The 57,671-nt window shown below is 42.3% G+C and carries 36 protein-coding genes and 1 riboswitch (2 of these 37 running past the window's edge); of the genes, 14 read left to right on the forward strand and 22 right to left on the reverse strand.

The features are described from left to right. The 6 genes from OQX61_RS21170 to OQX61_RS21195 form a co-directional block, all read right to left on the reverse strand. On the reverse strand, positions 1 to 2,635 hold the 5' portion of the coding sequence (locus tag OQX61_RS21170) for a beta-ketoacyl synthase N-terminal-like domain-containing protein (protein ID WP_265843811.1). 1,694 nt of this gene lie to the left of the window's left edge; the window shows 2,635 of its 4,329 coding nt (coding positions 1-2,635); it begins with the start codon at positions 2,633 to 2,635; the stop codon falls past the left edge of the window. A gap of 2 nt (positions 2,636 to 2,637) precedes the next feature. Beyond that, entirely contained in the window at positions 2,638 to 9,735 is a 7,098-nt protein-coding gene (locus OQX61_RS21175; RefSeq protein ID WP_265843812.1) for a type I polyketide synthase, read from the reverse strand. A gap of 505 nt (positions 9,736 to 10,240) precedes the next feature. Continuing rightward, positions 10,241 to 11,011 carry a hypothetical protein gene (locus OQX61_RS21180; RefSeq protein ID WP_265843813.1) on the reverse strand — a complete coding sequence of 257 codons (771 nt, stop codon included), beginning with the start codon at positions 11,009 to 11,011 and terminating at the stop codon, positions 10,241 to 10,243. 360 nt (positions 11,012 to 11,371) lie between these two features. Then, positions 11,372 to 12,409 (reverse strand): sterol desaturase family protein, encoded by a 1,038-nt coding sequence (locus OQX61_RS21185; RefSeq protein ID WP_265843814.1) that lies wholly within the window; start codon positions 12,407 to 12,409, stop codon positions 11,372 to 11,374. A gap of 228 nt (positions 12,410 to 12,637) precedes the next feature. Then, entirely contained in the window at positions 12,638 to 13,162 is a 525-nt protein-coding gene (locus OQX61_RS21190; protein ID WP_265843815.1) for a GNAT family N-acetyltransferase, read from the reverse strand. A 126-nt stretch (positions 13,163 to 13,288) separates the two neighbouring features. After that, a complete protein-coding gene (locus OQX61_RS21195; protein ID WP_265843816.1) occupies positions 13,289 to 14,185 on the reverse strand; it encodes an AraC family transcriptional regulator in 897 nt (298 codons plus the stop codon). Between the two features lie 174 nt (positions 14,186 to 14,359). On the opposite strand from OQX61_RS21195, the gene OQX61_RS21200 reads away from it, so the two are divergent. Together OQX61_RS21200 and OQX61_RS21205 are read left to right on the forward strand one after the other, a co-directional pair. Continuing rightward, complete coding sequence (locus tag OQX61_RS21200) at positions 14,360 to 15,481, forward strand: aldo/keto reductase (protein ID WP_265843817.1); 1,122 nt, start codon at positions 14,360 to 14,362, stop codon at positions 15,479 to 15,481. A gap of 108 nt (positions 15,482 to 15,589) precedes the next feature. Next, a complete protein-coding gene (locus OQX61_RS21205; RefSeq protein WP_322973632.1) occupies positions 15,590 to 15,790 on the forward strand; it encodes a hypothetical protein in 201 nt (66 codons plus the stop codon). Positions 15,791 to 15,873: 83 nt separating this feature from the next. On the opposite strand, the gene OQX61_RS21210 is transcribed toward OQX61_RS21205, so the two are convergent. The 3 genes from OQX61_RS21210 to OQX61_RS21220 all read right to left on the reverse strand — a co-directional run bounded on the left by OQX61_RS21210 (position 15,874) and on the right by OQX61_RS21220 (position 19,172). After that, positions 15,874 to 17,172 (reverse strand): DUF4998 domain-containing protein, encoded by a 1,299-nt coding sequence (locus OQX61_RS21210; RefSeq protein WP_265843818.1) that lies wholly within the window; start codon positions 17,170 to 17,172, stop codon positions 15,874 to 15,876. Positions 17,173 to 17,324: 152 nt separating this feature from the next. Then, positions 17,325 to 18,482, reverse strand: a complete 1,158-nt coding sequence (locus OQX61_RS21215; protein WP_265843819.1) for a serine hydrolase domain-containing protein — start codon at positions 18,480 to 18,482, stop codon at positions 17,325 to 17,327. 129 nt (positions 18,483 to 18,611) lie between these two features. Continuing rightward, positions 18,612 to 19,172, reverse strand: a complete 561-nt coding sequence (locus tag OQX61_RS21220; RefSeq protein ID WP_265843820.1) for a helix-turn-helix domain-containing protein — start codon at positions 19,170 to 19,172, stop codon at positions 18,612 to 18,614. Between the two features lie 465 nt (positions 19,173 to 19,637). On the opposite strand from OQX61_RS21220, the gene OQX61_RS21225 reads away from it, so the two are divergent. Continuing rightward, the gene (locus OQX61_RS21225; RefSeq protein ID WP_265843821.1) at positions 19,638 to 20,525 is read left to right on the forward strand and encodes a DUF6266 family protein; all 888 of its coding nucleotides are present in this window, start codon (positions 19,638 to 19,640) and stop codon (positions 20,523 to 20,525) included. Positions 20,526 to 20,527: 2 nt separating this feature from the next. Here the strand turns inward: OQX61_RS21225 and OQX61_RS21230 are convergent, their stop codons facing one another. The 5 genes from OQX61_RS21230 to OQX61_RS21250 all read right to left on the reverse strand — a co-directional run bounded on the left by OQX61_RS21230 (position 20,528) and on the right by OQX61_RS21250 (position 29,190). Further along, on the reverse strand, positions 20,528 to 23,035 hold the full coding sequence (locus OQX61_RS21230) for a heavy metal translocating P-type ATPase (protein WP_265843822.1): 2,508 nt from the start codon (positions 23,033 to 23,035) through the stop codon (positions 20,528 to 20,530). Positions 23,036 to 23,176: 141 nt separating this feature from the next. Further along, a complete protein-coding gene (locus OQX61_RS21235) occupies positions 23,177 to 24,484 on the reverse strand; it encodes a DUF5074 domain-containing protein (protein WP_265843823.1) in 1,308 nt (435 codons plus the stop codon). Positions 24,485 to 24,574: 90 nt separating this feature from the next. Then, a riboswitch (cobalamin riboswitch) is annotated at positions 24,575 to 24,765 on the reverse strand. Positions 24,766 to 25,041: 276 nt separating this feature from the next. After that, the gene (locus OQX61_RS21240; RefSeq protein ID WP_265843824.1) at positions 25,042 to 26,127 is read right to left on the reverse strand and encodes a DUF5700 domain-containing putative Zn-dependent protease; all 1,086 of its coding nucleotides are present in this window, start codon (positions 26,125 to 26,127) and stop codon (positions 25,042 to 25,044) included. 200 nt (positions 26,128 to 26,327) lie between these two features. Further along, entirely contained in the window at positions 26,328 to 26,639 is a 312-nt protein-coding gene (locus OQX61_RS21245) for a nucleotidyltransferase family protein (RefSeq protein WP_265843825.1), read from the reverse strand. A gap of 130 nt (positions 26,640 to 26,769) precedes the next feature. Beyond that, entirely contained in the window at positions 26,770 to 29,190 is a 2,421-nt protein-coding gene (locus tag OQX61_RS21250; protein ID WP_265843826.1) for a family 20 glycosylhydrolase, read from the reverse strand. A gap of 610 nt (positions 29,191 to 29,800) precedes the next feature. Between OQX61_RS21250 and OQX61_RS21255 the strand changes: the two genes are divergently transcribed. Next, positions 29,801 to 30,181 (forward strand): DUF1801 domain-containing protein, encoded by a 381-nt coding sequence (locus OQX61_RS21255; protein WP_265843827.1) that lies wholly within the window; start codon positions 29,801 to 29,803, stop codon positions 30,179 to 30,181. Position 30,182: 1 nt separating this feature from the next. On the opposite strand, the gene OQX61_RS21260 is transcribed toward OQX61_RS21255, so the two are convergent. Continuing rightward, on the reverse strand, positions 30,183 to 30,935 hold the full coding sequence (locus OQX61_RS21260; protein WP_265843828.1) for a hypothetical protein: 753 nt from the start codon (positions 30,933 to 30,935) through the stop codon (positions 30,183 to 30,185). Positions 30,936 to 31,075: 140 nt separating this feature from the next. After that, positions 31,076 to 33,400, reverse strand: a complete 2,325-nt coding sequence (locus tag OQX61_RS21265; RefSeq protein WP_265843829.1) for a glycoside hydrolase N-terminal domain-containing protein — start codon at positions 33,398 to 33,400, stop codon at positions 31,076 to 31,078. A gap of 157 nt (positions 33,401 to 33,557) precedes the next feature. On the opposite strand from OQX61_RS21265, the gene OQX61_RS21270 reads away from it, so the two are divergent. After that, positions 33,558 to 34,634, forward strand: a complete 1,077-nt coding sequence (locus tag OQX61_RS21270) for an aminotransferase class V-fold PLP-dependent enzyme (RefSeq protein ID WP_265843830.1) — start codon at positions 33,558 to 33,560, stop codon at positions 34,632 to 34,634. Positions 34,635 to 34,770: 136 nt separating this feature from the next. Here OQX61_RS21270 and OQX61_RS21275 read toward each other — a convergent pair whose 3' ends face one another. Both OQX61_RS21275 and OQX61_RS21280 read right to left on the reverse strand, forming a co-directional pair. Then, positions 34,771 to 35,043, reverse strand: coding sequence for a hypothetical protein (locus tag OQX61_RS21275; RefSeq protein WP_265843831.1), 273 nt, complete (start codon positions 35,041 to 35,043; stop codon positions 34,771 to 34,773). Between the two features lie 24 nt (positions 35,044 to 35,067). Beyond that, complete coding sequence (locus tag OQX61_RS21280) at positions 35,068 to 35,589, reverse strand: STM3941 family protein (RefSeq protein ID WP_265843832.1); 522 nt, start codon at positions 35,587 to 35,589, stop codon at positions 35,068 to 35,070. A gap of 315 nt (positions 35,590 to 35,904) precedes the next feature. Between OQX61_RS21280 and OQX61_RS21285 the strand changes: the two genes are divergently transcribed. The 9 genes from OQX61_RS21285 (at position 35,905) to OQX61_RS21325 (ending at position 50,284) form a co-directional block, all read left to right on the forward strand. Then, complete coding sequence (locus tag OQX61_RS21285) at positions 35,905 to 37,140, forward strand: tetratricopeptide repeat protein (protein WP_265843833.1); 1,236 nt, start codon at positions 35,905 to 35,907, stop codon at positions 37,138 to 37,140. A gap of 110 nt (positions 37,141 to 37,250) precedes the next feature. Next, positions 37,251 to 39,227, forward strand: a complete 1,977-nt coding sequence (locus tag OQX61_RS21290; RefSeq protein ID WP_265843834.1) for a PAS domain S-box protein — start codon at positions 37,251 to 37,253, stop codon at positions 39,225 to 39,227. Beyond that, positions 39,224 to 39,625 (forward strand): response regulator, encoded by a 402-nt coding sequence (locus tag OQX61_RS21295; RefSeq protein ID WP_265843835.1) that lies wholly within the window; start codon positions 39,224 to 39,226, stop codon positions 39,623 to 39,625. Before OQX61_RS21290 ends, OQX61_RS21295 begins: the two co-directional genes overlap by 4 nt. Before the next feature lie 33 nt (positions 39,626 to 39,658). Then, positions 39,659 to 40,828, forward strand: coding sequence for a pyridoxal phosphate-dependent aminotransferase (locus OQX61_RS21300; protein WP_265843836.1), 1,170 nt, complete (start codon positions 39,659 to 39,661; stop codon positions 40,826 to 40,828). Further along, a complete protein-coding gene (locus OQX61_RS21305; protein ID WP_265843837.1) occupies positions 40,825 to 42,762 on the forward strand; it encodes a DsbA family protein in 1,938 nt (645 codons plus the stop codon). Before OQX61_RS21300 ends, OQX61_RS21305 begins: the two co-directional genes overlap by 4 nt. 137 nt (positions 42,763 to 42,899) lie before the next feature. Then, positions 42,900 to 43,862, forward strand: a complete 963-nt coding sequence (locus OQX61_RS21310; RefSeq protein WP_265843838.1) for a M23 family metallopeptidase — start codon at positions 42,900 to 42,902, stop codon at positions 43,860 to 43,862. 112 nt (positions 43,863 to 43,974) lie between these two features. Then, the gene (locus OQX61_RS21315) at positions 43,975 to 44,337 is read left to right on the forward strand and encodes a hypothetical protein (RefSeq protein ID WP_265843839.1); all 363 of its coding nucleotides are present in this window, start codon (positions 43,975 to 43,977) and stop codon (positions 44,335 to 44,337) included. A gap of 245 nt (positions 44,338 to 44,582) precedes the next feature. Beyond that, positions 44,583 to 45,710, forward strand: coding sequence for an efflux RND transporter periplasmic adaptor subunit (locus OQX61_RS21320; RefSeq protein WP_265843840.1), 1,128 nt, complete (start codon positions 44,583 to 44,585; stop codon positions 45,708 to 45,710). 26 nt (positions 45,711 to 45,736) lie between these two features. After that, positions 45,737 to 50,284 carry an efflux RND transporter permease subunit gene (locus tag OQX61_RS21325; protein WP_265843841.1) on the forward strand — a complete coding sequence of 1,516 codons (4,548 nt, stop codon included), beginning with the start codon at positions 45,737 to 45,739 and terminating at the stop codon, positions 50,282 to 50,284. Between the two features lie 63 nt (positions 50,285 to 50,347). Here OQX61_RS21325 and OQX61_RS21330 read toward each other — a convergent pair whose 3' ends face one another. The 4 genes in view from OQX61_RS21330 to OQX61_RS21345 are tightly spaced (at most 22 nt apart) and all read right to left on the reverse strand, a layout consistent with a single transcriptional unit that may run on beyond the window. Next, a complete protein-coding gene (locus tag OQX61_RS21330; RefSeq protein WP_265843842.1) occupies positions 50,348 to 50,947 on the reverse strand; it encodes an RbsD/FucU domain-containing protein in 600 nt (199 codons plus the stop codon). A gap of 9 nt (positions 50,948 to 50,956) precedes the next feature. After that, positions 50,957 to 53,668 (reverse strand): GH116 family glycosyl-hydrolase, encoded by a 2,712-nt coding sequence (locus OQX61_RS21335; protein WP_265843843.1) that lies wholly within the window; start codon positions 53,666 to 53,668, stop codon positions 50,957 to 50,959. A gap of 22 nt (positions 53,669 to 53,690) precedes the next feature. Continuing rightward, positions 53,691 to 55,328, reverse strand: a complete 1,638-nt coding sequence (locus OQX61_RS21340) for a RagB/SusD family nutrient uptake outer membrane protein (RefSeq protein ID WP_265843844.1) — start codon at positions 55,326 to 55,328, stop codon at positions 53,691 to 53,693. A gap of 4 nt (positions 55,329 to 55,332) precedes the next feature. Continuing rightward, positions 55,333 to 57,671, reverse strand: partial view of a TonB-dependent receptor gene (locus OQX61_RS21345; protein WP_265843845.1) — the 3' portion only. 1,024 nt of this gene lie beyond the right edge of the window; only the last 2,339 of its 3,363 coding nucleotides appear in the window; its start codon lies beyond the right edge, outside the window; the stop codon is at positions 55,333 to 55,335.

A 57,671-nucleotide genomic window follows, 5' to 3' on the forward strand; every position in this document is an offset into this window, starting at 1 on the left:
TCAAGCCTTCCAATCCAGAAATCAGTGGCAAGCCCAATTGCAACTTAATTCCTTTTCTGACAAGGATTTCGGCTTTCCCATAGCCCATAAAGGTCATTCCTGCTTCCTTACCTTCCACGAATAAAGCGGCCAGTACCCGCTGTAATTGCGCAATTCCAGATCTCAAAGGCACATTTGCAGAAATCGTGCTGCATCCTTTACCTTTCAAAGTATCATCAATAAAACCGATTAGTCCTCCGGAACCTACCTGAATAAACATTCTGGCCCCCTCTTCATATAAGCGTTCGGTCAATTCACGAAAGCGAACCGGTTTAATCAGGTGTTCTACACTCAGTTCCCTGATGGCTTCGAAACCCTCCGGATATAACGCTAAGGTTGTAGCAGACCACAATGGGAATTTCGTTTTACGGAACTCCATCTGGCTCATTCCTTCCAGCATGATATCAAGTTTATCTGCCACAAATGGCGAGTGAAAACCAGACTGGAAAGGTAGTACCTGATGGAAAATCTGTTTAGCCTTTAAAATGGGCACCAGAATATCCAGTGCCGGATTGCTGCCACACAGAATTACCTGCTGTGGACAATTATCATTAGAAAGGTACAGGTTTTCAATGTCTGCAATGATCGGCTGAAGCTGTTCAATTCCGCAACCAACCGCGATAAACCTCGAATCTTTAAGTTCAAAGGTCTCCGGGTTCAAGAAATTAAGCAGATGTAATACCGAAGATTCCGCGGCGAGTTCCGAAGACCTTGCGGCCAGCCACTCGCCCAGGCTATGCCCGGCATTCATCTCCGGTAAAATTCCCAATTGCTTTAGGGCCGTATCCAGGACACTACTTTTATTTAATATTTTCAGGGCCTCATTTAACAGGCCTTCTGCTTTAGTATTGTGATCCTGAGGGAGGTTAAAGTACTCCGCAACCGTGTTTACTTCGCCACCAGCGAGCCCGTCTAATCCCGGAAACACAAAAGCGATCTTTCCGCCATTGCTTAATAAAGGCGCATTGCTATACCAAATATCCTGTTTATTACGCCATGGCATATTTTTACCGGCAATCTTCAAAGCCTTTTTTAACCTTTCCGGTGTAGGGTTAAATACAGCAATACGGAATGGCCCATCTCCAGGCAAACGGTCCTCGTTTTCTAAAGCAAGGAGTAATTCCTCATGACTGTTCCGCGCAAGTAATAACACCTCATCTGATACAATTGGATCAGCTACCAGGTTTAAACGGGAAAATTCCCCGGTACTCTGCGGCACATCATATGCTTCCAGTACTGCATGTGCATTGATTCCGCCAAAACCAAAAGCATTTACGCCGGCGATCTTCGGTAAACCCGAATCTCCCCAGTTCCGAGCTTCCTGAACTGCTGAAAAACGACTATCCTTCAATTGCGCCAAAGGCTGATTGCAATGAAGTGTAGGTGGGATAATCCCGTGATACAAAGCCAGTGAGGCTTTGATCAAGCCTGCAATTCCTGCTGCCGGCATCGCATGACCGATGTTCGATTTCACTGTTCCGATTCCTGCTTTAAGCAAGGTCGTATCATTTCCAAAAAACTGTGTCAGGGTTTCTATTTCTGTTTTATCTCCTAAAACTGTCCCTGTTCCATGGGCTTCAATATATCCGATGTTATTAGGTTCCAGACCTGAATTCCCCCAGGCTTGTTTAATGGCTTTCAGCTGTCCTTTTACGGAAGGGCTCATCACACTTGTGCCACTTCCATCACTGCTTACACCTACCCCTTTTAATACCGAATAGATCTTATTCTGATCTCTGACCGCATCTTCAAGGCGCTTTAGCACCACAAACCCGCAACCTTCTCCGATAATCAATCCGTCTGCCTCTGCATCAAAAGGGCTAATCTGTCCCTTTTTTGATAAGGCACCCAGCTGACTAAAAATACTCCAGAAAGCGGCATTTTGTCCGACGTGAACACCACCTGCAATCACCATATCACAGCGACCGCTGTTCAGTTCCTGTATCGCATGATCTACCGCAATCAATGAGCTGGCACAGGCGGCATCTAAAGTATAGGCAATACCACCTAAATTCAGCCGGTTCGCCACTAAAGAAGCGACCAGATTTGGAATCAGTCCCATCGCTGTATCAGGTCCAAAACGACCTTTACGCAGCTGATATTCTTTCTTCACCTGATCGATTTCCGCCTCCGGTAAATGAGGCATCAGGTCTTTCAACAGGCTCACTATTTGCTCCCCTGTTCTTACGATTTCTATAGCACGGGTGGCCCCCGGACCTGCATAGTTCCCTTTACCGATGATGATTCCCGTTTTTTCCAGGGAGTAGTTCTGCTCAAAAACACCTGCATCTGCCAGTGCTTTATGCACCAGGCTAAGGGTTAATAAGTGATCAGGCTCGGTACCTTCTACCGCAAGCGGGAGAATTCCAAAATCCGAGGGGTTAAACTCGAAATCAGGAATAAAACCGCCACGGTTACAGTAAAAGCGGTCTACACCGGAAGTTCCGGTATCAAAATGTATCGGATCAATGCGATCCGCAGGAACTTCCTGCGTCGCATCTACCTTGTTAATTATGTTGTGCCAGAACGCCTCTATATCCACCGCACCCGGAAAGATGCAGGACATGCCTACAATGGCTACCTCAGTTTTCTTCATGGTTACCAGTTATTTCCTGCCATGATGAGTACCTGAGACTCATTTCCGTACTTCAGTTCATTCAGGAATGATTCCATTCCTTCCTGCAATGGAATCATAGAAATCCCTCTGCGTTCGTATTCTTTTTCTAAGGAAGCGGATACCATGCCGGCACCTTTCCATGGGCCCCAATTGATAGCTGTCACTTTTCCTTTGATCTTTTCTTTTAAAGCCCAGGCGTATCTGTCCATCACACTGTTGGCAGCAGCATAATCCGTTTGCCCACGGTTTCCGTATACAGAAGCGATGCTGGAGAAAAAGATTACAAACTGTGTCTCAGCTTTCAATTGTTCAGCAAGCACCCTTAATGGGGTTACTTTCGTCTCAAATACTCTCTTAAAAGATTCCACACTCTTATCATGGAACAGCTTATCTTCCAGTAAACCGGCACCATGTACTACCCCGTCAATACGGCCAAATTCTTCATACACAGTGCTGATCAGCTGACTCAGTTTATCTTCGTCGCGCAGGTCCAATGCATAATAGGTAACTATAGAACCGCTCATTTCTAAAGCCGTGATGGTCTGTAGCGCCTGGTTGTTTTTATAAATCCTTGAAGTTTCCTGTTCTATCTCTGCCGGTTTTTTAAACTCGCCAAGTTTGATCAGGTAAGCCCTGATTTCTTCTTTTGTTTTCATGAAGGAGAATTGCTCTAATCCATTTGAACGTGGATCCGGAGAGCGGCCTACCAGAATATACCTGCAAGGGTAATCTTTGGCAAAACGCATCGTCAGCTCTGCCGTAATCCCTTGTGCACCGCCAAGAACCAATACCACTGCTTCTTTATCCAGCTGAATTTGTGCGTCAGCAGTTCCGATAACCAATTGTTCCGGAATCAACTCCATGGTTTGCCGGCCATTTTCATTATAGATCACTTCCGAAGGTAAATCAGGGTTCAATACTTCATTTAAAGTAAGGTCTGCGATCTGCTCAGCAGTTAACTTATTAGTTAAGCTCAACACCCTGAACTTAGTGTATTCGTACTCTTTATCCAGACTTTTAAATAATCCTGAGTAGCCTTGAAAACGTCTTAACTGAGTAGCATCAGCTGCATCTTTCATATAACCTTTCGTATCCGAGATTACATAAACCCATTTCATTTCTTCCATATCCAGCTGTTTGATTTGCCCAATGGAATCCAAAATATCCGTCTGATTCGGGGAACTAAACATGTTAAGCATCAACAGCCCCTGGTACCCTTTCAGGGAATCAGTTTCAGCAACGACCTCCACTATTGCGCCTTGTTTTTCAAATGCCGCTTTGATGGCAGCGGCCTGTGGTCCCTGATCATCGGTAACCGCGAAACGCATTCCTTTAAGCACTACATTTGAGGTGTTCGACAATTCAGATGACGCCAGTTCAAAGCGAAGTCTGGACAAGGTTTCGTTAGTTTTTGAGCTGATTGCGCTTTCTTTAATGATCTTTTTTGCTTCTAAAACCGGTTCGAAACTTTCAGATTCAATCTCTGCAATCCAGTTCAGTAAACCGTTCAATGTTTTCATAGCCGCCAGTTTTTCCATCAGGTCATCCGCAACATCCTCGCTCTGGCTAAACCCAATTTTCGTCTTTAGCTCAGCAATGATCTCCATTCTTTTAATAGAATCGATGCTTAAATCTGCTTCCAGATCCAGGTCCATTCCAAGCATGTCTTCCGGATAACCGGTTTTTTCGCTCACAACTTGTAAAATCGCTGATTTGATTAAGGCAGGAGTTAATTTAGATACTGCATTTTGTGCCAGACCATTTTGCGAGCCTGTAGCTACAGCCTCTTCCATACTAGTAGTCGGGTTGTTTTCCTTGATCCAGTTCACCAGGCCGTTCAGGGTTTTAATTCCTGCCAGCTCCTCCATAAAAGTATCTTCGTTTTTATCACCACCACTGAAACCACCTAATTCTGTACGTAATGCACCGATAATCTCCATGCGCTTGATAGAGTCGATACTCAAATCAGCTTCCAGATCCATTTCCATGCCCAGCATTTCCTGCGGATATCCGGTTTTATCGCTCACAATCTGCATCAACACCATTTTCACATCAATCTGGATAGGAATGGCTTTGGCTACCGGAGCATTCAGGATACCTGGAAACTGACCAGGTCCCTGCCCTTGTACCGAAGCAGCAAGCATTTGAGCCGGAGCAGCAATCCCCTGTGCCGAAGCAGAAAAGGATTGTACGGCAGGATTTTGAAACACCTGCTGAACCATTGGTTCCGGGCGGCCAGATTGATGATAATTCACAGGATTTTGTCCCAAAAAGGTCAACATGACATCACGTTGTGCCTGAATCATCATTTTCATGCTATTCAGGTATTCCTGCATCATTTGTTCCGCTGCATTTGCAGGAGCGTTATAGTTTGCAGTTAATTGTTCTTTATTTTTCAATTTCAGTGGTTCTATAATTGGTAATGCGCCATAAGCTGGCAGCTTTCCGACGGTTGGCACAGCATGTTGTCCATTCACAGACCAAACGGTGGGGCTTTTTTTGTATTTCAGCACCTCATCAAGATTCAGCAATTTCGCTTCGCGACCTTCAAAAAGCTTCTCCATTTTAACATCGCGACCGGTAGCTACATAAGCAGCAATGGTGCAGAGCAAATGGGTGATCTTGTTGTGTCCGTTGTCCTCTGCATAAAGTAGTAGCTCATCTTTAGCAATACAGGCCTTCACTAATGAACTCAGCACCTTTCCAGGGCCTACTTCAATAAAAATACGGGCACCATCAGCATACATTTGTTGTACCTGCTCTACAAACCGCACTGGTTTCACCAGGTGATCTGTGAGCCTTTCCTTTACTGCGATTGCAGTTTTAGGATAAACTTCGGCAGTGGTGTTAGACCATACCGGTAGATTCAGATCCTTAAAATCAACCTCATCCAGTACTTCCTTGTAAATCCCTTTAGATTTAGCAACCATCGGACTATGAAAAGCACAGGCCACTTCTAATGGTCTGAAAGAGATTTTTTCGGCTTTTAAGATTTCTGAAAGTTGCTTAATTGCCGGAGTTGTTCCTGCGATTACCAGTTGAGTTGGTGAGTTAAAATTAACCGCCCAGACATCTTCGAGTCCCTCAATTAGTTTCAAAAGCACTTCCTGATTGCCATTAACGGCAATCATTGCCCCTGTATCTTCTCCTTCTACGGAATCCAGAATTGCTTGTGCACGTTGCTCACTCAGGTAAACCAGCTGGTCTTCCTCAAAGGCCCCGGCAAAACATAAGGCAGGCAATTCGCCATAACTATGTCCGGCAACCATATCAGGTTCAATCCCTAAATCTTTCAGGAAATTAGCCAATGCCAGGTCCACAATACCCAATAGCGGTTGTGCCATGCGGGTATCTTTGATTCGTTCTTTTTGCGCCTTCAAAGAAGCATCATCAAAAACAGCATTTGGAAAAAGCACTTGCTCTAATACTGATTTCCCTTTTAAAAGCTTACGCATCGCTGGAAAGAGCACAAAAAGATCTCTGGCCATATTGATGCGCTGACTTCCCTGTCCGGGGAACATAAAGGCAACTTTACCTGTTTTCTTTTTGGTGATGTACAAATCCATGCTTTCCACGCCTGATAAGGCCAGGTCAATTTTCATGATCAGGTCTTCAGGATTGTCGGCAACCATACTAAACTGTACAGGTTTTTCATTTTCTACCGCCAGACTGTAGGCGATATCTTTTATAGCGATGCTGTCATTAACGTCCAGCAAAGTTTTCACGGTGATCAGCCTCGCTTTCGCCTCTTCATAGTTAGCACCTCTGAAAACGAAAAGCTCGGATGGCCATGACTTCAATGCAGATGCATGGTCGGAAACCGGATTACTACTTTCTATCACCGCATGGAAATTTGTGCCGCCGAAACCGAAGGCACTTACCCCGGCATAGCGTTTCTCTTCCATCCAGAGACCTGCTTCCGTATGAAAAGCAAAAGGACTTGTTTTACCGTTATAATAACTGTTAGGTGTTTTTAGATTAATTGTTGGCGGTTTAATACCATAGTAAGTCGACAAAGTCGCTTTAATTAAACCTGCTAAACCAGCGGCACATTTCGTATGTCCTATTTGTGTTTTTACCGATCCGAGGTGCGTCTGACTGGCAATAGCGCCGGATTGATTGAGCATATCTGTTAGCGCGCTCAACTCTGTTCTGTCGCCAACAACGGTTCCTGTTCCATGGGCTTCTACCAATCCAAGTACGGATGGCGAAACTCCCGCCTGGTTGTAGGCACGTTCTAAGGCTTTCACCTGTCCGGATTTACGTGGCGCAGTTAAGCCAAGGCTTTTACCGTCACTTGATCCACCAATTCCCTGAATCACGGCATATATTGTATCTCCATCTCTGATGGCGTCTTCCTGTCTTTTCAAAACAAGCATGGCCACCCCTTCGCCAAGAGCGATACCATCGGCTTCAGCATCAAAAGTAGCACATCTTCCTTTGCGGGAAAGCGCATGTGTACTGGAGAACATCAGGTAATCATTGATACCATTATGTAAATCTGAACCACCTGCAAGCACCATATCTGATTTCTCCAGGAACAATTCCTGACAAGCCAGATCTAATGCGGCCAGGGAGGAAGCACATGCGGCGTCTACGGTAAAATTCCGTCCGCCAAGGTTTAAGCGGTTCGTAATCCTTCCGGAGATCACATTTGCGAGAATTCCAGGGAAAGAATCTTCGGTCATTTTAGGCAAGGCAGCGTCCAGTTCTTCCGGCATTTCGCCGAATACCTGTTTGTAAAAACACCTGAAACTGTAGCTATTGGCCAGGTCGTTTCCGCCTTCTGCACCGATAATTACCGAGACATTTTCAGCATTGAAACCACCTTCTTTGTAACCGGCATGTTCCATCGCCTGTCTGGCCACCATTAAACTCAATAACTGGGTAGGCTCTATTGCCGCCAGCGACTGTGGAGGAATTCCGTACTCCAAAGGATCGAAATCGATCTTCGGAATAAAACCGCCCCATTTAGAGTGCGACATTTCTCCTGCAGTAGAGGTAGGATCGTAATATAATTCTTTGTTCCAGCGTTCGTCAGGAACTTCTGTTACTGCGTCTTTTCCAAGCACAATATTGCGCCAGTATTCTTCCAGGTTTTTTGCACCAGGGAAGATACAGGCCATACCGACAATGGCTACGTTAAGCGATTTTCCTGTGGCCTCCGGAGGTGTTCCAGGTTTCGCTTGCTGTACAAAATGGTAATTCCCATCCGTCACTTCCTTATGCAGGTCGAGGATAGAAACAATTTCATTGCACATAGAAGCAATCTGACCGATCATATACATACCAAGGTCCAGCTGTTCTTTTTCATTAATAGTCACCAGCTGATCACCTCTACGCTCAATTCCCTTCGCCGCAATCCGCAAACGTCCTACATTGAGGGTTTCCAGCTTAGCCCAGATTTCTTTTTTATCAACACCTTCTTTTCGAAGCTTTTCTTTTTCTGTGTTGAAGAACTCTGCAAATGGCGAGTTTAAACACCTGGTTTCATGCCCCGGGGCGGTCTCCAGCAACACAGTATCATTTGATATCCGTGCCTGCTCCTGGAATTTATCCTGAATGGCACCAGTACTTACTGCTTCTTTAGTATATAAATAGGACGTTCCCATTAACACCCCTACTTTCACACCTTTAGCCGCTAAAGGAGCAGCCATTACAGCGATAAAAGCGGTAGATAATGCGTCATGAATCCCTCCTGCAAAAAACACACTGATTTGCTCAGGATGATCTTCTTTTAGCAGGCGTTCGATCTGTTTTTCCCAAAGCACCATGCTCGATAATGGGCCTACGTGTCCGCCACATTCTCTACCTTCAAAAACGAACCTCCTGGCTCCTTCTTTCAGGAACATATCCAATAAAGATGCTGAGGGCACGTGTAAGAAAGTTTTAATCCCTAATTTCTCGAGTGGTTTAGCTTGCGAAGGTCTGCCACCGGCGATTAAAACTACCGGAGGAAGGTGAGTTTTGATGTAAGCCATCTGCTCATCCTTCAGTTCCTGTGGAGCAAAACCAAGTACGCCTACTCCCCAGGTTTTAGTTCCGGCGAGCTTTTTAGTCTCTATAATCAGGTTTTCAGCAATTTCTCCTTTTAACAGCGAAAGCGCGATAAAAGGAAGTGCCCCTGCTGAAGCAACGGCCTCTGCAAAAGGAGCTACATCGCTAACTCTGGTCATCGGTCCCTGCGCAATGGGATAAGTAATATTCAGGTCTTTGGCCAGTGGATTGTCTACACTAATTACATTCAGCGATTTGGCCTGATTCAGGTGACCAAAAACTGCCTCCTTCATTCCAAAAACAAGTTTATCCAGCTTTTTATAGCGCTCAGAAAGATCTATCGCAAGCGCGATATCTTGTCCGAGGGGAAGAAAACTCTGCGCCAGATCGAAGTCATTAAAATACTTTTCAAGGTCTTTTTCGCTGACCTGATCCTCCAATACCGGAGAATTAGGGCGTACCAATACCCGACAATTACCAATCAATCTGGTTTCATTTCCACTTAATTTTTCACACACCATTTTAATCGCCTTCGGAGCGGTACATTCCGGAAACAAAGCCAGCTGACTATCCAGGATTACCCCTGTTGCGCCGGCAGCAACCAATGCAGCGGCCGTGTGTATGCCTACACCGCCCTGAACATAGATATCTATGCCTTTTATTTCTTTTACAATGCGCTGAAAAAGAACATATGAAGATTCATATCCAACTTTTCCGGCACCTTCGTTGCCTTTAATAATGATACCCGCAGCTCCTTCAGCCTCCGCTTTCCGGGCTTCATCGATATCATGTACCTGATAAAACAGCTGCTGCTGCTTATCCGCGGTAAATTTCTTGCCATACGGCAAAATAATCATAGTCACCTGTGCAGGTAAAATGATGTCATTAAGATCTTCAGAAACCAGGCATACGCCAAATTCTTTCGAAGATCTTTGTGTCAATTGTTCAAGTGCTTCAGCAGCCCTTGCCCTATCTCTACCGAGATGGAGTACAGGAAAAGCTTTTGCATCTGAGAGTGAGAGAGCGAGATTCACATCGGGCCTTTCAAACGGAGTTATTCCAATAATTAAGGGTGTTTTCATATTTTGAGGGATGATTGTGGATTCAATTTTCGAGCAATTCTACAACTTTTAAGAGTGCAAGTTCGTAGAAACAGGATTTTTGAAGAGAAAACACCTTGAATTTTACTCAAAGTAGCTCTATGTCAATAATTTTATGCGTTTTACGGAAAATATTTCATTAATATCCTGAAAACACAATAAAAAGCTATAATCCTATGCTTTTGTTTGAGCAAAACTACTACTATATTCATGTAGCACTATGAAAACAAGGAAAATGAACAAAAAGAATAAGGATGAAAACGCAAAATATGGAGACACAGGGAGATAACTTAACTAATCCTTAATGAAAACTTTAAACACTCATAAAAAAAAATGAACATGGGCTATTTAGCATAGTAATTCTGGTCTACAATTTCACAGCGGGGAACTGAAAGAAAAGTATCCTAAACAGGCTCAACAATTGAACCTTGAAGCATATCCACTATCATTTAAGAACTTTTAAAAGTCTTGTAAGCAGAGCGTTAGATTAAAAATACTGTTGAGCTGGAATACGGTTTACTACTTTATACTCCCTAATCACCTCGCAATTAAGCGGATCAAAGTTATAAAGCTGTAAACCACATTTATTAGGCTTAAAATTGATGGGGAAATCAGAATGAATCTGTTGTTTAACCAGAAACAATTCATCATTAGTTGAATAGTGTTTTTTTGACCGGATTTGCTTTGCACTACTAAGAATTGAAACCAATTCATTATGCTGATATTGAATGCTCAGGTAAAAAAAGTCCCCATTATCTTCTTCCTCTTCGTAAGACTGAATTTGCAGTAAATCATTTGAATCATTATCAATGGTATAAGTATAATTAGCTTTTGCTTTCAGCTTGGGCTGATGACAAGTAATCATAATTACCGTTACTTTTCCGTCATTGCTTATACTTTCCTTCACAATATCTCCTTTCATTTTCCCGTAATAATATTCAGGAGCCAGTCCCCTTCTTAATTTAAGCTGTGGGTTACTATTAAAGATTAAGTTTCTCCCGGAAAGCGAGGTTAGATTGCAGGCTGATTGAATATTAATGCCTATTTTTTTATAACTATCCCTGCTAACAGCTAATTCAACAACAGCGGGTGTTACAAAATTTATGACACCTTCATTTAGCAGCCTGATTGTCGTACTATTTTCTGTAACTGACTGCCTCAGAAAACCTTGTTTTGAACTTCCGGTTTGATTTAGTTTTGAAAATGCCAAGGTTAAAATAGAATCAATAACAGCTCGCTTATTAAAGGAAATCTCCACCTCCGCTAACTCATTTGTTTTTTGTGTTAAGCTGATAACCTGTGCTAAGGTATCTTTTAAGACAGTCGTATAATCCAGGTAAAATGCACTTCTAACGGTTAAAGTATCTCCCTGCTTTGCTACCGTTTTAAAATCACCTTGATAATTGGAATTGCTCACATGTTTACTGTTAAGAATAATAGCAGCACCCCCAATAAGTTCCTGATCAGCCACCAGGCGACCCTTTAACACAAATATTTGCGCTTGCACTTGAAAAGAAGATCCAAACAGGAACAAAACCAGGCAAGTTTTGAAATTCAAAATTCTATAGAAAAAGATCGCCATTTAAGTGAATTATGGATAAGCATGAATACCATAAAACTACATAACGGTTTCCTTTTTAAAGGTATTAAATTCTTTTTGCTGGAACTCGCGTTGACTCTCCATAAACTCATTCCTTGCGATGCTTGCGGTCTTATGATCACCGGTATGACTCCATCCTGGTGGCATAAAAATATACAGGAATTTGTTTTTAAGACCTGGTGCGCTGTAAACGTCCTTTAGCAGACAGGCAAACTCTCCAAAGTAGCTATCCAAAAAGCTATTGGGTTTCATTTCTCTGGTAATGCCATATTCAATTGGAAGATTCCCTACTTCAGGCTGATAGGTACCAAAAACACGATCCCAGATATTCAGCAGGTTACAGAAGTTGGTATCCATATACATTGGATTTTTCGCATGATGTACCCTGTGGTGTGAAGGTGTCAGGATATATTTATACAGAAAGCCAAACTTTCCATCCTTCATCAGGTGCTCTCCGATGTGAATAAAACCGCCATAAAAGCCATCAATAAACATGATCACAAACAGCATTGGTGGGTTAACACCCAATAAGATACAAACTGTAGTTCTGATTACGTCAGCATAGGGTCCCTCCAGAAAAAAGTGGGCATAGGATACCGAAAGATTCATGGCCTGCGGTGCATGGTGGGTAGAATGCAGGCACCAGAATAAACGAACTTTATGCCCCAGATAATGATAGATAAAGTGCGCAAATTCCCAGACGATATACCCGTAGATAAACCAATACCAGGTGAAAGTAGTTTTAAAGATCGCGTATGGCTCAAAAAGTCCGATACAAAATACAATTGCTGCTATGGAGATAAATCGTCCGACAAAAGAGTTCAGCACATAAGAAAAGAAGGAAACCTTATAATCGATAGCGTTAAACTTCCTCAACACCAAAGCCGTTAATATCTCAATCACCAGGACGATCGGGAACAGCGGACCAATGATAGAAGTAAAACCTTTATAAGTTAAGAAGGTGCTGTAATCACCGGAGTTGACGATTTTTATGAAATTACCGATACCGAAGAACCCGATAATCCAATCATAAATTGCCTGAAAAAATTCCATCATAATATATTTGGTTAGTATGTATTATTCATGAAAGAAGGATCTCTCATAGTTTGTATATACATATATACTAATGTTTTTCCAATAAACATCCTTACTCACAAAAAAAAATCTAAAACAGTAGATTATCAAGCAGAAGCTGAGGGAGATTAACGCGCTACTTAAAGCACTTTATTACGGGAATAAAGGGCGTAATTTTTAGGACTGATTCCTGGTCCAGGCTCAGATCAGCTATACACCAGAATGATCCAGCGAATACTTCCGGTATTCTGCGATGTTCAGAAAGGTGTCTTCATCTTTAATTGTCTGGTATTCTCTAAATATAGAAAAGCCAAGTTTTTCCGGGATTTTCCTACTGGCTATATTTTCTTTGTCGACTGGATAAATCAAATGACTGTATTTAAAATTCTGCTGAATAAAGTTGATCAATGATTCCACAACCTCTGTACCGAGTCCTTGTCCATGAGTGCCGGCTTTCAACCAAAGGCCTAATTCAATGGAGTGCTCCGTAATGTTGTGAATCCCGCAACAACCTATAAATTCCTTACTCTCTTTGTCAAGAACGGCTAAAACAATGTCTGTTCTATTGATCAAGGCCAATTTAGCTTTGTCCAAAAACTCCTGAATTTCCTGCTCCTCACCATTAGGCGTATAAGGCATATATCTGGTGATTTCAGGCGTAAACTCAGCAAGAATATCGGCCTTGTATTGCTCAGATACCGGAACAAGCTTTAACCTACTGGTTTCTATTTTCATTTGTGATTGGATTGCTTATTGTAAACATGCAGCACGATATACTCATCATTCATAACGACTTAACCCCATGAATATTACTACAAATCACCGTGACAATGCTATTGCCAGTCCAGCTAAACAGCTTGGTTAATTCGAATTTCGGTAATCTACCGGAGATAAACCCACTCTTTGCTTAAATACCCTGGTAAAATGTTGTGGATATTTAAAACCCAGCTCATAAGCGACTTCACTAATGGACTTATCCAGATCAAAAATCCTTTCTTTAGCCAAGTCAATTACTTTCGCCTGGATGTATTCCTGCGCAGATTTCCCGGTTTCTTTCTTAATCAGATCCCCGAAATAATTAGCGGATAAATTCAGTTCCCCGGCGCAATAACCTACGGATGGCAATCCAATAGTTTTTGGCTTGTCGGAAGCATAAAACCCAATCAATAAATCTTCAAATCGCGCTAATATACCTTTGTGGGTATTGTCCCTCGTAATGAACTGACGATCATAAAATCGGGTACAATAATTAAGAAACAGCTCTATATTGGATGCAATCAATGTTTTACTGTGTTTATCAATTGACTGCTGCAATTCATATTCAATTTTCCCAAAACAATCCAGCACAATTTGTCTCTCCTTTTCTGAAAGATGCAAAGCTTCATTCACATCATAAGAAAAGAAGGAATAATCCGCAATATGCTTTCCCAGAGGGGTGCCTCTAATCAATTCCGGATCAAACAACAATGCCCAACCTTTAGGTTCAAAAGCTTCTACTTTCGGCTGTACTCCGATGACTTGTCCGGGGGCAATAAATACCAGAGTACCTTCCTGATAATCGTAATTGTTACGTCCGTATTTCAGCTCACCACACATCAAATCCTTTAAATAAATAGCATACAGGCCGAAATTAATGGTCTGTGCAACCATAGAATTTGCTTTTGACAAGTCTATTACGGTAACCAAAGGATGTAAAGTTTCTACACCACGCATTCTATTGTATTCAGCAATACTGTCCAGTTTTACGATTTCTTCCATAACGAGATTATTTTACTCATACAAATTTACACATTCCCTAACAGGTATAATCCCTGGTTCATACCAATCAGTAACATTGGTAAGAGAAGCAGTAATCTGTATAACAAGCGCCTGATTTTATATCCTGAGATTTGTTGTAGAAAATGAATCAGTCTTCATCAAAACACTAAAAACATGGAACATCACAACCGCAGAAAATTTCTACAGGCAGGGACAGCTTTAGGTGCTTCACTATTGTTTTCACCGGCAGTTCTCCTTGCTCAAACTTCTCAGAAAGGGAATCACCCAACAGGAAATCATATAGCAAATGCTAAAGCCAGAAGCCTGGGTACAGGTAACCATCGTATTGAGGTATCTGCATTAGGATTGGGCTGTATGGGCATGTCCTGGAACAGGAGTTTTGTTCCTGATAGAAAGTATATGATCGAAACCATCAGAAAAGCTTATGAAATGGGTGTAAACTTTTTTGATACTGCTGAAGCATACGGGCCATATATCAATGAAATATTAGTTGGGGAAGCGATAAAGCCCTTTCGGAAAGACATCACCCTATGCAGTAAATTCGGCTTTGCCATCGAAAACGGAAAATTCACGCAAGGATTGAACAGCAGACCAGAACAGATCAGGAAAGTTGTCGAGGCTTCTTTAAAGCGGTTAAACACCGACGTTATCGATTTGCTATACCAACACCGCGTTGATCCAAATGTTCCGATGGAAGATGTTGCAGGCACCGTGAAAGACTTAATCAAAGAAGGAAAAGTGAAACATTTCGGACTAAGTGAAGCTGGCGTTGAAAACATTAGAAAAGCACATGCCATACAACCACTTACGGCCATTCAGACGGAGTATTCATTAATGTCCAGAGATCCGGAAAAAGACATTCTTCCGCTTTGTGAAGAATTAGGTATTGGCTTTGTTCCCTACAGTCCGCTTTGCAGAGCCTATCTAACAGGGTATATCAATGAACGCAGTACTTATGTTGCCGGTAATGACAATCGTGGCTCCCTCCCGCGCTATGCACCGGATGCGGTAAAAGCAAATTGGGTGATGATTGATATATTGGAAGATTTTGGAAATGAAAGGGGGCTTACGGTAGCACAGGTTGCTTTGGCCTGGTTACTGGCCCAAAAGCCATGGATTGTTCCAATTCCAGGCACAACAAAATTAGCGCACCTTCAGGAAAACCTTTGGTCGGCAGATTATGTCTTTACTAAGGATGAACTGAAACAGCTAACAACTGCTGTTTCAAAAATCGAAATCGTTGGAAACAGGTATGCGACCCCTCAAACCGGATAAGCGTTTTCTAAAAGAACACGTTTTACAAACGAAAACAGCTTAGAGAGATGAAAAAGACAAGAAGTATTGCAACAATGATCATGATGGTATGGCGCATTCAATGTTATTATGGGAAGAAGAAGTTTTGCGGGTTCTAACAACGGCGGCATCGCCGAAACACAGGAAATGCTTGACTTCTGCTTTAAGCATGATATCGTCGCTGATGTTGAGACCATTAATATGCAACAGATATATGAAGCCTTTGTACGACTAGAAAAGGGAGATGTGAAATATCGCTTTGTAATCGATATGGCATCGCTTAAAAACTAAGCTCAAAAAGATAAGACTTTAAACAGCAAAACCGGGATATCCCGGTTTTGCTGTTTAAAGTTATAGCATGAAACTCTTTATCTTTAATCAGGCGCTTTACCATTTTTATAAAACTTAACATCCCTCCATTGCACAATAGCTTTACCGGTCTTCATAGTGCCATAACATCCATATTTCATATAATTAGTGGCATTTTCAGCATCGATTTTTTCAAATTTCTTCTCACCGTCAATATAAACGATCATCTTATCACCGGCATCGCCTTGTAAGTGTATTACATTGATGTGAACTTCCTTATTATGAACCCCTGTTGCTAAAACAAAGCTGTTAGAGATTTTTAAAGTCCCCCCATTCTCTGAAAATCCGCGAATCATAAGCTGAGTTGCATTTTCAGATGTACTACCAAAAATTTGAACCAGGCTTTCATCATTCAGCGGCGCATCAAATTTAAGATAGCCTGAAAACTGTCGGCTTCCTGTACTGTAATTATCCTCTACCCTGATCTCTGAACGATTTGATTTTGTATTTAAAATCTGAAATGTTTCTGTTAAAGTATTACTGTCATAGCTGTAATCCGCACAGATAACCGGAGTGCATGCTGATTTATAGGATGTCCAGCTATAAGTTTGCAGACCTGCTTCATTATCCAAATGAATCTTTTTAACCGGGGTATACAGTGCCCAGTCGGCACCCAGAAAAGAATTGGGTTGAATTACACTGGCAGATTTATATGCGGTATAGAATGCATCAATACTGCCCGCAGGTTGATATACTGAACGATACTCAAATGTATTGCCCAATTTAAAATTCGCTAAGGTCGCATTACCCGATAAGCTCGATACCGTTTGTAAGACATTTGCTGCATCATTATATTTGAAATCCATTCCGGTCAGTTCGGATCCGATACCGTTCCAGCTGATCAAAACTGTTTTCCGGGCTTCATTGAAAACAGCATCTTTGATCTCTCTATGAACCAATCCTGCTTCATACTTATCCCCATAAGCATGCCCGCTTACCGTTGTCTTTTCCGAAACATTCCCCTTGATGTCTATTGCAACAACAGAAAAAGTATAATCGCCTTCCAATAATTCATTCAGGATGATCTCCGTACTGTCAATTCCTTTAGTCAGAGGCATTTCCTTTGATTCCTTATCGGTACTCCCCCAACTGATCTTAAATTTCTGTAATTCTGAATTACCTGGTATTTTCCAGGAGAGCTTAACCCGGTTTCTGCCCGGATAACTGATTAAACTTGTTGCTTTCCCTACAACCACAGGTTTTTCACTGGTATCGACACCATCTACATGTTTCTTTTTACATGAAAAGCTAAAAGCAACAACTAAAAGAAGTAGATAAATTAAATAATTTGACTTCATCATCATATAAAATATATAATTAATTATTTGTAAGTTGTATTATTTATTAATCATAAAGTTATAGTTGCTGATCAATGAAAAAATCTACTTAATTAGCCGTGTTCTCAACTATCCTGGCAAACAGATAATCCAGTTGTGCAACTAGAATAACCGGAATGTTAGTGATCCAGATTCCCTAACCAGGCAAAGGGAGAATACCGATCCCCAATACAGGCATCCAGGATAAGCGGAGCTGCATTTTCGAAATTTTCACTGTTACTCATCAATATCACAGAGATCCCTTGATCTGGAAAAGCAACAAAATAATTCTGGTTTGCTTCGCCATGACCTGAATGGAAAAATGCTGATCCATACTTGCTTTTGAATAGCCCTGTCCCCAATCCCCAGGATAAGCTCATCTTGTCGTTTTCTGTGCTAAGGTTATCTCTCCGCGGACCGAAGCCACGTTCAGTATGTATCCGGATTTGTGGCGAAAACATTTCAGCATACACTTTTTTCGACAGCCCTTTCTTATTCATTAGCCGGGCGACAAACTTTGCATAATCTGCGGCTGTAGTGGTCATAGAACCTGCCGCTCTGCTGCTTTTCCTTCTTTCTGAACCGTATTTTTTACCGTCTTTAAAGTAGGCGTAAGAGAAATTTCCCTCAAATTCAGGCTCCCATACCATACTGGTGTGGTTCATTTGCAGCGGAGCAAAGACTTCTTCTTTCGCCAATTCGGCGAGCCCCTTACCTGTATACTCTTCCACGATAAAACCCAGGAGGTTCATCCCTTCATTGGAGTAATAAAACTTTTCAGCAGGCTTAGCGATCAGGCGGAGTTTGTTTCCATAGATGCTCCGTAAGATTGGCAAACCGGAACTGTGGCTGAGAATCATCCCTGGCGTAATTTTATGGAAGGCAATAGAATCTTCTGCCAGTTCCTGCCATTTGGGATATTCTCCAATTGGCAATTTCAGGTAATCCCGGATAGGTTTATCCAGATCGAAAATCCCCTGATCTACCAGGCGAAGAAATAGATAACTAAAAACAACTTTAGTCAGGGAGGCTGCATACATAACCGTACTGTCATTGAGTGGCAGTTGTTTTTCGACATCCTTCAAGCCGAAGCTCCCTGTCCATACGGTTTGTCTGTTATTGATAATAGCCACCTGTAACCCGGTCAGCCTTGCACTATCCAGAATGTGATTCAATCGTGCTGACAACGCAGCTGTCGGGATAGATTCGCCATTTAACTGTCTGATCGTTTTGGCTTGCTGTGCATAACTCGCTGTTAATATCCAACAGGAAGCTATTAAGAGAATTAGCTTTTTCATATTGCGTTTTTTTTACTAAATCTCGGGCTTAATCTATTCCGTTTCAACGACATCTGCACGTCACCTACCCGACAGATCAGCCCTTATTTCGTCAAAAAGCGTCTTTTCAAGTTTTAGCAGCTCCCGGGTTTAAAAAAATGCATAGGAAAATGGATATTTTACCGGCAGCAATTTAATGGACCGGTAAAGGTTAATCAGCGTCATACAGACCATAAAAACATAGACCATTGCCGTTAAAGGAAAGCCAACCGGAAAATAGAAAACCATCACCACAATGGAGGGGTATAATAGTATACTCATGCTGAGGTGAAAATTCAGCACTTGTTTTCCCTGCTGGTCATCCTCCGGAGTTTCATGTCTTTTGAATAGCCACAACAGGAATGGAAATATGATGTTTAAAATGGGGAGAATCAAGCCGATCAAGGCAGCCAGATGGAACAATGGGCTGATGGAAGAATTCTTTGCAGCTGGCTCCTCTTGCTCAGCTACGCTTCCCTCCGGTTTATCCATTAACAGTTCCGGGTCGATTTCCAGACAAGCCGCCAGTATTTTTAAGGTTTGGATATGCGGAACAACACTCCCTTTTTCTATCCGCTGAATCGTACGGGTGGTTACGCCGGATAATTCAGCAAGGTTTTCCTGGGTCAATCCTTTTTTCCGACGATAAACAGCTAGCTTGGAGGGGCGCATACATTTTATGTTTAATCTAAAATCGGAAAAAAAAACGATGAACAGCGCAACAGTTACTTAAAATTACACCTTAATAAGAGGCTCCGCTAAGCAAGCTCCATTTCCTTATCTTCCCCTTGTAAAGATAAGTTTAGCTCATCTTTATGTTTCAGTGTAAAAGCCAAAGCCTTTTTCACATAATCATTCCATGTGATATCATGAATCGCTGCAAATAGTGTTTAGGCTGCGTTCGGGATGCTGCCTACATGCGGCCTGATCATATTCATCATTCAACCATGGTTAGTTAATGGTTGATTAATCCCTGATAGGTCTAATTGACCTTTCAAGTATGCTTTAAGGATTACCAGATATTGAATTGATGTTTAATTTATTCCGGACATATATCGAACTCATTATAAGGGGATACGGAACTTAATGACTACATTAGAATATGCAACACACTGCTTATCAATAAATAAGAACGCTATGGGAAGTTTACAGAATGGACTGTTTGGTGGATTTAAGGGCCGGGTAGGCAACTTAGTTGGCTATGAGCTGAACGGTAAAAACGTCATCAGGACCATTGGTCATAGTAACAAGCCCCTCAGTCCTGCCAGAAAGATCAATTGCGACCGCATGACCATCGTTAACAATTTTCTACGTCCTATCCAAAGTTTCATTAAACCCGGCTTCAGGCTAAAAGTGATGGGAACCGACAGAAACTACTATAACGAAGCCGTTTCCTATAACAAAAAACACGCGGTAAGCGGTGAATTCCCTAATGCGCAGCTAGATTACCCTAAAGCTATGTTGAGCATGGGAACACTGTTAAAAGCAGAAAAACCGCAAATCCAGCTCATAGGCACTGAAATTGAATTCAGCTGGGAAGTCCCTGCGGATCTCCCATGGCGAAATACAGGTGACCGTGCAATGGTATTGCTTTATTGGCCGGATCAGCATCAACATACCCATTGCCTCAGTGGATCCCACAGAAAGGATGGAAAACACAGAATCCAGATTGCCCCTCATCTTGCCAATCAAAGAGTAGAGGCTTATATTTCCTTTATCAATGATGATGCATCAGAAATTTCGGATAGTGTTTATGCCGGAAGTATCAATCAAAACAAGTTGGAAAAAGCACCCACATTAGAGAACACTGATTCCCGGAAAAGAGCAGAGACCAGCTTGATTAAGGGCTTTAGAGCCATAGCAAAACCGTTGAACAGCACTAAAACCAGACAAAAAAACAAGATTACTACCCCATTAAAAGCCAGCCATTCAGGAAAACTGAAAGAAGTAGTACCACCTTCTGCAAATCCCCAAATTCCAGACATACCTGATCATCCAACGCCGGGATATAGAAGAAAAAATTAATGCTAGTCTATTTTAGCGCTTCTTAGTCTTAACGAGTTTAGGATAACGGACACTGAACTAAAACTCATGGCCAGGGCTGCAATCATTGGAGAAAGTAAGATTCCAAAAACAGGATACAATAAACCTGCTGCTACCGGAATCCCCAATACATTATAGCCGAGTGCAAAAAACAGGTTCCCTTTGATGTTACCCATTACTTTATGACTCAACAGTCTCGCTTTTGCGATCCCGTTCAAATCGCCTTTTACTAAAGTAATGGCAGCGCTTTCTATCGCCACATCAGTTCCGGTGCCCATGGCAATGCCGATATCTGCCTGCGATAATGCCGGAGCATCATTGATGCCATCACCAGCCATTGCCACCATTTTACCCGCAGCCTGTAGTTTCTTTATCTCGTTCAATTTATCTTCCGGTAGCATTTGAGCCTTGAAACCATCAAGATTCAGGGTTTCACTGACTGCCTTTGCAGTATCTTCATTATCGCCGGTGAACATGATGACCTGCAAACCTTCTTCCTGAAGTTTACGAATCGCCCCTGCGCTGGATGCTTTAATCTTATCAGAAATAACGACAAACCCCACAGCAAGCTTTCCAACAGACAAATAAGAAACCGTTTTACCCAGCTTTTGTGCGGTCTTAACCTGTTCGCCCAATTCAGGACTGATTTTCGCGCCTACATGTTCCATTAACTTTTGATTGCCTAAAGCGAGGTCCTCTTTGCCAAGCTTACCAATCACTCCTTTACCTGTTACCGCTTCAAAGTTCGATATAGATTGCACAGCGATCTTCTTTTCCTCCCCATAACGCAATGTTGCCTGCGCTAATGGATGCTCACTGCTTTTGTTCAAGGCCAGAATTCTTTCCAGCACATCCTTTTCAGAGAAATCGGGATCTACACTAACAACTTCTTCTACAGATGGTTTTCCTTCGGTAACTGTTCCGGTTTTATCAATGATGACAATATCTATTTTATTCATTTTCTCCAGAGATTCCGCATTTTTGATGAGGATCCCCGACTGGGCACCCTTTCCTACCCCAACCATCACAGACATAGGTGTGGCAAGGCCGAGGGCACATGGACAGGCGATAATCAGCACCGCAATCGCATTTACAAAGGCGTATACATAAGATGGATCGGGGCCATATATGGCCCATACTGCAAAAGTAGCAAGGGCAATCAATACCACAACCGGCACAAAATATCCGGAGATTTTATCTGCCAGTTTCTGAATTGGTGCTTTAGAGCGACTTGCAGAATTCACCATTTCAATGATTTGGGATAACAGTGTTTCCGAACCGACCTTTTCTGCCAGCATCACAAAGGTTTTATTGCCATTGATGGTACCGGAACTTACTTTATCCCCGGGTTTCTTCTCCACCGGCACTGGCTCACCTGTAATCATGGACTCATCAATCGTGACTTCTCCGGTTTTTATACTGCCGTCTACAGGAATCTTCTCCCCGGGTTTCACCCTAAGCAAATCTCCTTTTTGAATGTCATCAATTGAAACGGTCGTTTCTTTGTCCCCGACAACTTTTGTGGCCGTATTGGGGGCTAATTTCAAGAGCTCTTTGATGGCACTATTGGTTTTTCCATGCGCTCTGGCTTCTAAAAGCTGTCCGAGCAAGACCAGTGTCAGAATCACTGTTGCCGCCTCAAAGTATACGTAGACTGTCCCATGATGGGTTTTGAACTGGTCCGGAAAGACATCAGGGAAAAGCAGGGCAACAATACTAAAGAGCCAGGCTACCCCCGCACCAATACCAATCAGGGTAAACATATTCAGGTTCCAGGTAATGATAGATTTCCAGGCACGTTCAAAGAACATCCAGGTTGCATAAAACACAACCGGTAATGAAAAAGCAAACTGTACCCAGTTCCAGTATTTAAGATCCATGAGCTTGAAAAGCGGGTTATCAGGGACCATTTCAGTCATGGCGATGATAAAAATTGGCACCGTAAATACCGCAGCAACCTTAAATTTTCGCAACAAGTCTTCATAAGTATGGTCTTCCGCCTCAGCATCCAGGTCCATAGGGACCAGATCCATTCCACATATCGGACAAGCACCAGGCTTATCTTTGATGATTTCCGGATGCATTGGACAGGTGAATTGTGCGCTTCTTTTTAACGTTGGTTGTTTCAAAAGATCCATTCCACAGACAGGACAGCTCCCTGCTTTATCATAGGTTTTATCTCCCTCACAATGCATGGGGCAATAATATATGCCTGCTCCCTGATCTTTAGGTTTATGAACATGAGCAGTATGTGGTTTGTGCATATGTTCAGCTGTAGTATGATGGCCTTCCATTTCAATCCTATAATCACCTGCGGTGGACAATGCTTCCTGCAATTTTTCAGTTGCAATGTGTTTATCCATTGTGACAACTGCTTCGGCAGATTCTAAAGTTACGGCAGCAGTAATTCCATCAATTCCATTCAGTGCTTTTTCAACTTTAGTACGACAACCCTGGCAGGTCATTCCGCTTATCTTATAGGTATGCTTCATAGAGGGATTAATTATTGAATAATTCATGAGTGAAACTGTATAATTAACACCAGAATTACTTTAAAGTTTCCTTTATTACACTCCCCTATACCACAAAAGCCTCATCTGAGGCTTTTGTGCTTAATATAAATCCGATAATTTTTACTGTGGAAATACAATGTCGGAAATCTGGTAACCGGCTTTTTTAACTTCCTTTTTAAGCTTCCCTGTTTTGTCAAAAATATACAGGTTACTGAATGGCTCGCCACCTGAAAATATCTCCGGACTATCAGCGATATAAAGATCCCCGTTTTTTGGGTTGACCTTCCAGCAAGTAGCGAATATGATCCCTGCATCAGCATGGTCAACAAATTCTTCTGCCTTTTTGGTCAGGGTATTAAATCTGCAAATCACTCCTGTGGAAGTTTCCTGCCAATATAAGTACTCATCTTTTCCACCAGAAGTCAGCACCCCATTGGCTGGTACTTTAAAGTTAGCCGCAAGTTCTACAGAGTCTATTCCTTTGTTGCTTTTATCCAGCTTCACAAATTTGGCTTTGTTGGTTGCACTTCCCTGAACACCTAACCAGTAGCTATTATCCGAGCTTTTAACTATGCCGGATACGTTTTCTTTGTAGCTATTCAGAACGATTACTTTGCCATTCTCCACTTTGATCAGCTGTTTACCCGCAGCGGTAACAATGGTCTGATTAACGGTGTTTATCGGAATCAAGGTGACGTCCTTGCTTCCTTCCAGAATGGTTGAACTGATCGTTTTATTCGTCAGGTCTACCGGATACAAACCTGATTTCCTGCGATTGGTCACATTTACATAACCGGTTTTTCCGTCTGTGGTCGCAAAATATGTGACATTGCTGGCACCTGATTGACTGATCACATAATTTAGCTTCATGGTCTGTGCATCTACAACGGTCAGTGAATTTGGTCCCGTCGAGGAAGTGATGTAATATTGGTTATTAAAATGGTACAGGTTGTTTGCTTCCGGTGATAAGAATGAACCGGGATTAGCTCTCGAAAAGATGTTCAGCTGGATCGTTCCATCCTCGTCCATGTGCGATATGCCTGAATTCCCCATTCCGGTTTGATCGGTATAGCTTAACAGTAAAACGCCGTCGCCATAAGGTCCGGTTACTTTTACACGGTAATTCAAGGCGGTCTTTCCTTTATCGTTTTCTACGGTAAATTCTATGTTGTAGACACCCGGATCTGCTTTTTTAAAGGTGTATGTGGCGGTATTGGCTACTTCCTTTCCGTTTTCCATCCATTGATAGCGGTTAGTTTTTCCGGTGATCTGTGGTGCCAGGGTCAGCTCCTTATCCATCTTCAGGGTGATCAGGCTGTCGCTGGCAGTCTGATAAGCTAGTTTTGCGATTTCTGTTTGTTCTTTTTTGCAGGATACGGCAAGTATCGCCAGGCAGAACATTGCTACTATAGTTTGTTTTATTTTCATCTTCTGTAGTTAAACCACAGCAAACGGAATTATTAAAAATGGGTATACCCCAAAAGGTATCCTCATTCCAGCTTCAATCCCCGAAAGCTATGAATCATAAATGCAAAAGGCAGGTCTTCTGACTTGCTCCCCTAAGTACGGTCTTCCCATTTTTTCAAAACAGTGACCTTGTTAATGTACCTCGGTTAAGGAGCTTACAGCTGCGGGACAGTTCTGGAATTACACCAGATTCCCTTTTAATCCCGGTTGCGACACCGGGAACCAAAAGCGGCGCAAAGATATAAATCTATATGAACATCAGGCATTGGAAGCTGAATTTCATTCCTTAAGAGTAACCGATTGTAACATCACACAGAACCTAACATATTATTAATAAAGCCCTTGATTATGAAAAAAGAGTTTGTCTTTTTGTTTTCTGCTCTGTTATTAAGTTTGAGTATTCCCCCAGAAGTATGGTCTCAGGATCATAAAACACCTCTTACGGATAACCCCTTAAGTAGCTGACCTGCGGGATGAGATTAAAGACGCACTAAAATAACCCTGTTAATCAGCCTCCTTTATTTCCAGTATTTTCGCGCTAAAGCTTTAGAGAAATCAATGGCCTGATCAGAAAATACAGGAGGATGTTGCTTGTCCTTTTTTGCAGCCTTGTTGTACAGGGTGATAAAATAAAATGGGTTCTGTACGTTTTCAATCAGCTCTTTGCTATAGCCGTTGCGTACGATGATATCTGCCATGTAATAACCGGGATTGTGGCCGCTGGTATAATTAAATAAGTTGCGGTAGTCTTTGACGGTTTTAAATTTTACGCCGTTTGATTGTGCCATCAATTGCATCGAAGAGTCTAACTGCATCACAATACTATCTGGTTTGTTTAACAGCAATTCCTCAAAATGATACTCGTAAACGATATCCTTCGACTTATCAAATGAATACTTTTTATCGATCATATCTGCACTTCCTTCATTTAGGATGACTTGTAAGGCGTATAAGATCCCTTCTTCTGATGGATCAGTAGCTACCAGATTTCTTGGTTTACGGAGGACGTGGTGAAGTTCATGAGCCCCAACAATGCCATATTTCAATTTGTCCTGATTGTACACGTTCCAAAGGGTAAAGACAACCGTTCCGCGGTGAACCAGGGCATCATTATCAATACCAATAATGAATATTTTGGTGTTTGTGGTTTTCTGGTGCAAACGCTTTGGAAGCCATTGCCAGCAGTATAAATACATGCTGTCTAAGTAAGCGGGCTGGTCCAGTTTGGCCGCATATTCCTTCAGTTCCTTTTCATGGATTTTGTATTGGTTAATCTTATAAACCAGCCAGTTGTTCAACTTATCATCCACTAGTTTTTGTACACGCGCCTCGTTTTTGGGGTTATACACCATATTTAGAGTTTTACGGTAGCTATCCAGAAACTTCTCACTAAAATCCTGATTTTCTATATAGGTTTTGTTTCCTTCCAGTTGCAGAAAGGTCTTCCATGCTTCGCGGGACAAGGTATCCCCTTGCTTCAATCTATCGGTGATTTTCCAGAATGCATTTAAGGAATTGAGATCGATCTGCTGGGCCACAGCTGGTTTTCCTAAACAGAAAAACAATAGAAAAATCAGGCTAAAAGTCTTTAGAGAATGTTTCATATTAACATAGACCGTCAGGGATCAGTTTTATTACAGGCTTGCCCTATATTCTTATGAATGCGCATAAAAGAATAATCTCCAGGCTTCTTATTAATGCTCTTGAAAGAATTGGATCATTAATGACATCCTCTTTAATTTTCTCATGTGTAGCATCCAGCACAAATGAGGTTTCTTCTAGAATATGTTTTAGTAATTCAATGTTAGAAGGAAACATGCTCCGCTTGACTTAGGATATGGGGACCAATATATTTACTAAGAGATTGTGGGGTGACGACCTCTACTCTTCTCCCTAACAAATCTTCCAGAAAGAAGGATAAATCCATGAAATTATCATAACTCTTTTGCTTGGGGTCAAACTCTACCAGTAAATCCACATCACTATCGGCATGTAGCTTCCCCGTAATAAAAGACCCAAACAGGCTTAAATTCAAAACACCAAAAGATCTTATCTTTTGGCCATTAGCTTTTAGTAGAACTAATAATGATTGCTTATTTTGAACTGCTGTATGCATAATCAAAGATAATCAAAATTCATTAGAATTATCTCCTACCCCTTTACAACACAAAGCGCCCGGATCATGACGATCGGGCGCTTTGTTATTTCAGCTTATTAAAACAGCTGCTTTGTATTTTAACTTTTCTTTATTTCGAAAGAGTCCCTTTATTAGCAAACTCCTTACTAATCTCCTCATCGGAAAGCATTTTCCTGAACACTTTCAAGTCATCTACCGCACCAGAAAAGCCGTTTTTCATACTGCCTAAAGTCTGTAGTGGAAAAACCAACGTTTCTACCTTTAACATATTCGCTTTAGTATCCGGGAACAGGATTTCCTTGCCCATCATCTTCTCCTGAAGTTTTCCATTGACATACAATGACGTTCCTTTATGATCTCCGGTAATCGTCACATGAGTCCAGCTGTTTAGTGGCAACTGGTAGTTAAACTCATAATCCATCCCTTCTCTGGAGAAGCCTACCTTCTGAGATTTGGTAGAAGATTTAAACACTCCATTTCCTGAGCCAAACAAAATACGCTCCCCAACAGAGGTACTGTCCGGTTTTACCCAAACTGAAACCGTATAACCGTAACCGATCTCTTTAAGAGGCAGTTGAACAAAGCTGTTTTCCCCAGATAAAACCAGTGATTTACCATTTAACCCTTTGGCAACACTTACGTTAGTTTTAACACCAGCGCCGCGGTTATAGCTTGACTGATCTTTAATTTTTGAATCTTCAAAAGTATAGTTCAACACCAGTGAATCCTTTCCTAACACATAACCGGCTACATTTACACCCGGACCTTCTTTTACACCTTTACCTTTAACCAGGAAGTCTTTAAAAGGAATACTATCTGTACCAGCCCACATCTTTTGAGATAAAACCTGAAGCGCAGGGAACACACGGTCATGAACATCCTTCTCTGTAATTCCGTTTCCAGCCGGCGACTTATCATTCCACACGGCAAACATACCTCCTATAATTGAAGGATCTCCCGCCTGAAAAGTCACATTGCCAATATTTATCGGCTCCCACTTTCTGTACAGGTTCTTTAAGTTCAGGTAATCATAGTAATAACCTGCTGCCGGAACGATATATAACCAACCATCAGGAGTACTGATTTGCTTGTAACCTTGCTTCTTCATCTCTCTGGGCTCACCATAACCATTGTACCAGGAGTTCATCGTTACCCCTTTCGAAGTTACAGGAGTCGTTCCTTTAGCATGGGTTAACGCGCCCCAAACACGAGCTTCTTTACCAAATCCTTGTACATATTTGATAAAGTAATCCGTGAAATACCTGAACTTTTCCGCCTCTGCTTTTGCATATTCGTCGGTACCAATGTGGACTACCTTTCCCTGAAAAACAGGGTTCGAACCTTCCAGATATTCTTTAAATATATTACTTACAATTTCGTAGGTTTTTGGGTTATAAAGGTCCAGATGATCAGGGCCATATTTCTTACTACCTATTTCCGGAAGGATTCTGGTGATGGCCAATGAATGCGCAGGGACATCAATTTCCGGAATAATATCTACACCATAAATGGACGCCATTTCCTGAAGTTCAATAAACTCTTTTTTCGTATAATGACCGTCTTTAGCCGTCAGTGTAGGATAAGTCGTACTTTCTAAACGGAAAGCAGCAGGAACATCTTCCCATTTGTTTTTGAAATAGATTGGGAAACCATTGTCGTTTAAGTGGATATGAAACTCAGACATTTTATAGTAAGACATCATTTTCACATAGTCTCTCAGGAAATCTATCGTAAAGAATTTCCTACCTACGTCCAATACCAATCCTCTTACGGCATACTTTGGATAATCGCGGCTCTCCCCTTTTACGATACTGTGATTTACAGGATCCTGTTCCAGCAATTGCAACAATGTCCTGGTTCCCCAGATCGCGCCTTTCTTGTGTAAGGCTTTAATCTGAAGGTAATCTCCGATGATCAGTTCATATCCTTCTTCTGCCAATCCTTGATCTGAAGAATTCAGGGAAAGCAAAATATCGCCTGCAGCAGGTTTTCCTGATGTGCTGATTTCTAAGGAAAGATTCATCGCCTGAAGATCCTTTTGTAGTAAATTAGCTATCCCTTGTAAAACAGGATCTTTCTCTGCCAGGACGATTTTACTTTTCTTTTTCAATTGAAAAGTACCGGATGCACCATGCCACTCTCTTAAAGCAGGGATCACAAAAGGTTTTGGATTGACCGTTTGCTGATCATTAAACTGGCCTGGCACTTTTAATTTAAGCGTCTGCATATCCATCGTTACTTTGTCACTTTCGCGTTGTAACTGATAAAACAAAGAAACTTCTACATTTTCCAGGGGACTAAAGATCTTTCCATCGGCATTAATAACTGTTAAGCGGTCTGTACCTTTCAAAAAGGCGGAAAATCCTTTGGGCACTTTCAAGTCAGGGATCATGGTAGCTCCGGATTTCAGTCCGCCGGAAAAGGACACTTGTTTTCCGATTTCTCCAAACAGTACACTATCGGTCTGCTGGGCAAATACCTGTCCGCCACATAAAATGGCGCAGGATACCATTGCGTATAATTTTTTCATCTTCATATTTTAGGCTTTCATTGACAGCAGCATATTTAGACGCTGCAGCACCTGCACTTTTTTAATTCGCTTAACACTAATTAATGGTTCAGCACAGGATTGCTAACACAATGCTAATAAAATATTGGATAAGAGCAAGACAAATGACCCAGCTGAAATCACACAAACGTTTGCGTCAGCTACTGAGGAAAAAATAATGATCAGTTTCCTGAAAGAATTTACCCTTAAGATTGTCGCGTATGCCCCCTAAATATGACATATTACCACAGGGAGTACTTTACACCAGGAAGATATATTTGTATAAGCTTATGATCCTGGTCCAATTTCTAAAATCCATACCTGACCTTCCTTTGCCGGGAATTAAGGAGTATTCCATCGAAAAAGAGGAATGGTTCATCATGTTTGTATTTTCGGTCTGGGTCTACAGTTATGCTTGTTTATGGAGGAGTTTCCCTTTCCGGATAAGAAGTCTGAAAGTAAAATTTAGCCTTACTTTATTACTTATCAGTTCTATTGGATTAATAATTGCAGGGGTTTTGAACATGAATCCGATCCCTCCATGTAAAATAAGATGAGAGACCAATTCACAAGCCATTAAAACCCGCTTTAGATGAAAGACACAACAGATATCGTAAGTCAGAAAAACATACCCGCATATATCGCCACTTTTCCAGGTGAGGTACAACCGATTTTAGAGGAACTAAGAGAAACCATTAGAAAAGCAGCTCCTGAAGCGGATGAGACCATCAGTTATGCCATTCCAACATTCATCCTTAACGGCAATCTGGTTCATTTTGCAGCTTACAAAAGTCACATTGGCTTTTACCCTGCTCCTTCCGGAATTGAGACTTTTAAGAAAGAGTTGTCGGCATACAAAGTGGCGAAAGGATCGGTTCAGTTCCCGATTGACAAGCCGCTACCTTTAGACCTGATCAGCAAAATCGTAGCTTTTAGGAGGCAGGAGAATTTAGATAAAGGAAAAAGGAATTAAATTAATACCGGATCTCTGCTGTTTTGACGGGATAGCTTTCCTTATTGAATTTCAAGATGCTTTTATGAGGCTTCTTCTGTACTATAATTTCTTCGCATTCCTCCCCTTTCTTAAAGGTTTCCGTAGTGATCGTTTTGCTGTTGATGATCAGATCGGCATACCCATTGGTTTTATCCGGTGATACCGAAATAATAGTCTTCAGGTTTTTAAAAATGCCCGCGCAATTCATATCCCACTCTCCGTTATACCTTTCTAAAAGCAGTTTATCCACCACTTTAATTAAAGAATTTCCGCTGATTACAAACAAGGAAATGGTCTGTTCATTATAAGGGTTAGGGCCGGAATGCCCGACATGCTGGCCGGTGATTCCAAAAGCACGGGTATCCTTATTCAGGCGATAAGGTGCGGTATCTATGCCTATATCATCCAGGCGAACGGCATCAGATTCCCAATATCCTTTCTCATGGTACTTTTGTAGTATTTTACCTGTTCCTGATTCTACTACGAGAATATAGGCATCCATTACAAACGAATAATCATCGTCGTCTTCCCGCGCCATCACCGGAATACTAACAATGGTTTTAGTCCGGTCGTTTGGCATTGGTTTGGTCCGGATATATTCTTCTTTAATTTTGGCCATGGGGATCCGCAATTCCTTTATCACGCTTTTGACCAGCAGGCTATCGAAATCAGCCGCTTTACTATTGATATTTGAGGTGATCAGGAGAATAAACAGCAACAGTACATTTTTCATAAACAGTATTTGGGTGATATCATGCCAAATGTAATAGCTAAACAGGAAACCGATCTAATTTATTATAAGAATTAACGATGACCGGACTAAGCGTAAAAATAAGCCCCGTTTGTTTTACAAACAGGGCTTATTTTAAAGTTTTATAAGGATGCTTTCAGCTTTTGCCCTTTTCTCAGCTTAACTTCATAAACATCAGCTGTTTTTGTGACGCCTTTAACATTCCATTCAGGCACTATACCTTCAAAATTATCTTTGATCCGCAAGGTCCCCGTCCTACCGGCGGTAATACTGAAACTTGTGGTCTTATTGTTTTTACGTGTTGCGGAAACCAGGTGCCCGCCTTCTGCTCTAAGGTCTGTAAAGGAAGCATCAGCCCATTTTTTCGGCATGGCCGGGAAAACACGAATTAAGCCAGTGTTTAGTTCTCCCGGCTTAGCACTCCAGCTTTGCATCAACATTTCATGCACTGCCTGTGAAGCGAGGAAGTTTCCTTCTAAGGTAAAAGGACGGTAAGTAAAGCCGGAGTAACCGCTTTTGGTCTGATCACCGTTCACATGAAATCCGTTTCTTAAAACGAAGGCTTTCACAAAAATGTCCAGGTTTTTAACCGCAGCTTCTCCATCACCTACTCTTGCCCTTAGGCAGCTCATCCAGGAGAAGGTATAACCTACCCACTGTCTGGTTCCTAATTTATCCCAGTTATTTAAACTGGCGGCTATCATTTGGGTATCGGCTTTGCCGGATTCATTGTTGATCAGGTTAAAAGGATAGATACCCATAATGTTAGATAAATGTCGGTGGCTACTAGTCAGTTCATTTTTGGCATCCAGCAGTAACGTTCCATCGGCTTTGGTATGAAAATCACCCAGGGCTATTGCGGCATCGGACCATTTCTTTGCTTCCGTAGTTTTACCCATTTGTGCTGCCATTTCCTTTAAAGACAGGAACAGCATTTTTAAGCTCATCAAATCATAATTACTATTGGGTTCTAACCATGCCTTTGGACTATTATCGAAAATCTCCGGTGAAGAAGAAAGCGGCAGTTTCAGCAGGCCATTGCTGTCCTTTTTCAAGAGGCCCAACATACATTCCCCAACTTCGGAACTCCATGGATAGGCTTTTTCTTCCAGGAAAGCATCATCAGCGGTGTATAACCAGTGCAGGTAAAACAGGTGGGCACTCCAGGCGCTCATTGTTGGCGACATACTATATTGTCCCCAGCCACCTAAAGGTTGTCCGGAATAAGACATCACGCCCGGACAAGCCAGTCCTTTTGTACCATAAAAATCTCTGGCAAAATCTCTGAAGAAATCACGACGGTCCCACAGGAAATTCAGGTAAGAAGCCCCTTCCTCATATCTGCCGGATTGTTGATACGCCATATAAGTCATCTGCGTATTTAAATCGTTATGGTAATCACCTTTCCATGGTGGCAGTGTGCCGTTGTCAGCAGTCCACACCCCTTGCAATGGCATTGGTGGCGCATTTAAGCGGGAAGCAGCACCATAAAAGTATTGTACCAGGTTGTATTGTTTTTGAACTGCGGTATCAGGGATGCTGACACTTGACTTCTCCCAGAAGGCAGTCCACCATTTTACATGTGGTTTGAGCATCCTCCGGTATCCTTTATTCAGGGCATCGGAAACACGTTCACGTGCCAATGCTAAAGGATCTTTGCCATCTACGGTTGAGGTAATCGTTAATGCGATGAGGCTTTCCTTAGCCGTTTTCTTAGTTTCGATATAGACGCAATATTTAAGTCCGTCGGCAGCTTCCTGGATATACCATTCGGCATTGGCCGATTTCCCTTTGATCGCTTCCGGGTAACCGAGTTTACTGACAGATCCCCCGCTACTTGGTCCGCCGTCCCCTTTTATGGTTTTACGGTACACGTCCATCGGACTGAACAACTGTACTGCATCCGGCGATATTCCTTTTATAGATAACAAGGCAACCGGAGCACTCGCACTGTAGAAAGCATTCATAGTTGCTCCTGAATTGAATCTTGTGATTCCTTCTGCGGTGGCTTCCATCAATTCAAATTCCTTTACTACTTCTCCGTCCGGGAATTTAAGTTCAATCCGGCCGGCCGGTAGTTTGGTCGGACTTACGCCATTATAGGCTTCATCCCACCAGTTGTTAACCTTATCATATTCTTTTTTAGCAATCAGGTCTGCTCCTTTTTGATAGGTGTATTTTTTCCACCATTCCTTTTCTCCGTGGGTACGCTCATCCCATAAATCGCCTCTATCTAAAGATAGTCTGATGGTGTTTTTTTCGCCCCATAGCAAACCGCCCATGAGGCCGTTTCCTAACGGCAGTGCTTCGTCCCAGGTGTTGACAGGTGCTTTAAGTACTAAATTATAAGCTTGTTCGGGCAGTTTAGCTTGCTGAGCATTGACGGTTAAGCCAACACAGATATTTAAAACAAGGAAGCTGGTTTTAAAAATATTGGTTTTATACATAGTGGTATGATCTCAGGTTGTTGGTTTTAATATCTTCTTTGTGGTTAACAAGCAAAGTTAGCGGCATAAACTAATCAATAAATGGATTAAGTTATTATTTTAATGGATTATCGGATGGATAATACCTGGAATTTGGGCTAATCTGTATATTAGCGACATGAGTTTTACTGCACAGTTTCCCGTACTAGCGAATTGCACCTATCTGAATACAGCAAGTTCAGGCATAATGTCGAGCTCCATTATGGAATGGAGAAAGTCGCATGATGAAGAGTTTTACCTACAAGGAAGTAACTTCCGCTTACAACAGCGGGAGTTTTTACAGGATGTCAGGGAACACGTTGCCAGATTCTTTCATAGCAAAGCAGAAAACACCTTTCTGGTACAGAATTTATCCATTGGTTTTAACATCTTTTTAGATGGATTATCAGCTGACCATAAATTTCTACTGGTGACCAGCGATTATCCTTCCATAAATTACCCGGTAGAAAGCAGAGGATTTAGCTGTGATTATGCCCTGGCAAACGAACACCTTGAACAAAATATACTGGCCAAAATAGAGACTTTTAAACCATCAGTGCTGGCATTGAGTTTGGTTCAATATGCCAGTGGTATCAAGATAGACCTTAGTTTTATCAAAAAACTAAAAGAAAACTATCCGGAGCTGCTGATCGTTGGTGATGGCACTCAGTTTTGTGGGACTAACGCTTTTAACTTCGGGACATCAGGATTTGATGTACTCATCAGCAGCGGCTACAAATGGATGCTTGCCGGCTATGGGAACGGATTTGTGCTCTTAAAAGATCAGGTAAATCAGCATTTATATCAGAAACGAATCAATTACCCCTTGCCTACAGAACCTTTTTTAAAGGACCGGAGTTTATTATCGCTCTGCTTTGAGCCAGGGCATCTGGATACCTTAAATTTTGGTACGCTAAAGCAGTCCATTTTATTGTTTGAATCCTTAGGCACAGATTTTATTTCCAATAGACTGCAATCTATAGGCGAAATGGCCAGGAAAGCATTAACAGCACGTGGCTTACTCTCCAGCGCAGTTGTAGCACGCGGGGAACATGCTACGATTTTCAATATACCGACCAGTACTGAGCTCAATAAGAGACTCCAGGAGGCCAATATCATTGTTACTCCCCGTGGCGATGGATTGAGGCTGTCCTTCCATTTTTACAATACAGTAGCGGATTTAGAAAAACTATTGAGCGTACTTGATCAGAAATAATAATTCTCCAGGCAGCGCTTCGGCTGACCACGTTGAGCCTGATCGCTATAAAAAAACCGGATTCCTGCATAAGGAATCCGGTTTTTTCGTAAGTAAAAACGCTGTGTTGCAATACAAACAGGCTCGCTTTAAAACACTAGGGCTTTAAGTACTTAAGTGCAATCAATCCGATGGCAACTACTCCCCAGGCCAGTCCCCAGTATTGCAGACGGATGAAATACAGATCGTGCAGACTTTTCTTGTTTAGCCAGATTCCCAGCAGAAACGTAACCGGCGCAGCCGCCAAAAGACTATACAGGAATAGGTCATAGCTTATATTTCCTTTTACTCCAAAAAGAGAAATTGCAATCAGCATCGCGATCACCGGGATCAACAGGGCAAGAAAGCCCCATCCTCTATATATTAGCATTTGAATGATTTAAAATTAATATTCTTATTTATTTTTCGGACCGTAAGCGTTGATCTTAGCCAATAATTCTTCGGCGTTGCAATCAATATGAGAAGCGGTTAGGTAAACCATATAATGTCCGTTTTCATCCAGTCCACCGCTAACAGCCATTTTTGATAGTTTCTTACTGATGATTCCCTTGTAGTGGTCAACATTGTTAAGGTGAAGCGTAACTAATACATCTGCGCCCATTTCAGTAAGGCTCATTTCCTGGATATCTTTCCAGCTGATCAGTCCGGCTGCTTTACTTACCGGTGTTACCCTTGAGGTAATGCCCTCAGGTTTAAGTGCGATCATCGGCGACGTATCTTTTGCTGCAATTAAAGATTTAATAAGACAGAAGACAAGAACGATAAGACCAATTCCTGATATCACTGCCGCTTTAGGTAAATACCTCTCTGCGATGATCCCGGTACTGTATAATAGAACAGCCGCTAACATCACGATCAGTCCTACATAGATTAGAACAAGTTGGTTTGATTTCTTTTGATTTCTATAAAATTCCATATTAAGTTTTAATTAATCTTCCACATTTTATAACAAGAAGATTAAGGGTTTGAATTGGTAACAGGCTTAATTTGCCCATTTCAGCCCGTTCTTTCAAAAACCACGCCATTAAAGCCCATTTCCCAGATTTAAGTAGTATCTTTCTGGAAATCTGAAACATTCAGTTTAAGTTTATTTCGCAATTTCATTAAAATTGGCCTGAATAATGAGCAGGAATTCTATACCGATATTCTATTTTAAATTAAGATATTAGAACAGGATTACCGAAATAAATAAACTCATTACCTAAACAATCATAGTCTTTATCTCCCCACTATGTTACGAAGAACCCTGATCAGCTGCACATTCCTCTTAATATCCGGCATTTCATTTGGACAATCCAGCAGCTATGAGCAGGTGATCGATTCATTAAGTAACATCGGACAGCAGGCAAAAATCATCCCCTATCTGGAACAGGAATTAAAGGCAAAACCTAATGAAGAGCTCCTGCTGAGGATGCTGGGCTTTTACCATATTGAGGATAAAAACCTGGATGTTGCTGAACAGTATTATACACAAGCATTGGCGGTTAACCCTACATGCAGCAAATGCTATATGAACATCGGAAGGATTTATGCGATGCGCAATGATTTTAACAAGGCACTGGAAAACTTTAACCTTGGTGTTCTTGCAGCTCCAAAAGATGGGCTTATTGTACTTTGGAGGGCCAGACTAAAAGAATATCAGGGGGATAAAACCGCTGCGTTGGCAGATTACAACCTGGCGGTTAGCCTGGAGCCAGATAATGGAGCTGTTTACCAGCAAAGGGCATTGTTCCATTCCAGTCAGGGGAATTTCCCATTGGAACTTGCTGATTTAAACAAAACCATTGCCCTGGTACCAAACGATTTAAAACCTTACTTACATCGGGCAACGCTTCATTTTAAAATGGAAAACCTGGATAGTGCTTGTCTGGATTACGAAATGGCAAAAAAGCTAAGCGCTCAGCAGAAAACTAAAGATACTTTACTAACGGATCAGCTGGAAACCGCGGTTCAGGACATTTGTAATCCTGAAAAACCAAGCTATTATTATCAGAGAGGCATTGCCTTCTATAATCAGAAACAATACCAGAAAGCGATAGCAATGTATGACCTGGGCTTGAAAAAGTTCCCGGGCAATCCCTTAACTTTAAACTTTAAAGGAAACGCTTACCTGGCTTTACAAAAGCCAGATCAGGCACTCTTGTGTTATCAACTTGCATTACAAAGCAAGGACAGCTTCTTAAAAGCAATCAATGCTAATCCCCGGTTTTCTACGGATGGAAAAAATCAGACTACAAAGCCAGGGAATAGTGATGCCGGACAAGTTTCTAAAGCTTTCCTGGCGGAGCTTCATTACCATATCGCTGAATGTCAACTGGCGCTGGCTGCATTCCCTAAAGCCCTCTCGGAGATCAATCAGGCAATCGAACTAATTCCGGATACAGCCGGTTTCCCTAAAGAAATGTATTCCAATCTGCGCGAACAAATCATGAAGAAAATTAGACTTCAAAAAAATTACGTTAATTAGAGTCAAATCAATAATTTTAATTAATATTACACACTTAGAAGTCTAGCGAAAGATTTCAATTAATTATTTATAAATTTAATCTTAATGCCATTCTAATTTTAAAACAAAATATGAGATTAGGCTCCTACCCGGGGATTGAAAAATTGCGCTTCACTCATCTACAGCACTTGTTTGATGAGGAAAACAAAATGAACTTTAGTGTCATAATATCATTGGCTGAACTCCTATGTGAGGTCCCGATAGCTTTCATCGCAATTGAAGACGAAAACGGCAATTTAATAAAGACCAGCACTACCATTGCTGACCTTAAAGACTCCCGGACACTTCCCTTTCCTGACAACTTGCCTTTAGTCATACCTGATGTTACTCTTGATGACCGTTTTTCTAATCATCAGTTGTTAAAATCAGGCATCCGTTTTTATGCCGGTATCCCGATCCTGAATCCCGAAAACTATGCTGTGGCTTATCTGTGTATCATGGATAAAAGTCCGCGGGAGCTTAACAGCAAACAGCTCAATGGGCTGATATTACTGGCTCAGCAAGCTTTTGAAATTATCAGGGTTGAACTGGACAACCTGGAGCTTAAAGAGCTGGCCAATAACATAGTTACTCCTGCCCAGGAAATCGACACTATTTTTCACAATGCCATAGATGCAGTGATTGTGGTGGACGATAACGGGATCATCTCCCAATGGAATCCAAAGGCTGAAAACATCTTTGGCTGGCAAAAGGCAGAGGTTACCGGGCATTATTTCCATGAAGTAGCCCTTCCACCGGAGTATCAGGGACACTACCTTCAGCTATTGGAGAACTTTAAGTATAATTCCGCAGAAAACCACCCGAATACCACCGTGGAAATTTCTGCCATTCGAAAAGACCAGACCACTTTTGATATCGCACTGAGCATTTCTCCGGCAACAATCCAGGGAAAGCATTTTTTCATCTGTTTTGTGAGTGACATCACCAATCGGAATCAAATTTCTCAGGAGCTGGATAAACAACAAAAGTTTTATGAAAACATATTAAACAAACTGCCTACAGATATTGCCGTTTTTGATGCCAATCATAAATACCTGTTTGTAAATCCAGGGGCAATCAGTGTTAAAGAATACCGTGACTTTATTATTGGTAAAGACGATTATGAGTATGCGGCCTACCGCAACAGGGATACGGTTACCGCAGATTTACGAAGGGCACAATTTCTGGAAGCAAAAGAGAGCGGCACGCAAATCCGTTGGGAAGATAGTCTGAAGGGACCTGAGGGCAATACCATTACCCATTTACGCCGCATGTATCCTGTACACGATGAAAATGGGGAACTTTCTATGGTAATCGGCTTCGGTATTGACATTACAGACCGGAAAGTGATGGAAGAAAAACAGGCGGCACTGGTCCAACAATTGTCTTCACAAAACACACAGCTCATTGATTTTTGTAATATCGTATCTCATAACCTAAGGGCTCCATTGGTGAATATGTCGATGCTCGTAGAGTTTATTGAAGACACCAACAATCCTGAAGAACAGAAAACCCTGATTTCTAAACTGAAACCAGTTATTGAAAACCTCCACACTACGTTTAATGAGCTGGTAGAATCCATACAAATTAAACAAGACCTGGAAATCAAATCGGAAAACATTCTCTTAACAGACTGTATCCGCAGAACTTTTGAAGGGCTACAATCTGAGATTAATAAATCCGAAGCGATTATAGAAACCGATTTTGAGGATGCTCCATCGGTTTATTTTCCGGCTAAATACTTGTACAGCATTTTCCATAACCTGTTCAGTAACTGCCTGAAATACCAGAGTCCAAAAAGGAAACTTGTCATTAAGCTGGTCAGTAAAAAGATGGATGGAAAAATATTGTTGTCTTTTACGGACAACGGACTTGGTATTGACATGGACAAACATAAAGACAACTGTTTCAAGATTGGAAAGGTATTTCACCACCACCCAAATTCAAAAGGATTTGGCCTGTACATGACCAAAACCCAGGTAGAAGCCATGAAAGGCAAAATATGGGTAGAAAGTAAGATTGATGTTGGCTCTACCTTTTTTATTGAATTTACAAATCAAAAAGCATGAATTCGTTAAAAAAAATAGCGCTCATAGATGACGATAGCACTTTTGTTTTCCTGACAAAAAGAATGATTAAGCAGGCAAATATATCGACACACATCGATGAATTTAATGATGGTCTGCAAGCACTTAATTTCCTGATAGCCAACCAAAACAACGAAGAAGTATTACCTGACGTGATATTCCTGGACCTCAGCATGCCTGTTATGGATGGCTGGGAGTTTTTAGAAGAATATACGGTTGTTGAACCAGGGATAAGAAAACGGATCATTTTGTATATCGTTTCTTCTTCCATTTCTCCTCATGACATTGAAAGATCCAGAAATTTCAGTGTGGTATCTGATTTTATCATTAAGCCATTGAACAAAGAAAGATTTATCCAGATTATGGGAGATCTATCTTAATTCCTTCCTACGCATTCAATTAATCACCATAACATGTTCTCCTCTCCAACAGTTAACCTTGATGTTCTAAAAAAAAGGGCTTACAATTTAAGGTGGGCAACCGTTCCAGACGGTGTCATTCCTTTAACAGCAGCCGATCCGGATTTCCCCTGTGCCCCGGAAATCTCAGAAGCAATTATCCGTTTTACAAAAGACCGCTACCTGTGCTATGGTCCGCCGGAAGGCTTGCCACAGTTCAAAAAAAGCATGGCTGGTTTCTTTCAGGAAAAACGAAATATTCCGGCAGACCCTGCCCTTCTTTTTCCGGTAGACAGTGCCGCGTTTGGCATCTGGTTAACCTGTAAAGCGTTTTTAACACCACAGGATGAAGCGATTATCTTTGATCCGGTAGACTTTCTTTTCAGGTACTCCATAGAAGCTGTAGGTGCTACTGCCATTCCTTTTTCTATCCCTCCGGGTGATGCAGCTGTGGATTTTGACAGACTGGAAAAGCTGATCAGCAAGAACACTAAAATGATCTGCATCTGCAATCCTTTAAATCCAACAGGAAAAGTTTTCAGTAAAGAAGAGCTACTTCGTTTTGGAGAAATCGCCTGTAGACATGACCTGATCATCTTATCGGATGAGATCTGGAGCGATATCATTTATGCGCCTCATGTTTTCACCAGTATCGCCTCCCTGAATGAAGAGATTCGCGACAGAACCATCACGATTACGGGATTCAGCAAATCTTATGGACTGGCAGGTTTAAGAATCGGCACAGTGATGGCTTCTAATTCAGCGCACTACAGCCGGTTATTTGAAGCCTCGCTACACGGTTCTACTATCAATGGCGCCAATGTATTGTCGCAACTTGCAGCAACAGCGGCATTAGACGAATCCGCCTATTATCTTGACGCGTTCAAAACACACCTGCACCAGATGCGGGAATTAGTTGTCAAAGAACTCAACAGCGTAGATGGCTTCCACTGCATTGCACCGGAAGGCTGTTACGTGGCTTTTGTTGACATCACCGGAACTCATAAATCCAGTTCAGACGTTCGGGATTTACTCTTTAATGAGGCAAAAGTTGCCGTGGTACCAGGTTTAAAACAATGGTTTGGGGAAGGTGCTGAAGGCTATATCCGCCTCAGCTTTGCGACCTCAGAAGGAATACTCACAGATGCGCTCTCCCGTATCAGGAACACCATAAAATCACTATGAAAGTTGTCATAATTGGAGGAGGCATCGCCGGACTCACCCTTGGTATATTTTTGCGAAAACAAAATATAGAATCTGTAATCAATGAAAGGCTGGTAAACATGCCGGAAAGAGGTCACGCTTTTTTAATGCACAGCGATGGACTCAGTAAACTGAAAGAACTTAGTCCGGACGACAATACCGCAGTTCCGGGTAAAACAGTTGATGATTTCATCTTAAAAAGACCTTCAGGAAAGGAAATCAAGCATTTACACCTTGATTCCTGGAAATGTATCAAGCGTGGCGACCTGATCCGCTTTCTAAAGCGCTCCATCCCAAAGGACCTCCTTATTGAAGGCCGTGAATTCTCACATTTCATTTACGAAAATGACAAAGTTGTTGCTGCTGCCTTTAAGAATGGGGACCTGGAATATGGCGACATTTTTGTGGGCGCGGATGGCGGAAATTCCAAAGTAAGACAGCAGATCATTGGCGACGTTACTTTTACCCCGGTAGCGGTGAAAGAAGTTGTAGGTGTTTCTTACAATGAAAAGCTTGGAAAAACACATGGCGAAAACTTCACAAAGTTCCAGGACAACACCAAAGGCTTAGCTTTTGGCATGATTCCAACGGATAAAAACGAATTTGTATGGTTTGTACAGTTTGATGCGAATGCCAACAAAGTTGAGGATGATAGTCCGGAGGGAATTAAGACATTTTGTACGGAACTGCTAAAAGATTTCCCGGCAGAGGTTTCTGAGCTGTTGTCAACCAATGATTTTACCAGCAGTTACATCTGGAATACGCGTGATTTTGACCTGCTACCCACTTTTCACCACCAAAACGTGGTTTTAATCGGTGATGCAGCACATCTTTCCCTGCCATTTACCAGTGCCGGTACAACCAATGCCATTGTGGATGCCAGAACACTGGTAGACGAATTGTTGCAACATGAAAATCATGAGGATGCTTTTGAGCAATACTATGCGACAAGAGCGCCGCAAATAGAAAAGCATATCCAGTTGGGCAGAGAATTAAAACATGTCTTCCTGAATCCTACGGATCAGAATGATGATGATATTCCGGTTCCATTGATCGCGAATAAGGAACAACTGGATGAGGTAAGTGCTAATCTGCAAATTGAGGTGTTGTACTTTACCGACCCGATTTGTTCTACCTGCTGGACTATACAACCTTTATTGAGGAAACTTAAGCTGGAATATGGCAGTTACCTGAATATTAAATACTGTATGGGCGGAATGCTTCCTTCCTGGGGAGAATATCCTAAAGGAAAAGTGAACGGTCCGACTGAAGTGGCAAAGCATTGGGATGAGGTTTGTGCCATTCATGAAATGCCTATCGATGGTGATTTATGGATTGAAGACCCTATGAATTCTTCTTATCCGCCTTCCATTGCATTTAAAGCCGCACAGATGCAGGACAATGACCTTGCTCCCCTTTTCTTAAGACGGATCAATGAGATGGTTTTTGTAGAAAAGAAAAATATCATCAAATGGGAGTTTCTGGAAAAAGCAGCGTTAGAAGTAGGCCTGGATTCTGCCAGACTTTTAAGGGATTATGAAGGTCGGGCAAAAGAATTGTTTAAAGAAGACCTGAATACCGGCAAAACGCATGGGGTGACTAGTTTTCCTACCTTGATCTTTTCAGACCCCTCAAATGACCATGTGACAATTAAAGGCCACCAGACCTATGACCATTTTGTAGACATCATTTTGCAGCGTCTGCCGCATGCGAAAAAGGCGGAGATAGATACCGATCCTAAAAACCTGTTTGGTCATTTCCCGACCATGGCCGATAAGGAATTCGCTTATTTGAGTGATATTTCTATGGAAGCAGCAGCTGTGAAACTGGAGGAGCTGTATGATCAGGGTTTCCTGAAAAAAATGGAAAGTAAAAACGGTATCCTCTGGAAAAGCAATTACTTCGAGCTGGTGTAAAAAACAGTTCATTGAGATTCCGTTTAGCGCTATAAACATTCAGCGGCTCCCCTTTTAGGAGAGCCGCTTTTTTGTGCCTGATGGTTGGCTCCCTTTGTTTTGTTTGGAAAACCCGGTAATAGTAGCCATCTTAGATTATGAAAAAATTAATGCTCCTCAGCCTGCTCATCAACACCTTAGCCATAGGAACCGTCTTTTCTCAAGCCGAAAGTCCGGCAAGTAAATATGTAATGAACAAATTCCATCATTACTATAATGAAAAACAGCCAGACAGTATTTTTAATATGTTTAGTACTGCCACCAAAACGGCATTACCTTTAGAAAAAACAAGGGGATTCCTGAATCAACTTTATACCAATTACGGTAAAATCGAACAAACTAGCTTTAAGAAGTACCAATCGGGCTTTGGGATTTATAAAACCAGTTTTAAGAACCAATCGCTACAACTTGGCCTGGCTGTAGATCAAAATCAACAAATCACAGGTGTATTTGCCAGGCCTGATGTTGAAGAGGGTCCTTCAAAAAGAAACCTTACTAAAATGCAATTGCCTTTTAAGGGGGAATGGGCAGTATTCTGGGGTGGTGATACGGAAGCACAAAACTATCATGTGGTGTCAAAAATGCAAAAGAACGCCTTTGATATCGTAATTCAGGATGCTAGTGGCAAAAGCTATAAAACAGACGGGAAAAGCAATGAAGATTATTATGCCTTCGGCCAGTCTTTAACATCGCCATGCGATGCAGAAGTGGTTTTCGCTGTTGATGGTGTGAAGGATAATGTACCGGGGAAGATGAATACCATGCATACCCTCGGCAACTCTGTGCTTTTAAAAACCCCGGCTAACGAGTATATCCTATTTGCTCATTTCAAACAAGGATCCGTGAAAGTTAAAGCTGGTGAGAAAATTAAAACCGGTCAGCTTCTGGGGCTTTGTGGAAACTCCGGAAACTCATCAGAAGCCCATTTACACTTTCACCTTCAGGATACCGAAGATTTTAATCAGGCAACGGGTATCAAATGTTATTTTGAGAAGTTAACTGTAAATGGAACCCCTAAAACGGACTACTCCCCTGTTAAAGGGGAAAAGATCAGGTTATAAACGCTAGCCCTCATTCTTGCGCCGGAAGCCTGGAATGAGGGTTTATCATAAAAATGTAAAGACAATTTTCTTCAAAGAAAGCAACTGGCTAATATTCTATATTTGGCACCGTATGTTTATCAAGTTGTTTCATTTTTTATCGCTGTTCGCGTACCTGAACATTATTGCTTATGAAGCAGGAGACGCTTCTGTTAAGCAATATTCGTTTGCCGGCGATTCTTTGCTTGAAATTGTACTCGATGACCTGCTGGATATTCCAATGCACAATTATGAAGACGGCATTGAGATTCCCAATGAAAACTACCGACTTTTCCAAACGGCGATTTACATCCTACCGGCTATTCTGATTCTTTTTTCTGTCTTTATCTTTAAGCAGATTGGAAAAGTAATCACTACCATCCACCCGTTTTACAAAACGAAAAGCACTTGCTTACCAAGTTATTACACCCACCTTTTTAGGTTGAAGCCATTCTAGGCATTCATTTTATCTTTTAGTATTTCTGAGGCTGAAAACCAGATGTATAGGTGGCTGTCCGACGCAATGTCCGGGCCTTTCCATGCTTTTGTCTGATTCCAGCAGTTTAGCAATGCTTTATTGCCCTTTCCGGCAATTGTTTTAAGCCCTTAACGGCCTTACAAACACTCATTTTCGCGCATTTCCCTTTTTAAACATTCCATATCACGGGACGCATTGACGCGTCCCTAAAATTCATTATGATTATGAAAGTTAAGTATTTAGCTTATTTCCCAATTTTAGCTGCCGTTACAATAGTCGGCTGTACCTCTTCTCAAAGTAAGGAGAACACTACAGACCAGGCCAAAACAGTGCCTATCGCTACAGTCAGCGTATTAGACACCATCATTTTCAAAGAATACATTGCCGATATACAGGCGGTGAAAAACGTAGAAGTAAGATCCAGATTGTCAGGATTCTTAGAGAAAATCTATGTAGAAGAAGGTTCAGCGGTTAAAGCCGGACAAGTCCTCTTTAAAATCAACGACGAAGAGTACAAAGCCGACCTGAGCAAGGCTGAGGCCGTATTAAACAATGCCATCGCAGATGCGAAAACCGTAGATCTGGAACAGGAAAGAACCAGGGTATTGGTACAAAGCAATATCGTTTCCAAAACGGAACTTGATTTAGGCGCAGCAAAGCTGAAAGCCGCTGAATCCCGTGTTGCCGAAGCCAGATCTGTGTTACGCTATGCGAAATCAAGACTTTCACACACCCTGATCAAATCGCCTTTTACCGGACGTATCGACAGGATGCCACTGAAAGCAGGTAGTTTATTGGCGGAAGGTTCCCTCCTAACCACCGTATCTGATTTAAGCGCGGTAAACGTGTATTTTTCAATCTCGGAAAAGGAATACCTGAACATTGCCAGCGACTCCGCTTATTCTAAAAACAACTTCAAAAAACAGGTTAAACTTACGCTGGCCAATGGAACCGTCTATCCATTTGAAGGGACAGCCAGATTTGCCGAAAGTGAATTCGCGAGTCAGACAGGTTCTTTATCATTAAAAGCGAATTTCCCTAATGCAGAAGGACTGCTAAAACATGGTGCTTCCGGTAAAATCAGCGTTCCTGTGGAAACAGGAGAGATTTTAGCGGTGCACCAGAAATCTGTATTTGAAATCCAGGACAGAACTTATGTGTATGTGTTAAATGAAAATAACACCATCAAAATGACTCCTTTCCATGCCGGACAACGTATCGGACACTATTACATGGTCAACTCCGGATTAAAGAAATCTGATAAGATCGTTTTTGAAGGCACGCAAAGTCTACGCGACGGCCTAACCGTTAAGCCTATGGAGGCCAAAACTAACCCTATCGCCAAAAACTAAATCCTGCGCATAAATCAAAAACTATCATGTTTGAACAATTTATAAAACGACCGGTATTATCACTGGTTATTTCCCTTTTTATCACCCTCCTGGGTTTACTGGCGCTATTTACCTTGCCGGTTACCCAATTCCCGGACATCGTTCCGCCATCCGTCGTGGTAACGGCAAATTATACCGGTGCAAATGCCGAAGTGAGTACAAATGCCGTGGCTATTCCTCTGGAAAGGACCATTAATGGTGTTGCAGGCATGACTTACATGAGTTCCGTATCCACCAATAACGGAACTACCCTGATCCAGGTTTTCTTTAAAGTAGGCACAGATCCTGACATTGCAGCGGTTAACGTGCAGAACAGGGTAACCACTGTGCTCGACGAATTACCTGAAGAAGTAATCAAAGCCGGGGTTACAACCGAAAAAGAAGTGAACAGTATGCTGATGTATCTGAACATTTATAGTGACGATAAAACAGCAGATGAGCGTTTTATCTACAACTTTACCGATATCAATATCCTAAAAGAATTGAAACGTATTGAAGGTGTTGGTTTTGCGCAGATCATGGGCTTAAGGGATTATGCGATGCGTGTATGGCTAAAACCAGACCGCCTGGCTGCCTACAACATCTCTTCCGATGATGTCATTGCCGCTCTAAGAAGGCAAAATGTGGAAGCTGCACCCGGACAAACGGGTATCGGTTCTGACAAATCGATCAATATGCAGCAATATGTATTGCGCTATCCGGGCAAGTTTTCGGACGCTGAGGAGTATAAAAACATTCCAATCCGCGCCAATGCAGATGGTTCTATTATCCGGATCAAAGACGTTGCAGATGTAGAATTTGGTTCCTTAGATTATGAGATGGTGTCTAAAACTGATGGCAGGCCTTCAGCCTCTATCATGCTGAAACAGCTGCCCGGCTCTAACGCACAGGAAGTTATTAAAAACGTAAAAGACCGCATGGCCGCCTTACAGGGGAACTCTTTCCCTCCGGGAATGAAATACACCATGGGCTATGATGTATCCAGATTCCTTGATGCCTCAATTTCAAGCGTATTGATCACTTTACTTGAAGCCTTTATTCTCGTATTTATTGTGGTATTTATCTTCTTACAGGACTTCCGTTCTACCTTAATTCCGGCGCTTGCCGTACCGGTTTGTTTAATTGGCGCCTTGTTTTTTATGCAGATGCTGGGCTTCTCCATCAACTTACTGACCTTGTTTGCACTCGTGCTTGCGATAGGTATTGTGGTCGATAATGCCATTGTAGTGGTGGAGGCAGTCTACTCTAAAATGGAGGAAGAACACCTTCAACCCATGGAAGCAACCATCGCTGCGATGAAAGAAGTTGGTAAGCCGGTTGTGGCAATCACCCTGGTGATGTCGGCCGTGTTTATTCCGGTAGCTTTCCTTTCTGGTCCCGTAGGTATTTTCTATCGCCAGTTCTCCTTAACACTGGCTTCGGCGATTATCATTTCCGGAATCAATGCCTTGACCTTAACACCGGCGCTATGTGCCATCATTCTTCGTTCTCCGCATGATAAACCTGAGGCCAAAGGCTGGATGTCCAGATTTTTTGCTGGCTTTAACAGGGTTTACAACAGAATGGCGGGCGGTTATAAAGGATTACTGACCAGAATTGCAGGAAGAAGAATTCTGACATTCGGACTGTTGATCGCTTTCTTTATCGCCACCTGGGGCATGAGCAGTATTTTGCCTTCCGGTTTTATCCCGACTGAAGATCAGGGGATGATTTACGTGAACGTAACCACGCCTCCCGGAGCTACAGTTGACAGAACCGAAAGCGTATTGAATGAAATTGATGCCATCAGCAGAAAGATGCAGGCGGTAGAAACGGTTTCTACCCTTGCCGGTTACAGTTTAGTAAACGAGGTTTCCGGTGCGTCTTACGGGATGGGCATGATCAATCTCGTGGCCTGGAAAGACAGAGAAGAATCGGTAACCGACATGATCGAAAAGCTTAAAAAGGCTACTTCACACATCATGGATGCGGATATTGAGTTCTTCCCTCCGCCTACCGTGCCTGGTTTCGGTAACTCTTCAGGTTTTGAATTGCGCCTTTTAGATAAAACCGGTGCTGACGACCTGAACCGGACTTCCGAAGTGATGAAGAAGTTTATTGAGGATCTAAAGGCCACTCCTGAAATTGGTAATGTGTTTACCACTTTCGACGTGAGCTTCCCGCAATATCTGATCAAAGTAGATCATGATCTGGCAGCGAAAAAAGGCATTAGCGTGGAGAATGCGATGAACACTTTGCAGACTTTAATGGGTAGTTATTATGCCACCAACTTCATCCGATACGGACAAATGTACAAGGTGATGGTGCAGGCAGGCCCTAATTACCGCGAAAAACCGGAAGATGTATTGAACCTTTTCATCAAGAATGATCAGGGAGAAATGATGCCATTCTCTACATTCATCAATATGGAGCGCGTTTATGGTCCGGAGCAGATCACCCGTTACAATATGTTCTCTTCGGCGATGCTGAATGGGGATGCCACCGCAGGTTTCAGTAGCGGACAGGCGATTGATGCAGTAGAAGCCGTAGCGAAAAAGCTTCCGGCAGGTTATGAAATTGAATGGTCTGGTATGACGCGTGAGCAGATTCTTTCCGGAAATCAGGCTTTATACATCTTTGCATTATGTTTACTGTTTGTATACCTGATCCTTGCTGCCCAGTATGAAAGCTTCCTTTTACCATTGCCAGTATTGTTGTCTTTACCGGCAGGTATTTTCGGGGCCTTCCTGTTCTTATGGATGTTTGGACTGGAAAACAATATTTATGCGCAGGTCGCATTGGTTATGCTCATCGGTTTACTCGGGAAAAACGCGATTCTGATCGTAGAGTACGCTATTATTAAACAAGAACAAGGTATGAGTTTCTTAGATGCTGCAATTGAGGGTTCTGTTGCCCGTTTGCGTCCGATCTTGATGACCTCTTTTGCTTTTGCAGCAGGATTGGTTCCTTTAATGCTGGCTACTGGTGCCGGTGCCCTTGGAAATCGCTCTATCGGAACAGCCGCTGTAGGCGGGATGATCATTGGTACGGTGGTCGGCGTAATCGTGATTCCAGGTCTCTATGTGCTCTTCTCATCATTGATGAAGAAGAAAGTAACTGCTAGCGCTAAGGTTATTGTAGCGATTACCTCGGTGATGTTGATCAGCAGCTGCTCCATGAAGAAAGATATTCCTGTTTATGAGCACCGTAGTCTGCCGGAAAGCTTCCAGAAAAGTACGGATACGAACACTGTAGCCAATACTACCTGGAAGGAATTCTTTAAGGATGAGCAGTTGATTGCACTAATTGAAACTGCCCTTGCCAACAATACAGATATGAAGCAAACTTTGCATCATATTGAGATCGCGAAGGCAAACTTAAGAATGCGAAAAGGTGCAGCTTTACCTAATATAGACCTTGCAATTGAAGGAGGACTAAGGAGATACGGTTTCTATACCGCTGATGGAATTGGTAATTACGACACCAATTTCTCTCCCAATCTGAAACCAGGTGAGCAGGTTCCCAACCCGCTTCCCGACTATTTTGTGGGGATCAGGACTTCATGGGAACTGGATTTATGGGGAAAGCTGAAAAACAAAAAGCAGGCCGCATTGAACAAGTTCATGGCTTCCTATGAGGGACAGAAACTGGTGCAGACAGAGTTGATCAGTAATGTATCCGCAGCCTATTTCGAATTGCTGACCCTGGATGAGGAGCTTAAGATTTTAAGCAGAAACATCCAGCTTCAACAGAATGGATTAAAGTTGATTCAGGTGCAAAAAGAAGCGGGTGTGGCTACCGAATTAGGCGTACAGCAATTCAAAGCGGTGCTTGCCAATTCCAAAGCTAAAGAGCAGGAAGTATTACAACAGGTTAGTCTGATGCAGCACCACCTGAACTTCCTTACTGGTAGATTTGAATCTACTATTACATTAAAGGAGAATGGATTAGAAGAATTCACTTCTACCAGTACTTTAGCAGAAGGCACACCTTTACAGATGATTGCTTTGAGGCCGGACATTAGACAAGCCGGACTGGAATTGATCGCTTCGCAGAAAGAAACGAAGGCCGCAAGTGCAGCATTCTTACCTGCAATTGTGTTAGCGCCGCATATTGGCTTGCAATCTTTTGACCTGAGTAAATTGCTACAACCGCAAACGGCATTGGCTTATGGATTGATAGGTGGCTTAACTGCTCCTATTTTCAACCAGCACCGCATACGCGCAGAATACGAGAGTTATAAAGCAAGTTACGGGATAGCATTTCAAAATTATGAGAAGATCGTTCTGAAGGCTTACAATGAGGTTCAGGACGCGGTAAAATCTCAAGCCTTCATTAAGGCGAAAAGAGGTTACATCTCTGAGGAAGTGAAAGCGCTGAATGCTTCCGTTAAAGCAGCAAACGCCTTGTTTTTAGCTGGAAGGGTAACCTATCTGGATATCATTACCACGCAAAGGAATGTTTTGGATGCGGAACTTAATGAGGTTCAGGCGAAGAAACAGCAGGTGCTGAACCAGATTTCTATTTACAAAGCCTTAGGTGGCGGCTGGAAATAAGAATTGTTAACAAAACAGGTTCGTATCAATGATACGAACCTGTTTTTCTATTCAACTACCCCCTTATTTAGCGCTCTTCATGGCATCCCGCAGTTGCTTCTCCTTATCCCCATTCCAATACCCACAATCCAGTTGTAAAAACACCGAAGTATAGGGAATGACTTCATTTGTTTTAATCACCAGCACCTTAAACAACTTAGATTCAGCGTCGAGTTTCCTGAATACCTCATCATGAAGCATCGTTTCTACCTTTTGAGTTCCCAATATCCCACGTGCATCGGACACGAAGTTCCTGACCCCTTTTGCCTGATCTTCAGTGATGAAGTTCAATTCCTGATCCTGATAAATAATCGGTTTAACATGGGCAGAAGAGTTCACTTGTGTGAGCACCTCCTTCAATACCGGCAATAGATCTTCATTCGCATAGATGTATTCCATTCCCGGGGCATTCTGTTCCGGAAAAGCCTTGTCAACAACCAGAATCCAGTTCCGATGTCCTAACAGTGGAAGTTTGGAATGCAATTGTTTTTTCCAGTCCTGAGCTTTTTCTACCGCAACATCGTTGGCATTGCTGACAGGTGCCTCACAACCTGAAAAGGCTACTGAGCTGGCTAAAACGACCATCCCAACAAGTTTTCTTAAGGTATTCACTGATGCTCTCATATAATTGATTTAGGAAAAAGTGATTTTTAAGCTTTCATTCATTTTAACATTCATTTTCTTGTCGCTGCTGATGGTCAGTTCGGCTCCGTTCTGTTTGAAATTTACAGGAATATTCTGAGCGCCCAGCATGACAGAAACCGACTTTATGCGTCCTTCGCCTATTTTGGTGAAAGCCAGGTCCTTTAACTGCAATTCACCATACTTTAAACTGATCGTATGCAGCTGTTTCGCTCCTGTCTTTTTCTGTGCATAAGTTCCCCAGCCTTTTGCAGCGGTAAAAGGAGTTTTAAAATCGGCCGCGTTCCATGCAGGAGAGAATCTAATATACCCTTTAGGACCGTGATACTCAAACCCGCCGGCATTTATAAATGTACCGTAACTCGCCATGGCTCTGGCATAGTGATCACTACATTCGATCTCATTGAAAGGATTTCTTTTAGCGGCGTGATATCTGTCGTGGATAGATCGGGTAAGGATCAGGCTTTCTGCTACCATCCCTTCTCCCATCAAATGTGCGGCTACCTGATGTTCAAAACCACTCATACACTCATGGAAATAGCCCAGTTGCCAGCCTACATTCTCTCCAAAGGGCTTAGGTTCATTGTATGGATTCGTATTCATCACCATACCTCCTTCACCCGACAATGCGTATGGCCTACCCCCAACATGGGTTTTGATATATGGCCCAACATCCGAAGCGTAGTTATATTTCCATAAAGCTTTTAGTGCCGCAACCGCTTTATCTTTACTCAACACCCTTGGCAGGCCGACCTGAAACGCCCAGCTCTGACCGTAGACCTGATCAATGTGACAGGTATTGTAAGAGCCCAGTTTTTTGCGTCCCTCCACCTTGTCCGGTCGGTGGATAAAGTATTCGCCGTTAAACAGCTCTTTTTCCATATTCTTACGACCATTCGTTACATAGGTTTCACAAGTTTTTGCAAAAGCGGTATCGTTCATTTCCTCGGCCATTGCCTGACCAGCCCTTGCACCGGCAATACAAAGTCCCACAATCCAGGCAATTTCCCCTTCCCAGACCGCATCCAATGTGTTTTCCATTGGGGTATCGGTCATGCCATCCCCATTCTTATCCTGATCCAGCATGAATTGTGTGGCCTTTTTAATTCCCGGCCAGTTCGTTTGCAGGAAACTATTATCGGCGCTCATCTGATGTTCGCGGTAAAACCGGAGTACCGTACCTGCCTGTCCGTCAATTGCCGGTCTGCTTTCATTTTCTGCGCGGAAAATAATGGCTCCGGTATCCTCCTTAAACCCGATTCCCAAATCTACACGATGCCTTAAATCGCGCTCCAATTCAGGGAATATTCGGGCTACAGATTGTGCATATTGCCAAACATGGGTGCAGGTACCGGCACAAGCGCCAACTCCCTCCCAGCCCCAGAATCTACCATCGGCAAAGCGATAGGTATTGGCGGTGGCCAGGGTATCAATATTAATGAAAGTACGCTCCAGAAACCAGTGTGGTAGTGTTGAGTCATTCCAGGTACTCGTCCACAATTCTGTAGTTTTTGTCAGCTTGTCAAAATTATCCTGCAGATAAGCACTTACCGCAGCGGCATCTTTAAATCTGGTGGCATAATGAAAACCCTTTTGCGCGTCCTTAACGATATTCTTAAGTTTTACATTGGCGTTATTGAAATGCCAGGCGACAGAATAATCTGCTTTAACTGATTTCCCCGGAGCAACAGTTGCGGTAACTTCAATACCACCGACTAGTTTTTCCGGTGCCTCTGCAACTGCTGAACTGCTCCCTGCAGCATTGAACTGTTTATCCGTCACGGGCCATGGGCTAATGGCGGGATAGGCTTTCCCGTTAGGCTGATGCAGGGTAAAACACATTGTTCCGGCATCCTGCGCATTTTTCAGTTCGTCAGTAAGGGCTTCAAAAGAAGAAGAGATGCTAATCGCGTTTTTGCTGGCGGATACCTCATTTTTCCTTTGTCCGGTTTTTGCCTTTCCGGTTAGTTTGTTGGCCCCGTTTTCCATCCAGCCTAAAACGGAAACCTGGATTGGGCTGGCGGTGGTGTTTTTTACTTCTGCACGGAGCATAGTCCCGGGCAAGGCCGAATTCAGCGCATCAAGGGGGATAAATGGAGAATAGACCTTTAACTGTACTTCAACAGGAAAATCCTTACTGATATACTGTATAGTAGCCATAGGATAAGCTGGTTTAAAAATAACCTCATCCCAATGGTCTTCTGTCAGTTCTTTGATATACGTTTTGCCATTGGTGACAACTTTTACGGCAAATCCCTGTTCTAGAACCCGTTTATTATTGGCTATAGCAGGTTCAACATAGGCAGCACCATCTCTCACACGAATCTTTCTCAGCTCCGTGCCATCGTTCCAGTTCACCGTTTTAGGATCTATACCTTCCTGTGCACCTTCAAAGGTTTCATTGTAAATCTGCCAGAGCCATAGTCTGCCATCTCCCCCAACATACACTGTTCCGGCATGAAGACCACCTACAGGCATTCCAATGTATTTAAGTTCATTTTTACTTTTGTAATAAGCAGTTTCTTTACCTCTGTTGTAAAGGGAGCTTACCCATTTGGGGTCTAAGTTTTTGTCTACCGGGATGTTATGAACCGGATAATCCATTGCAAAAACACTTTTCGCCCATACGGGGAACTGAACAGTTGCAAGACCGGCTGTGAGTAGTCCTGCATTCTTTATAAAATCTCTTCTGTTTGATGTCATAATCAATTTTCTTTTTAACGAATTACCAACCTGGATTTTGAGGCAACAAATTCCTGTTTCTATCTATGATCGCCTGAGGAACAGGCCATATATAATTCTTACTTGCATTAAATACCCTGTCCTGAGCTTTAAACATTGGTTTTGTCCAATCACCTATCGGATCTGCAATATTACTATTGATTCCATAAGCAGGTTTCGAGAGCACAAATTCTGCGGTTTTCCACCTCAACAGGTCAAAATATCTTTTATGTTCCGCTACAAATTCATGGCGACGTTCTTCCCGGATCGCTTCGCGCATTTTAACCTGATCTCCTAACAAGGGATCTACCCCCGGAAGTCCGGCTCTTGACCTGATTTTATTCATGGCCCAGGTAATCCTGGAATTGCCCGGATCAGTTTCATTTAACGCTTCTGCGAGCAGTAGTAAGGTTTCTGAATAACGATAAATCGGCCAGTTGGCCCAATTTTCTCCGGGTTTAGGATTAGTCTGATCATTAAATTTCAGGTACATATAGCCCGTTATCCCACCACCTTCGGCATTGATCCGTTCTGGCATAGCAGCTGAAGGATGCGGTTGATAAGGCGTAGATGTACCATTCGGTCTCAACACAGGGATACCAGGGAGCATAAACGTCATTTTTAACCTTGCATCTCTATTTTCGAAAGGCTTTGCGATGTCATAAATTGCAGATGTTTTGATTGATTTCCCATCTGTACACTCATAAGAATCAATCAGGTCTCTGGTTGGACAGAAACTGGCCCATCCTTCTCCGGTCACTCCGGTTCCTGAAGGAGAAGCCAATACCGGCAGGAACTGGGTTAATTTATCCTGAACATATTGGTAAGCTAAAATCACCTCTTTGTTGGCATTATTTGATTCTTTTTTGAACAACATGGAATAATCTTCCTCCAGATCATAGCCCATGGTGGTGACTTCCTCTGCGGATTTTGCTGCTTCTGCCCATAATGTAGCATCTTGCTGACCCTGGTGAAACTTTTTCATACTGGCCATATACAGATAAATATTAGCCCTTAGCATCAAAGCTGCCGCCCTGGTAATACGGCCATTATCTGCGGCAGAAGTGTATTTAACGGGTAAACCTGCGATGGCGGCCTCCACATTTTGCAAAGCATAATTCAGCACTTCCTGCTTAGGACTGCGCGATAAATTTGACTCCTCCAGACCAATTGGTTTTTCTTTAATCAAAGGAAGATCTCCGAACAGTTGTGACATCCGGAAGTACCGCATGGCCAGAATAAACCTCGCCTCGGCATCAAATCTCTTTTTAATACTTGCGTCAATGGTCATGGTACTTAACTTATCGATAAAATACAAAGCGATACGAATCTGATCATATCTCCATTCTTCCCCAATATAACCATCTGTTGCAGAATAAGTACCCATACTGACAAAACCCAATCCACCCTCACCCCATGCGTTGGTCATCACCGTATTATCGCTCTGACAATCGCGCCAGAAATCACGACTATTTGGTAAAGTAGCATATACGGCATTTAATCCTTTTTGTGCATCATCAGCTGTTTTCCAAAAGGTAGCATCAGAAGATTCTGCGAGTGGTGAAGTATCTAGAAAACCTTTTTTACAACTGCCGGCCATAAAAACAACCACAATTAACAGGTATATATTTTTTCTTTTCATCTTTTTAGAATTTAAGGTTGAAACCAAATGACCAGGTTCTTGAAAGTGGGTAATACCCACCTTCCGGATCAAAGCCGGTATAGTTAGTAATGGTCGCCAGATTTTGGACAGAAGCAAACAGTCTTAATGAGTTAAGCTTTAACTTAGTTAATGCTGCTTTTGGCAGTTGATAACCAATCTGTACATTCTGGATTTTGATATAATCGGCCTTTCTCAACCAGAAGCTCGAATATTTGGTATCATTCGCATTATTCTGAATAGATAACCTTGGATAAGTGGCATTCGGGTTATCCGGAGTCCAGTTGTCTAAAGCCAGCGGACGGGCATTTTGTGAAAGATAGAAGGCCCATCCCTCATAACCGCTCATGTACCTCATCCCATTCAACGCACCGATTACATTTGCTGAAACATCAAAGTTTTTCCATCCAAAGTTGAAGTTGGCACCAAACCTAACCACCACTTTATCATTTAAGATTACCCTGTCATTACCATCAATCACCTTGTCATTATTGGTATCCTGGTATTTGATGTTTCCAGGAAACACATTGGGCCCCTGATTCGGACTGTTTTTAATTTCCTCCGCACTTTGAAACAAGCCTAAAGCTTTTAAACCATATGGCAATTGATATTGCAAACCTTCATCGGTATAAGTATTTCCAATCTGAGGCCCTTTACCTGCAAGATCGATGACTTTGTTCTTCGAAAAAGAGGTGTTAAAATCAACGCCCCAATTGAATTCGCCAGACCTATCCTTATAATTGAGCAGGAATTCCCAGCCTTTACTATCCATTTTCAACAAATTACTAAATGGCGCTGGCAGGCCGAATTCTGCACTTACAGGCGGATTATTCAATATATTGTCCCTTTTGTTTATGAAATAATCTACACTAATCCCTAATCTCTGACCAAGCAACATCACGTCAAGGCCAAGATTCGTTTGTTTAGATTGCTCCCAGGTTATGTTCTTATTTACAGAAACGCCGTTATAGGCGCCTGGCACCGCAACACCATTAAATCCATAAATCGTAGAGTTATAGGTCAGCACCTCAGCTGTTGGGTAGTACCCAACTTTTTCCGCGTCGCCCAAAATCCCCCATGATCCACGAACCTTTAGGCTGTTGACCCAGGATACATCAAAAAATGATTCTCTGTGAATGTTCCACCCAGCGGAGAATGAAGGAAAATACCCCCATTTATTCCCTTCCGCAAAGCGTGAAGAGCCATCACCACGAATGTTTGCCTGAAACAGGTATTTCCCATCATAATCGTAATTCAATCTGCCGAAATAAGACCTGATGGCCACATCTGAAGCCGTACCTGAATTCTGCATATTAGTGGATGCCCCGGTATTCAAGACATCAATATTTCCAAAAGGAAGTTGATCGCGGTAAGCGCTAAAACTATTGTTGTAATAATATTCCTGGGAATACCCTGCCAATGCTTTGAATCCATGTTTATTCAATTGGTAGTCATAATCAGCAGTTGCCTGAAAAACATTCCTGTAGTTGCTCCCGTAGCTCTCTGTCAATGCGGTTACCAGGTTTTTTCTGGTTGCTATTGCTCCACTCTCATCGTACAGGTTATAGGCGAGCACCCTATCGGTAGTCCGTTGATCACTGGAAGTTCTGGCATAGGAACCTTTAATATTTAAATTTTCTAAAGGCGAATAAACCAGATCTGCCACGCCGAAGAGCTCTTTATATTTCGCATAATTGTACCCTCCTTCATTGACCCCGGCAATGGTATTCCCAACCATAGAAGAGCCAACACCATATTGCCCGTTTGAGGTATAGATAGGACTAATTGGTGCCGCACGTGCAGATTCAGATTGCCATCTATCGGTTCCTCCCTGCGGTTGCATGATATAGGTTTGGGTATATTGCAGATTGGTGGAGAGTTTCAGCTGGTCTGAAATTTTGATATTTATATCCGGCCGAAAGGTGTATTTATTGTAGTTGTTATTTGGCAGCGTTCCATCCTGATAATCATAAGAACCGGACACCCTGTAAGTCACATTTTCAGATCCACCGGAAATTGCCAGACTATTATTGTTAATCAGGGTGTTCCTTTTATAAATGTCCATATACCATTTGTTATCGGCATATTTCCCGGCAGCAAGATCCTCCAGGCCTTTCGCGCCATATATCGGCTCCTTGCCATCATTTATCAATACCTGATCCCATAATTTCATGTAATCTGCGGCACCCACAAAATCCAGCATGAATTGTGGTTGCTGTATCCCTATGCTGCTATTCAGCTCTACCATAGGTTTACCGGTTTTATTTCCTTTTTTTGTGGTCACCAGCAGCACACCATTTGCAGCTCTTGAACCATATATGGATG

Source organism: Pedobacter sp. PLR, from assembly GCF_026239675.1.
GTDB lineage: Bacteria > Bacteroidota > Bacteroidia > Sphingobacteriales > Sphingobacteriaceae > Pedobacter.

Coding starts and splice junctions, on each gene's coding strand:
- OQX61_RS21175 (WP_265843812.1), bottom strand. CDS start 9,735: ATGAAAACACCCTTAATTATTGGAATAACTCCGTTTGAAAGGCCCGAT.
- OQX61_RS21185 (WP_265843814.1), bottom strand. CDS start 12,409: ATGATGGAATTTTTTCAGGCAATTTATGATTGGATTATCGGGTTCTTC.
- OQX61_RS21190 (WP_265843815.1), bottom strand. CDS start 13,162: ATGAAAATAGAAACCAGTAGGTTAAAGCTTGTTCCGGTATCTGAGCAA.
- OQX61_RS21195 (WP_265843816.1), bottom strand. CDS start 14,185: ATGGAAGAAATCGTAAAACTGGACAGTATTGCTGAATACAATAGAATG.
- OQX61_RS21200 (WP_265843817.1), top strand. CDS start 14,360: ATGGAACATCACAACCGCAGAAAATTTCTACAGGCAGGGACAGCTTTA.
- OQX61_RS21205 (WP_322973632.1), top strand. CDS start 15,590: ATGGGAAGAAGAAGTTTTGCGGGTTCTAACAACGGCGGCATCGCCGAA.
- OQX61_RS21210 (WP_265843818.1), bottom strand. CDS start 17,172: ATGATGATGAAGTCAAATTATTTAATTTATCTACTTCTTTTAGTTGTT.
- OQX61_RS21215 (WP_265843819.1), bottom strand. CDS start 18,482: ATGAAAAAGCTAATTCTCTTAATAGCTTCCTGTTGGATATTAACAGCG.
- OQX61_RS21220 (WP_265843820.1), bottom strand. CDS start 19,172: ATGCGCCCCTCCAAGCTAGCTGTTTATCGTCGGAAAAAAGGATTGACC.
- OQX61_RS21225 (WP_265843821.1), top strand. CDS start 19,638: ATGGGAAGTTTACAGAATGGACTGTTTGGTGGATTTAAGGGCCGGGTA.
- OQX61_RS21230 (WP_265843822.1), bottom strand. CDS start 23,035: ATGAAGCATACCTATAAGATAAGCGGAATGACCTGCCAGGGTTGTCGT.
- OQX61_RS21235 (WP_265843823.1), bottom strand. CDS start 24,484: ATGAAAATAAAACAAACTATAGTAGCAATGTTCTGCCTGGCGATACTT.
- OQX61_RS21240 (WP_265843824.1), bottom strand. CDS start 26,127: ATGAAACATTCTCTAAAGACTTTTAGCCTGATTTTTCTATTGTTTTTC.
- OQX61_RS21245 (WP_265843825.1), bottom strand. CDS start 26,639: ATGCATACAGCAGTTCAAAATAAGCAATCATTATTAGTTCTACTAAAA.
- OQX61_RS21250 (WP_265843826.1), bottom strand. CDS start 29,190: ATGAAAAAATTATACGCAATGGTATCCTGCGCCATTTTATGTGGCGGA.
- OQX61_RS21255 (WP_265843827.1), top strand. CDS start 29,801: ATGAAAGACACAACAGATATCGTAAGTCAGAAAAACATACCCGCATAT.
- OQX61_RS21260 (WP_265843828.1), bottom strand. CDS start 30,935: ATGAAAAATGTACTGTTGCTGTTTATTCTCCTGATCACCTCAAATATC.
- OQX61_RS21265 (WP_265843829.1), bottom strand. CDS start 33,400: ATGTATAAAACCAATATTTTTAAAACCAGCTTCCTTGTTTTAAATATC.
- OQX61_RS21270 (WP_265843830.1), top strand. CDS start 33,558: ATGAGTTTTACTGCACAGTTTCCCGTACTAGCGAATTGCACCTATCTG.
- OQX61_RS21275 (WP_265843831.1), bottom strand. CDS start 35,043: ATGCTAATATATAGAGGATGGGGCTTTCTTGCCCTGTTGATCCCGGTG.
- OQX61_RS21280 (WP_265843832.1), bottom strand. CDS start 35,589: ATGGAATTTTATAGAAATCAAAAGAAATCAAACCAACTTGTTCTAATC.
- OQX61_RS21285 (WP_265843833.1), top strand. CDS start 35,905: ATGTTACGAAGAACCCTGATCAGCTGCACATTCCTCTTAATATCCGGC.
- OQX61_RS21290 (WP_265843834.1), top strand. CDS start 37,251: ATGAGATTAGGCTCCTACCCGGGGATTGAAAAATTGCGCTTCACTCAT.
- OQX61_RS21295 (WP_265843835.1), top strand. CDS start 39,224: ATGAATTCGTTAAAAAAAATAGCGCTCATAGATGACGATAGCACTTTT.
- OQX61_RS21300 (WP_265843836.1), top strand. CDS start 39,659: ATGTTCTCCTCTCCAACAGTTAACCTTGATGTTCTAAAAAAAAGGGCT.
- OQX61_RS21305 (WP_265843837.1), top strand. CDS start 40,825: ATGAAAGTTGTCATAATTGGAGGAGGCATCGCCGGACTCACCCTTGGT.
- OQX61_RS21310 (WP_265843838.1), top strand. CDS start 42,900: ATGAAAAAATTAATGCTCCTCAGCCTGCTCATCAACACCTTAGCCATA.
- OQX61_RS21315 (WP_265843839.1), top strand. CDS start 43,975: ATGTTTATCAAGTTGTTTCATTTTTTATCGCTGTTCGCGTACCTGAAC.
- OQX61_RS21320 (WP_265843840.1), top strand. CDS start 44,583: ATGAAAGTTAAGTATTTAGCTTATTTCCCAATTTTAGCTGCCGTTACA.
- OQX61_RS21325 (WP_265843841.1), top strand. CDS start 45,737: ATGTTTGAACAATTTATAAAACGACCGGTATTATCACTGGTTATTTCC.
- OQX61_RS21330 (WP_265843842.1), bottom strand. CDS start 50,947: ATGAGAGCATCAGTGAATACCTTAAGAAAACTTGTTGGGATGGTCGTT.
- OQX61_RS21335 (WP_265843843.1), bottom strand. CDS start 53,668: ATGACATCAAACAGAAGAGATTTTATAAAGAATGCAGGACTACTCACA.
- OQX61_RS21340 (WP_265843844.1), bottom strand. CDS start 55,328: ATGAAAAGAAAAAATATATACCTGTTAATTGTGGTTGTTTTTATGGCC.